A 49,535-nucleotide genomic window follows, 5' to 3' on the forward strand; every position below is an offset into this window, starting at 1 on the left:
GCGGGCGTTCTTGTGCAGGGCTATCAACATGGCTTCACTCCCAGGGTCGATTGCAAGGACTCTATCAACTCTTGCAGAACCGCGCGGGCCATGAATAGGGGATAGCGTTTTGGGTCTATGCAATCATCTGGGATGCGACACCTAACCTGTGGCCTGAAGCCGAGGCGGCAGCTTGTCGCAGCGACTTGTAATGGCAGACGAGAACATCGGCAATGCCAAGAGGCCTTAATTGCCACCCTTGATTTGATATCAACCAGAGGCAGATAGCACTGCTGGACTATGAACTCGCAAAAAGCCATACTGCGAACAAACCGCTCATTGCCAAATCGGAATTTGGCGAGGTGTTTTAGGCAATAAAGGGAGGCGCGACAAACTGCGAGGAATCATTGACGATTCAAGCCCAAGAGACTACTTGAAGATGCATATGACAAAACAGCGAAACTAAAGTTTGTCATTTAAACGAAAATTAAGAGCCCAGGCGATAACGCCCAATATTTAATTGAGAGGAATTTTCCTTAATTTAGCAAATCTAATGTAAATATGTTATTTGGCCCAAAACCTATAGAATACCTAACACCAGATGATGATGTTTTGCCATAGTTACCACAAAAAAACACAACTGTATTTTGAATGGATTTTAGCGCACTCTCTTTGTCATACCCCCATGCCTGCAACACCCCATCCGGAGTGGTTGCCGCAAAATTAAAAAATCTATCAAACAAGATGCACTTAATTTTGCACTCCCCATAATAAAAAAATGACTCGGAAACTGCCTCCTTCAAAAAACCGCCCAATCCACGAAGTGCCTTGACAGATTTCAAATCCATTTGATTTTCTCCAGGCATTTCTATGGCGTATTTATTTTTATATAGATTTTCAAGATTTGATTCGGAAGATGTAGGCTGCATCCTAACATCAAACGAAAATGGTGCTTCTAATTTATTTTTTGTGCAGCCAAAAAATAATAGTTTCTCATCCTGCTCGATTGAATACCAAGCTACCCTCCCCTCCTTCCAATTCACATCATCAATCGTCCAGTCAGCCCAATTTTCATCCATTGATTTTTCAATTTGACGAATTGCATCCCCCCATGCAAGCAGACATACCAAGGCCGAATAATGATACTGGAGCCATGTATCATACCTATAGCTTGCAGATTGAGTAAAATTGAAATTTTGAGATTTGCCAATGAAATTTTCGAAAATGATAGCAAACTTTTTGCTATCATCGCTCAATTTCCGCCTGGGCCATCGCCATAGATATGCGTGATTTTCAAGTCGGCGAGTCCAAAGCATCTCAAGAAAAGCATTGCGTACTGTTTTTCTGCGAAAAAACTCTCTCGAAAGAGAAAATGGATCTTTAATCCTGGATGATTCTAAAACTCTCTGATCCAGATCTTCTTTTGCTTGCCTTCTGAGATGCCGCGACATTGCCCTATAAACGGAAAGTTGCGGACTATGTTCTAGCTCCGAGTAGTACTTTCCGACAATATTTTTTCCCTTGATTGATGTGCTAGCACTGTAAGGTGTCCAGTCCGCAACTGACGACTTTGTAAAAAGCCAAAATTTTTCTGCCTTTTCAAAGCAATTCGGATATGAAATACCCAACTCAGAACACCACCTCTCGGTAAGGGCCAGTTGCTCCGCCGAATCGGGTCTACTTCTTTCTTTATTTACATGCATCTTCCCCGAATTTTGCACCCATTGCGCGACTTCCGACCAAGCGTTAATTCCTTCTTGTGCTAGCGTGGGCCGCCTCATTGAATATGGACTAGCTACCCATTTCGAGCCACATCGACATCCTAAGTTGCGAACAGCAAGCCCCCCTAAGCCCATTTTAAAATTGACACCACACTTCTCACAATGACTTCGTAGTTGCACATGATGAATGGGACACTCCATAACAAGTTTAATTGACATTAACCAAGTATGGTAACCAAGTACTATGCATTGTGGACACCATCTAGGTTGTGAGCTGGCGTGATCCAGATAAAGCCATTGAGGAATTTGATTTTTTAAACAAAAATCTGAAAAAGAAGAATACGGCTCATCCAAAGCGTCAGCTACGAGCCTCACAACATCCTCGCTGCCACCACTTCTTGCATCTAAATCAAGAGCACTTACATTTTCAATTCGAGCGAATGTATATATATCACCTTTACGAAGGTCATTTAACCAAGTTGCTCGCAGCAAAGTACTCCACAGTGATGCATAAGGCAACACCGATCCTCTATACCATGTCAAAAATTTCCTGGCATGCGGCATGAAATTTAAATATATTTAATACCAAATAATTAAATGCATTATTATTTCCCCCGTAGGAGTCGTGGAGCTACGGCGCCTACAATAGACATTAGTTGTTTGTGTCCACAATAGGTGACAACCTCGCGAATAGATGATTTCGAGACAACGGAGAGCGGATCTGCGCCAGACGCAATTCTCAAAAGAATATTCCGAGAAACTTGCGATATTGTTTTCATGGGAAATTCCATTGGACCAGAATAGCCCGGTGGAAGCTCGTCAACCATGGTTTTCCAAAGTAACGAGGCACAATCAGCCATGCGAAATCCCTTTGACCACGCTAATGGCGCCACCCCCTCGGTAAAAGAAATTCCTGATCCTTTTGGCCACTCTGTGCCAGAATCATATCCTAGGAGTACAAATTCAAGCTCATCCTCGGAGGAAATTCCCAGAAATCGATACTGTGACAGCATAAATCTGGCAGCGGCATGAGCTCCGCCGGTAAGAGCGAGAGCCATGGGCTGATCGAAAATCTGGACTGAAGCAATCGAAATTACTGTTAATCTAATTCTTTCTTTTTCCAATAAACTATGTATTTCAACTAACCACAACCACTCTCTCTCCGTCATTCCTTGAGACTCGTCAATAACAAGAACAACAAAGCGCCCGCCTCCCTCGAATGCAAGATTAACAACTTTTTCTATAAGTTGATGTTTCCTTTGCAGGCTATTTCGCACATTATTGGCCAAACCATGATTTGCCGAGCGCAGAAGGCTCCCATACATTATTCCGGCAAAACTGCACTCCGAGTGACTCCAGATAATTAGAGGAATAATTTGGCCACATCTTTCCATCAACATTGATCCGAGCCAATTATCAACCCCACTGGATTTTCCAAATCTGGATGGTCCAAATACCACCCCGCCATCCATTTGATCATCGAGCCATTGCCCGATGCCCGCAACCATTGCGTTAATTGATGGGGTAAAAAGGGAGTAATCCCGAGTTACCAACGGATGATCTTTGGGCAAGTGAGGAGGGACAAGAGGTGATTCCATTGCTTCTGCCTACCTTGATTTTTAAATTTATTTTATGCCGTAGAAATACTAAAATCTACCAGATTTTCGCCTTTCGCATGGTGAGTTGCGCGGAATTCTTTGCGGGAATTGTAGCTTGCGATTTTGAATTCTGTTTGGTTTTTTTATTTTTTATTGGTGCGTCCTCTGTCTTGTTGGCTTCTGGAATTTCGCATGAGCAGCCAAAATCGGCACAATCTTTTTGCGTGTAACTATCCAGCGACATCGGATTAATTGAAGGATTGATTGCAATATTGTCTGAATACGCCTGCAAAATCCTGCGCTGCTCAAGATAGGCCGGGTGAACTGGCAATTTTTTGTCCCTCTGATTTTCGCTGTATCTAATCAACTCCTCTACAGCATCATTAGAAAATGTCAAATGCAACAATCTCTTTATTTCAAGCGCCCGAATAGCACTGCGCACATAAAGAGAATGAGGTGTGCGATGCCATGGCGGTGCAGCACGGACAGTGCATACATACAGTCCTTCTTGAGTACTGACGGTAGCCCATCGTGCATCGTCTTCATTTTCAATAGTTAACCAGAATTTGTCGCCAACAAGATCAAGTCGATGAGCCAAATCTTCCGACGAGTAACGTGCATTTTGAAAATTAAAATACGGGCGGCGTCCTGTATTTTTCCCACCATGCAATTGGCATAGTTTTCTTGTCGCTCCAAGACGCGCGACTTGGTGAGGGTCAGCTATTCTTATAAAAGCTGAATTTTTTCCACTGGCAAGAAAATTCATCTGCGCAAGAGGGCTTCGATAGCCGATGCCGTGATGAGGAACTGCATTGTAATTTGCAATAATCACATCTAGAAGCTCGAATAGATACTCGACTTGAAACTGAAGTTCATGAGCTTTTTTTGCAGGCTCGAAATCGCCCTTCAAATCATCCAGTTTTGATTTTGTTGAATTGGACAGATTGTGCAGGCCTGCCCCTCCACCCGCCAATGTTCTGAAATATGTTTCAATAAATGGTCGATCATCAAGACTTCGCCGGGAAGAAAAAGATCTTTGATCTTGAGGCTTAATTATCTTGCAATCAACTACTTCTTTTATTCTTTTTTCAACTCGACCACATGTGTTTGCCAAAGCGCCATCTACACTGAACTCGTCCCAGCACGCACCAATGAACTTCTGATCAAGAGCCGAAGGGAAATTTGCTTCTGTGCTATAAGCAAATTCGCTAAAAGAAATTGCACGCCTCTCCCATTTCCCAAGAGCATTTCGAACGGCGCGCAAAACGTCCTCAGCACCTACTTCTCTGCGCATACTCAGATAATATCCCAGTACTGCGCGCGTGGATACTTCAATAATCACTATCACCCAGAGTCTATGAATCTTCCGTTGTTCATACCCACCGTGTGGTGAGGGCACCATTACAATCATGCGCAAATCTAATTTATGCGCATCACACTCCACGCGCTGGAACAATTCAAGCATAGGTCGTTTTGTGCCGTCGCCAGCGCGTGACTTTTTTTGTGCTTCCGGCCCACCTAGAAGTGAAATGGATTTTTTTGAATTATCATTGAGAACTTTGTTTATAAATTTGCATAGTGATGTATATCCCATCTGGAATGTGTTAAAGGGCCATTCGCCGCGCCTCTCAACGCCATTTTCTCGAAGTTTTGAATAGAACCAGCGCAGAAGTACTTGTTTAGGTCTTCTTGTGCCCTCAAGCCCTTCAGGAGTTTTTAAAATTCTCTCACGAAATTCTTGCTCTAGCGTTCTGTTTTCAGGAGAAGCAAAAAGCCATTGCAAACTACCGGCGCTACCAGCACCACTTCCTGGAATGATTTTAGGAGTCGCTTGCCTGATCCAAGGATTGATCCGCATGTGGGGAATAAGTCCTCTCCATCCAAAAAGGTAACCATCGTGTGCTGTTTTAAGACAGCGCTCTGAGATGAGCCGATAGACCTGCGAGCGGCCCATGCCCCACCGCTGCTTTAACATCTGGTCAGATGCTCCATCGAAATAGTCAAGCACAGCTTTTTTCCGGCGCAGAAAAAGCTCACGCCTCTCTTCTGTGAGAGCGTCCTCATCCACTGATATCCATTTTGATGGATGGACTAGCTCTGCCGCTTGCCCATCAAATTGAATTTGGCTAGCCCAAGCTATGGAGCCAATGCGCGATTTTTTGGGCATACATGCCTCCAAGGCCAGCAAAAATTTTGCTGGAGGGTAGTTTGCAAGATTTTTACAACTTCACTTTTTTCGGCAATTGAACTACAACTTGTCTTGCGTTACAAGATGGCTAATCAATTGAATTGAGGCCATATGGCTTAGAACGTTTCATCAATCAAATCCGATGGTGTGATAGTTTTGCTAACGATCAGACAATTCAAACCATAGATGCCGCCAGATGGATGGCCCCCAGGAAGTTGCAAGCGGTCTTGCCGTAGCGCGTAGCAATGACCCGGGACTGCTGCAAGCATGCGAAGAAGTTCTCGATCAGATGCTAGAGCCTTGTAGAGGTTGCGGTCATCTCGGGGCGTCAAGGAGCTTCTGGAAGTGCTCGCTGGTGTACTGACCGTCCTGCCTGACCTAGTAGCAGGTCTTTGATGCGATTCCACTGCACATCACTGGGCGCATATCTTTGACTCATCGCATTCACTTGCGCTGGGGCTTCGACTTTCGATCGCAGAGGCATTGATTGATGACACGCCCTAGTCGTTCGCTACCTTTTCACAGCATCGATAGTTACAACTTCTGTTCCGTGAACGGCAAAGAAACTGCACGCGCGATGTTTGCGGGATACTGGGCAGACATCTCACAACTTCGAGCCGCTGCCGTGAATCTGCACATCCCCACAATGTTCGTGATGATCCTTGTGGCCACGTCGATCATGGCCGTCGCATTGGGCACTTTAGCCTTTCGCAAGTTGCCGGATCTCAGGAGTTGGTCGTTGTCCCTGTTGCTACAGGTCGTGGCTTACGTCCTGTTTAGCCTGCGCGGGCAAGTCAGTGACATATGGTCCATCGTTGTTGGCAATGCCTGCATCACCGCCTCTGTGGCGCTTTATGGCGCAGGCCTTTATCAGTTCCATCATCGTCGCACCCCAAAGTGGCTGCTGCTAGCACCCGTCATGGTTTGCATCGTGGGCTTCTTGATCTGGATCGGCGATTACCGTGCCAGGGTTGCGATCGGCAGTGGGTTGTGGCTGCTGCAAGTCCTCTATCTGTTGGGCCTGCTCGTGGCATTTCGTGACAGAACGGAAGGCTGCGGCCAATACATTCTGGGGGCTGCCGCTGTGCTCTTTGCTGGCACACAGGCGTACCGGTTGTTTGCCGTTTTAGGCGGAACAGACAGTTCGGTGCAATTCACCGATGCCACCCCCCCAGTCGTTGCAAGCTATTTTTCCTCACTAGCCTGTACGCTGCTGTTGGCGGTTGGCGCCCTGACGATGATTCAGGAGCGCTACGAGCAGGCATTGCGCGGCAGCGAAGCGCGGTACCGCAAATTGATTGATTACGCCACACAGGGCATTTGTGTGCTGCAGGATGACCGGTTTCGCTTCGTGAACCCGAAAACGTTGGACCTGCTTGGCTACAACGAAGCGGAGCTGGTGAACCAACCCCTTTTCTCGCTGATTCACCCTGATGACCAGGGGCTGGCCAAGGCCAACCACGCTTTGCGCCTTGAGGGCAAAGGCGAGGGCCTGACTTACCCGCTGCGAATGCATACACGCCAACGGGGTTGGCGCTGGTTCGAGATCAGCGGCGTGCTGTTTGACTGGCATGGCAGGCCAGCCACCCTCAATTTCCTGGCGGATGTGACCGAGCGCTTACAGGCCGCCGAACAAATGCGCGAGCTGGCTTACCACGATACGCTGACCCACTTGCCCAACCGCCGTCTGCTCTTGGACCACCTGACGCTGGCCCGGGCGGCCTATGAACGTAGCGGCAAACACGGTGCGCTGGTGTTCATCGACCTGGATAACTTCAAACCACTCAATGACCTGCATGGCCATGCGGTGGGCGACCTGCTGCTGATCGAAGTGGCCCAGAGGCTGCTGCATACCATTCGCGGAGCAGACACCGCCGCACGGTTTGGCGGTGATGAGTTTGTTGTCCTGCTTACTCAACTGAGCGAGGATGCAGTGACCGCCCGTATGCAGGCCCAGCAGTTTGCCGAGAAGCTGTTGTCGGTGCTGGGGCAGCCTTATCTGCTGTCAACCGAGCTCAACGGAGCCCGCCACACTGTTGAGCACCATTGCACTGGCACTGCGGGCGTGGTGGTGTTCAATGGGACCGGCGAGTCCAATGAAGCGCTGCTGGATCGTGCCGATGCAGCGATGTATGAGGCCAAGCAGGCCGGCCGCAACTGCATGCGCTTCAGTGAAGGTCGGCTTGGCGGCTAAGCTGGATTGAGCTGCAGCATCAAATTTTTGGCGACTAAGGCGAATGGCTTGCAGGGCTGTGATGGCCGCCGCCTGCACGCTGCGCTACCAGCCCGGATAATGCGGCACATGCGAATCCTCCACACCATGCTGCGCGTGGGCAACCTCCAGCGCTCCATCGACTTTTACACCCAGGTGCTGGGCATGCAACTGCTGCGCACCTCTGAAAACCCCGAGTACAAGTACTCCTTGGCCTTCCTCGGCTTCGAGGGCGGCAACCCCGGCCAGGCCGAGATCGAGCTGACCTACAACTGGGGCGTTGAAAGCTACGACATGGGTTCGGCCTATGGTCACATCGCCATCGGCGTGGCCGATGCCTACGCCGCCTGCGAGAAGATCAAGGCGGCCGGTGGCAGCGTGACGCGCGAGGCGGGCCCGGTGAAGGGCGGCACGACGGTGATCGCCTTCGTGACCGATCCGGACGGCTACAAGATCGAATTAATTCAACGCGCAGAGCACGCCGCAGGCGGCGGTCTGCGCTGATTTGCTCTTGTATTGATAGCTTCTAGCGCTTATCTGGCAAGCGCTAGAAGCTATTTTTGCATTATTCCTTAGTCGCCCCCTGCCCCAACTCCGCCGCCAGGAACTCGATCCACACCCGCATGCGCTGCGGCAGGTAGCGGCTACTGGGCAGCACCGCATAGATGCCTAGCGGCGGCCGTGCATAGTCCTCTAGCAGCGGCACCAACGTGCCGCGCTCGATATACCCGGCCACGATGAAATCGGGCTGAACCGTGATGCCCATGCCCTGGTGCGCGGCTTCCACCAGGGCATCGCCGTTGTTGGCCTGCATGCGAAAAGGCACATAAACGCTGTACGGCTTGCCCTCCACCCAGAATTCCAGTGGGCGGTTGCTCGCCTTGGCCGTGTAGCCCAGGGCCAGGTGCGTTACCAGTTCATCAGGGTGGCGTGGGTGGCCGTACTGCTGCAGGTAGCCGGGCGAGGCCACCGCGATCAGCCGGGTTTCGCCCAGTTTGCGCGCCACGATGCCGGGGTCAAGCCGCGGGCTGATGCGGATCGACATGTCTATGCCTTCGTCGATCAGGTTCTGCTGCCGATCATTGAAGTCCAGCGACAAGGCGATTTCCGGGTAACTCTGCAGGAAGCGCGGCAGCACCGGGGCGATGCGCTTGAGGCCAAAGCTCAGAGGCAGGGCGATGCGCAGATTGCCGCGCGGTGTCAGGCGCGCCTCCATCACGTCGGCCTCGGCACTCTCCACCAGGTCCAGGATGGTGCGGCACTTGTCCAGGTAATCGACACCGGCGCTGGTCAGGGTCAACTTGCGCGTGGTGCGCACGATGAGCTTCACGCCCAGGTGCTCCTCCAGGGCTGCGATCTGCCGCGTGACCACGGAGCGCGCGACGCCCAATTGGTTCGCCGCTGCGGCAAAGCTGCCGAGGTCCGCCACGCGAACGAAAAGCGTCATCGCTTCGAGCCGGTTCATTGTTGCTAAATTGGCAATAAAGATTTCTGGATTGTCCCCTATTTCGGCACAAAGCATCCGCCTACAGTTCACCCATCGGCAAGACGCCTGCATGTCTGTTGCCAAGGACAACCCCTATGACCACGCACTACACCACCACCGCAAAGGCCTTGCACTGGAGCATCGCCGTCCTGATTCTCGGCCTGCTTGGGCTGGGCTTCTACATGACGGGCCTGCCCCTTTCGCCCCGCAAATTGCAGCTGTACTCGTGGCACAAATGGGCAGGCGTGAGCGTCTTCCTGCTGGCCGTCGTGCGCCTGGCCTGGCGCGCCACGCACCGCCCGCCGGCACTGCCGCAGCACATGGGCCCACTGGAGCGCCTGGCGGCGCATGCAGGCCACCACCTGCTGTACGTGCTGATGTTCGCCATTCCGCTGTCGGGCTGGCTCATGAGTTCGGCCAAGGGCTTCCAGACGGTGTGGTTCGGCGTGCTGCCGCTTCCTGACCTGCTGGGCAAGGACAAGGCGCTGGGCGACCTGCTGCAGACCGTGCACATGGGCCTGAACTTCACCCTAGTGGCCGTGCTGCTGGCCCACGTTGGCGCGGCACTCAAGCACCACTTTATTGACAAGGACGACGTGCTCACCCGCATGCTGGCCCGCCGCACCTGACTCCTCCGTTTTCCCTTGAAAGGATCGTTCACCATGCAACGCACCGCAATCGCCCTGCTTTCCGCCTTCTCGCTGGCAACCGCCGCGCACGCCGTGGAATACACCCAGGTTCAACCCGACAAGAGCCAGATCACCTTCGCCTACCAGCAGATGGGCGTGGCCATGCAAGGCGCGTTCAAGAAGTTTTCCGGCCAGCTGCGCTTCGACCCGGCCGCCCCCGCAGCCGCCAAGAGCACCATCGAGGTGGAATTGGCCAGCGTGGACACAGGCAGCAGCGAAGGTGACACCGAAGTCGCCACCAAAACCTGGTTCGACACCAAAGCCTTCCCACGGGCACGCTTCGAGTCCGGCAGCGTCAAGGCGCTGGGCGGGAACAAGTACGAAGTCGCCGGCAAGCTCACCATCAAGGGCAAGACCGTCGACGTCGTGGTGCCGGCCACCTTTGCCGCCCAGGGCAAGACCGGCGTGTTCGAAGGCCGCCTGACCATCCGCCGGGGCGACTTCTCCATCGGCGACGGCGCCTGGAAGGCCTTCGACATCGTTGCTAACGACGTGGTGATCCAGTTCCGCCTTACCGCAGCGGCGCAGTAAGCCTTTTAGGCACGCTCTTTGCGCCTCCGTTTCTCCCCTTCCCTTTTCCCCTCCATCCTGAAAGGACCTTTGCCATGAACCGTATCGCCAAACTCTCCGCTGCCCTGCTCGTCAGCTTTGCCGCTGCCTCCCCTGCCCTGGCTGCGCCCGAGGTCTACAACGTGGAAGGCACGCACACCTTCCCGCGTTTTTCGTACAGCCACTTCGGCCTGTCCACCCAGCTGTCCAAGTTCGACAAGACCACCGGCACCGTCACGCTGGACAAGGTCGCCAAGACCGGCGCCGTGGACATCACCATCGACATGACCTCGGTCAACACGGGCTTTGACGTGTTCAACGGCCACATCCAGGGTGAAGACTTCCTTGACACCGCCAAGTACCCCACCGCCACGTTCAAGTCGACCAAGGTGACCTTCGAGGGCGACAAGCCCGTGGCGATCGACGGCAACCTGACCATCAAGGGCGTGACCAAGCCCGTGACGCTGAAGGTGACGCATTTCGTGAACATGCCCCACCCCATGCTGAAGAAGGATGCCATTGGCGCCAATGCCACCACCACCATCAAGCGCACCGAGTTCAACGCTGGCAAGTACGCGCCGAACGTGGGTGACGAAGTGACGATCACCGTTTCGCTCGAAGCAATCAAGAACTGAACGTAGCGCCCCAGCGGCGCCCCGAGGACAAGGACATGATGGAACTCCGCTCCGCCGCGCAGCGCGGCATCGCCAACCTGGGCTGGCTGCACTCACAGCACAGCTTTTCCTTCGGCAGCTACTACGATCCGCAGCACCAGGGGTTTTCTGACCTGCTGGTGATCAACGAGGATCGGGTGCAGCCCGGCCGGGGGTTTGACCCGCACGGCCACCGCGACATGGAGATCTTTTCCTACGTCCTCGACGGTGCCCTGGAGCACAAGGACTCCATGGGCACCGGCTCGGTCATCCAGCCGGGCGATGTGCAGATGATGAGTGCCGGTAGCGGCGTGCGCCACAGCGAGTACAACGCCTCCCGCCAGGCGCCGGTGCATTTCCTGCAGATCTGGATCGTGCCCGACCGCAAGGGCGTGGCGCCGCGCTACCAGCAGCGCCACTTCAGCGCCGAGGAAAAACGTGGCCGCCTGCGCGCCATCATCACCCCTGACGGGGCCGACGGTTCGCTGTCGGTCTACCAGGATGCGCGCGTCTACGCCGGGCTGTTCGACGGCGCCGAGCAGCAGCGCTTTGTGTTGCCGGAAAACCGTTTTGCCTACGTGCATGTGGCACGCGGTACGCTGCACATCAATGGCCAGCGCCTGGTGGCCGGCGATGCCGTCAAGCTGCGGCAGGTGCGCGAGGTGGAATTTTCCCAGGGCGAGCAGGCCGAGGTGCTGCTGTTCGACCTGCGCCCAAACGAAACGCCGCGCTACTGAAAGCAGCGCGGCGTTGTCGGGGGAGAGAAAGACCGGGAATCAGGGCGCCAGCGTCACTTCCACGCGGCGCGCCTCGGCATCGCTGCCATCGGCCAGGGTCTGCTCGGGCTTCTTCAGCTCAATGCCCTCTTCGGTGATGCCCAGGGAAAGAAGTGCATCGCGCACGGCAAAGGCGCGCTGCTTGGCCAATTCTTGGTTCACGGCCAGGTCCCCCGTGGCGTCGTGAAAACCCGACACCACGGCCTTCTTGCCTTGCAACACGCCCTTGATGACGTCTGCCAGGGCTTGCTTGGCACCCGTAGCCAGATCGGCCTTGCCAACGGCGAAATAGAACTTGACCACGCCGCCCTCGACCACCACGGAGGCCTCTTCCACCACGGCCACCCCGGGCGCAGCCGCCTCGACGGCCTGCACCACACCGGCCTTGGGCGCCGTCGGCGCATGGGCAATACCACGCTTGAACACCACGACCCCCACCACGGTGGCAACCACCAGCGCTATCAGGGCAAACAGGAACCCGAGGGCAAAACGCTGTTGGCTATCGTCGTCGGAACTGGACATTTTTGAAACTCCGTAAGGTGAATAATGAGGGCGTTGGACAAAACCCGTCATTGTAGAGTGAAGCCATGACCACCTCGCCCGCGCCGCTGCGCGATCCTGCCCCGATGCTCGCGCGCACCATGGCCGAGTGGGGAGGACAGCAGGACCTATGGGTTTTTGGCTACGGGTCGCTGATCTGGCGCCCCGAGTTTCCTTTTGTCGAACGGCATCCGGCGCGCGTGCACGGCTGGCACCGCGCGCTCAAGATGTGGAGCCGCGTCAACCGTGGCACGCCCGAGTGCCCTGGCCTGGTGCTGGCCTTGCTGCCTGGCGGCAGTTGCCAAGGCATGGCGTTTCGCATCGACCGCGCGCAGGTGGCGCGCATCCTGCCGCCTCTATGGCAGCGCGAAATGGTGCTGGGCGTGTACGACCCGCGCTGGCTGCCCTGCCGCATCACGGCCTCTGGCGCGACGCAGGGCACGGTGCGCGCGCTGGCTTTCACGCTCTCGCGCCGCAGCCCGAGCCACACCGGCGAGCTCACCGAGGCCCAGTACCGTCACATCTTCGCCCAGGCGCGCGGCATCTACGGCAGCACGCACGACTACGCCCGCGCCACCTACGACGAACTGCGCCGCCTGGGCATCCATGACCGTGCGCTCGGCCGCCTGCTGGCTTACGCCGCTGCGGACGGCGCGGCACAATGAGCGCATGAACGCAACGCACTCCTCCATCGCCGACCTGCGCAAGAGTTACGAGCGCGCGGAACTGAGCGAAGACGCCTCGCACGCCGACCCACTGCAACAATTCGACCAATGGCTGCACGAAGCCCTGGCGGCCCAGGTGCCCGAACCCAATGCCATGACCGTGGCCACCGTGGACGGCAGCTTGCGCCCCAGCACGCGCGTCGTGCTCATCAAGGGCTACGACGCGCGCGGCATCGTCTGGTACACCAATTACGACAGCCGCAAGGGCCGCGAGCTGGCCGGGAACCCCTTCGCGGCACTGCAGTTCCATTGGGTTGAACTTGAGCGCGTGGTGCGTATCGAGGGCCGCGTGGAAAAGGTGGACGCCGCTGACAGCGACGCCTACTACGCCAGTCGCCCGCTGGACTCGCGCATCGGCGCCTGGGCCAGCCCGCAGAGCCAGGTCATTCCTGGCCGCAGCGTGCTGGTGGCCAACGCCGCCAAGTATGGCGCGCAGTTCCTGCTGCAACCGCCGCGCCCGCCGCACTGGGGCGGCTACCGGCTGGTGCCCGACCGCTGGGAGTTCTGGCAAGGCCGCAAAAGCCGCCTGCACGACCGGCTGCGCTACCGCCTGGAAGGCGGCGCGTGGCTGCGCGAGCGCCTGGCGCCTTGAAGCGCCTTGCAACGCATGAAAAATGGCTCTAGCCCTTTACCAGAAAGCGCTGGCAGCTATTGAAAGCAGAGCATTCAGACCAGAAACCGTTGTGCCAACGCGAGCATCAGCGGTACCGTGAGCAGCGCCAGCGCCGTAGACACGGCGATGCTGGCCGACACCTCCTGCTGCAGCACGCCATAGCGCTGCGTGAACAGGAACACGTTGGCCCCCACCGGCAGCGAAGCGGCCATGAACATCACCGCCACGGGCAGGCCTGAAAGGCCGAACATCCAGGCCAGCGCGGCGAGCAGCAGCGGGTGCAGCACCGTTTTGGCCAGGGCAATGCCCCAGGCACTGCGCAGGTGCTGGCCCACGGGGGTGTAGGCCAAGGTCACGCCCACCAGCAGCAGCGCCATGGGGCCGAGCGCTTGCCCCAGCACCTGCAGCGAGTGATCGACCACACCGGGCAACTTCAGCCCGGTCTGCGCGAACAGCAGCCCGGCCAGGATGGGCAGCGGCACCGGGTGCAGGATGCCGCTGCGCACCGCCTGCAGCACCGTGTGCAGCATGGGGCGCGGCGCGCTCTGGCCGGACTTCTGGCGCTCATGCGCCTCGGCCAGCTCGAAGACGATGGTGACGACCGTCAGCAAGATCAGCGAGTGCAATGAAATCAGCGTGATCAGCGTCACCAGCCCTTCCTTGCCATACACCAGCCCGACCAGGGGCACGCCGATCATCAGCGTGTTGCTGAACATGTGCGCCAGCCCGCGCGCCGCCGCGCGCGTGGAAAAGCCCGACGCCACCATGGTCGCTGCGAACATCAGTCCTGCCGCCAGGAAGTACAGCGCCACGGGGCGGAAGTTCAGCTCCTGGATACGCACCGCACCCATGGTGCGAAACAGCAGCGCGGGGGTGAGTACCAGAAAAACGAGGTTCGAGAAGTCAGGAATCGCCGCGGCACGCACCCAGCCCATGCGCGCTGCGAAGAAGCCAATGCCGATGCACAGGATGACCGGAATGAGAGAGGAGAAGACGGGGGAATCCACGAAAGCACAAGCACGGCCGCTGAAGCCGACAGGTAAACGGGCATTATCCGCCGGGTGGCGTTGCGCGTAGCGCTCGCACGGCAGTCTCCGCGTAGCGCCAAGGAACTCCGAAAAGCATAGCGCCTCGCGCTTTCTGGATAAGCCCTGGCATCACTTTTCGTTCACATCGCCGCCAGGCCCTCTGCCCTGCTGGTGCGACGTGCCAAGAGGCAGGCGACTTCTTGGGCCGCAGCCTCCAGCACCTGCCGTTTTTCGAATGGCGTGGTCAACAGCACCGCATTGTTGTTGTCGGAGGAGACGCACCGCTGAATTCGCGCGGGCTTGCCTTGCGCGTCATAAAGCACGCGCAGCACGCGCGTGCTGCGGCCCGGATGCCAGTCCACCCGTTGGTAAAAATAGGTTCTTGCAATGCCGTTGTCAGCGGGCTCCGGCACCAGGCCTGCCGGGCCCGTCAGCAATGCATGAAGTTCAATGGCATTCATCCGCATGGGCCCCCATGTCCCCACCAGGCGCACGGGTGCCTGGTGGGGAGATCATGGCATCAGAACGACACCTTGACGCCCACGGTGATGTTGCGCCCCATCAGCGGTGCTGCGTTCTTGATGAACGAAGTGTGGGCGTAGCCCAGGCGGTCGGTCAGGTTGTTGCCCTTGACGTACAGCTGCCACGGCGTGCCGCCGGCCAGGCGGCTGTTGTAGGTCACGCCCAGGTTCAGCATGCCGTAGCCGGGCGTGGGGGTCTCGAAATCGGCCACACGGTTCTGGCGCGCCATCTGCACCCATTCCACCTGGCCGTCCCAGGCTTGCCAGTTGGCGTCCAGGCGCAGGCCGGCACGGGCGGCGGGAATGCGCGGCAGGTCGCCCCCCGCGTCCAGCTTGGCTCGCACCACGTCGCCAAACAGCGTCACGCCCAGGTTGCGGGTCAGGCGCTGGCGCACCTGCGCTTCCAGGCCGGTGAAGGTGGCGTCGGCCTGGCTGTACTGCAGCAATTGCAGGCCGTCCAGCGCGTCCAGCGTGCAGCCGTAGATGTAGTCCTTCACGCGGTTGTGGAACACGCTCACGCCGAAGGTGGTGTCGCCTGCCGTCTTGCGCAGCGCCAGGTCGAAGGACTGCGCCGTCTCCGGCGTGAGGTTCGGGTTGCCGCGCTCGTAGGTGCTGGTGGCCAGGTGCAGGCCCTGGGCGTACAGCTCCTCGGCCGTGGGCATGCGCCGCGCCTGCGTCCACGAGGCCGACAGCGCATAGCCAGGCGTGAATTTCCACACCGCGCTGAGCGAGGCCGAGGTGCCGTTGTGGCTGTTTGACAGGCCCGTGTTCAGCGCATCCACCGTCTGGCGCTCGTGGCGCAGCGCAGCGGCGAAACGCCACTGCTGCCACTGGTATTCCTCCAGCAGGAACAGGCCGGTGCGCCGTGTCTCGGTGGGCTGCACGTAGGCCTCTTCGCCCTCGGCGCTGAACTTGCGCTGGGTGGCCTGCACACCAAACACGCCGCGCCAGCCCGCCAGCGGGGCGTGCTGCAGCTCCACGCGCACATCGTGCGCCTTGTTGCGGAACGTGGTGGCAACCACGCCGTCCGCCACTTCGCTGTGCTGGTAATCGGTCACGCCCGCGCGCAGGCGCAGCGCCGAAAAGCCGGTGAAGGGGTTGCGCAGTTCGCCGCGCACATCCCAGCGCTCGCTGCGCAGATCCACCACCGGCACGTCCTCCGCGCCATGGCCATGGTCGTCTTCCGCGTGGTCGTGCCCGTCATGGCTGCCGCAGTGCAGGTGGTCGCCATGCGCGTGGCAGCCCTCAAAGCTGTGGTTATGCCCTGGCAGGCCGTACTTGGCGGTCTGGCGCGTGTAGGCCACGCCCAGGTAGCCCTGGTCGCCGATCCACGACAGGCCAAGGCTGCCAGCGTCGGTGCGGTTGAAACTGCCCGGCACCTTGCGCCCGCCCTCCCAGCCGCTGCCCACGCGGTAGTCGCCCGCGTCGCGTGCCAACCCTTCGACGTGTACAGCCAGGTTGCCTGCACCGCCGGTGAGCTGGACGGCGCCGGTTTTCTCGCTCGCGGCGCTGCCCAGGCGCAGCTCAGCGCTGCCCTCGTAGCCCTTCTGCGGGATGGCCGTGGGAATCTTGTCGTCCAGCACGTTGACCACGCCGCCAATGGCGCCGCCGCCGTGGATCAGCGCCGAAGGGCCTCGCAGCACTTCGACCTGGCGCGCCAGCAGGGGTTCTGCCACCACAGCGTGGTCAGGGCTGACGGTGGAGGCATCCTGCACCTGCGAGCCGTCGGACAGCACCTGCACGCGCGGGCCGTCCATGCCGCGAATCACCGGGCGGCTGGCGCCAGCACCGAAATGGCTCGACTGGATGCCCGGCTCGCTGTTCAGGGTTTCGCCCAGCGTGCCTTCGCGCCGGCGTACCAGCTCATCCCCCTCCAGCACGCTCACCGGCGTGGCCATGTCGTCGCTACCCAGTTGCAACCCACTGGCGGAGACGGTGACTTCGGACAGCGTAGCCGCCGTGTCTTGCGGCTGGGCCTGTGCCTCCTGCCCCAAAGTGGTGATGAGCAGGGCCACGGCCAGGGCGGCGGCTGTCTGCGCAGCGTGGAGTGCGCTAGAACGGGCGGCGTGGAGAGAAACGGGGTTCGAAATGTGCTTCATGGTCAAAAAATATCGAGGCGCCGCCCAGCCCCTGTTCAGGAAGACAGGCGCAGCGCGCTTTGAACTCGCGTGGAATTCAAAGCAAAAAACAACGCCAACGCTTGTCTGGCAAGCGCTGGCAGCTATGCAATCAGGAGTAAAAGAGGTTCAGGCCAGAGGCGGCGCGCGCGCCTGGAAAGGCAGCGGCGGCGCGGCGCGCAGCGGCTGTGCTGCGGGCGATGCCACCCGCTGGCCGTCAGGCGGGGCCAGCGGCAAGCTGCTTTCCGCCACGGCGGCCCCGCCGTGGTGCAGCTGGTCGAGCAGTTGGCAGTCGGCCAGACTGTGACCGCCAAACAGTGCGCCAAGGCCATGGTCATGCCCCGCCGGCTGGGCCAACCCCAGGGCCACCGGCAAGTGCAGCACCCGGTGCATTTGCCCCAGGGCCGGCGCCAGCACCAGAGCGAGCACGAGCCACGCCAACGCCAGGCGGCGTGCCAGGCGTGGGCGCGAGAGCAGGAATGGGGAGGCGGACGGCGGCATGGCTGGCGTGCGGCGCATGAAGCGCCAGGGGGCGCAAGCTTAACGCTGATCGGTGGGAGTTTCGCGAAGGTGGCGCGCAAAGACCGCCTGGAAGTGTTGCACCTTGGGGCCTACCACGAAGGCGCAATAGCCCTGGTGGGGGTGCTTGAGAAAGTAGTCCTGGTGGTAGTCCTCCGCGGGCCAGTACGCCACCAGCGGTGCCACCTCGGTCACGATAGGTACGCCATAGGCGCCACTTTCGGCCAGCTCGTGCAGCACGGCGCGGGCCACGGCCTCGTGCGCCGGATCGCTGAAGTAAATGCCGCTGCGGTACTGCGTGCCGACATCGTTGCCCTGGCGGTTGAGCGAGGTGGGGTCGTGCGTGGCCAGGAAAATCTCCAGAATGGTGCGCAGGCCGATTTGCCCAGGGTCGAAACGCAGCCGTACCACTTCGGCATGCCCCGTGCTTCCGGTGCAGACCTCCTCATACGATGGATGCGGCACATGACCGTTGGCGTATCCGCTCTCGACATCGGTCACGCCACGCACGCGGTCGAAAATCGCCTCGGTGCACCAGAAGCAGCCGCCGCCGAGCGTGATGGTTTCTTCTTGGGCCATGGCGGGTGCACTCCTTGTTGCGTTGCGATCGGTCAAGCGTAGCGTTTTTTGGACATTCGGGTGGCACCGCCGCGTTGACGCCCGGCCCGCTTGCGGGCTAATATTACTAACCAGTCAGTCATTAAAAACAGTGTCCATCCCCACCCCTCCTCCTTCCGCCGAATCGGGTAAGCGCAGCCGCCGCAAAGAGGCGCGCCCCGGCGAGCTGCTTGACGCGGCACTCGACCTGTTCGTGGAAAAAGGTTTTGCTGCCACGCGCGTGGAGGAAGTGGCAGCGCGGGCCGGTGTCTCCAAGGGCACGCTGTTCCTGTATTTCCCGAGCAAGCTGGAACTCTTCAAGGCCGTGGTGCGCCACAACATCGCAGGGCGCTTTGACGAATGGAAGCTGGAGATGCAGGCCTTTGAGGGCAGTTCCAGTGAATTGCTGCACTACTGCTTCTTCGTGTGGTGGGAGCGCATCGGTTCGACCAAGGCGTCTGGCATCACCAAGCTGATACTGAGCGAAGCGGGCAATTTCCCCGAGGTGGCGTCGTTCTACCGCAAGGAAGTGATTGATGCAGGGCAGGAGCTCATCCGCCAGATTCTGCGGCGCGGTATGGACAGTGGCGAATTCCGCAAGGTCGATCTCGATTACGCGATCTACATCGTGCTGGCGCCGATGATTTTCCTCATGACATGGCGCCATTCCATCGGCATGTGCGTGCCTGACGAGCTGGAACTGACGCCCGAGGAGTACATCCGCTTGCAGGTCGACAACATGCTCCACGGACTGTGCGCCTGCCAGAAGCCATCCTCCCCTCCTCCCACTTTCTAACAATCCTTCCATGAAACGCTGGATACCCTGGGTGGCGGCAGCCATCGTGATCGGTCTGCTGGGCAGCGGCGCGTGGCGCGCCATGTCGGCACGCAAGGCCCAGCAGCAGGCCTTGGCCCAGTCCACACAACAACGCGCAGAGACCGTCCTGGTGCTGCAGCCTGCGGAGACGGTGGTGGTGCAGCGCCAGACGCTGGCGCTGGATTTGCCCGTCTCGGGCACGCTGCGGGCACTGCGCTCGGCGGTGGTGAAGGCGCGCGTAGCAGGCGAACTGCAGGACCTTGTAGTGCGCGAGGGCGACACCGTGCGCGCGGGCCAGGTGCTGGCGCGCATCGACCCGACCGAGAGCGCCGCACGCCTGCGCCAGGCGCAGCAGCAGGCCGACGTGGCCAAAGCCCAGGTCGCCATCAACGAGCGCCAGTACTCCAACAACCGCGCCCTGGTCGCGCAGGGCTTCATCTCGGCCACGGCACTGGAGGCCGCCCAATCGAGCCTGCAGGCAGCCCAGGCGAGCTACCAAGCGGCGGCGGCCGCCGCCGATGTGGCACGCAAAGCGCTGGATGACACCACTTTGCGCAGCCCGCTGGCGGGCCAGGTGGCACAGCGGCTGGCGCAAAACGGCGAACGCCTTTCGGTGGACGCCCGCGTGGTGGAGGTAGTAGACCTCTCTCGCCTGGAGCTGGAGGCACTGGTGGCGCCTGCCGATGCTGCCCAGGTGCGCGTGGGCCTGCAGGCGCGCCTGCAGGTGGAAGGCAGCACCTTGCCTGTGACCGCCACGGTGGTGCGTATCAACCCCAGCGCACAGGCGGGCAGCCGCGCCGTACCGGTGTACCTGGAGATCGATACCGCACGTGCAGGCGCGGCTGCGCCAGTGCTGCGCCAAGGGCTGTTTGTGCAAGGACTGCTGGAGACGGGACGGGCCGAAGTGCTGGCCGTGCCGTTGGAAGCCGTGCGCACCGACAAGCCGCAGCCCTACGTGCAGGCAGTGGAAAACGGCCGCATCGCGCACCGCAGCGTGCGGCTGGGCGCGCGCGCACAGCACGAGGGAGCCACCTGGGTGGCGGCCGAGGGCCTGGCTGAAGGGGCCTTGATCGCCACCGGCGCACTTGGCGGCCTGCGCGAAGGCACGGCCGTGCAGGTTTCCCGCTGACTCTCCCACCGACGAAAGCGCCCCCGCCATGTGGTTTACCAAAGTCAGCCTGCGCAACCCCGTCTTCGCCACCATGGTGATGCTCGCCTTCGTGGTGCTTGGCCTTTTCGCGCTGCAACGCCTCAAGGTCGACCAGTTCCCGAACATTGATTTTCCGGTGGTGGTGGTCATGGTGGACTACCCCGGCGCCTCGCCCGAGATCGTGGAGAGCGAGGTCACGAAAAAGATCGAGGAGGCCGTCAACTCGGTGGCGGGTATCAAGGCTGTCACGTCACGCAGCTATGAGAGTTCGTCGGTCGTCATCATCGAATTCCAACTCCATATCGACGGGCGCAAGGCTGCCGAGGACGTGCGCGAAAAGGTCGCCACTGTGCGCCCCAACCTGCGCACCGAGGTCAAGGAGCCGCGCGTGGTGCGCTTCGACCCTGCCAGCCGCCCGGTGTGGACCCTGGCCGTGCTGCCTGACGACACACACGGCACGCCCCTCAGCGCCGTGGAACTGACGAGCTGGGCCGACCAGATCCTGAAGAAGCGCCTGGAAAACGTGCGCGGTGTGGGTGCGGTGAACCTGGTGGGCGCAACCAAGCGCGAGATCAACATCTACCTCGACCCGCGCGCGCTGGAAGCCTTTGGCATCACGCCCGACCAGGTGGCTGCCGCCGTGCGCAACGAGAACCAGGACCTGCCGCTGGGCGCCATCCGCTCTCTGGCACAGGAGCGCGTGGTGCAGATCGACGCGCGCATGCAGCGCCCCGAGGATTTCGGTCGCATCATCGTTGCGCGCAAGAACGGCGCGCCGGTGCGCGTGGAACAACTGGCGCGGGTGCACGATGGCGCGCAGGAGCTGGAGAGCCTGGCGCTGTTCAACGGCGCACGCACGTTGATGCTGTCCGTGCAGAAATCGCAGGACGAGAACACCATCGAGGTGGTGGATGGGCTGAACCACGCCATCGCCGAGATGCAGACCGAGCTGCCGCCAGGCGTTCGGCTGGAAACGGTGAGCGACAGCTCGCGCCCCATTCGCGTGGCGGTGGACAACGTGCGCCAGACGCTGATTGAGGGCGCGCTCCTCACCGTGCTCATCGTGTTCCTGTTTCTCAACTCATGGCGCTCCACCGTCATCACCGGGCTCACGCTGCCGATCGCGCTGATCGGCACCTTCCTGTTCATGCACTGGTTCGGCTTCACGGTGAACATGATCACGCTGATGGCCCTGTCGCTGTGTGTGGGCCTGCTGATCGACGATGCCATCGTGGTGCGCGAAAACATCGTGCGCCATGTGCAGATGGGCAAGAGTGCCTACCAGGCAGCCATGGATGGCACGCAGGAAATCGGCCTGGCGGTGCTGGCCACTACGCTGTCCATCGTCGCGGTGTTCCTGCCCATCGGCTTCATGGAAGGGATCATCGGCAAGTTCTTCCACGAATTCGGCATCACCATCGTGGCAGCGGTTCTGATCTCGATGTTCGTCAGCTTCACGCTCGACCCCATGCTCTCCAGCGTCTGGCACGACCCGAGCATCCACGCCCACGGTCAGCCCGGCGGCGCCCCGCGCACGCTGTACGACAAAACCATTGGCCGTGTCACCGGCTGGTTCGACAACGCCACCGAGCGCCTGGCGGAGTTCTACCAGCGCATCCTGCGCTGGTCGCTGGCGCACAAGCTGGCTACGCTGGCACTGGCCACCGGGGTTTTCGTGGTCAGCGTGCTCATGGTGCCGCTGCTGGGCACGGAGTTTGTGCCCAAGGCCGACTACTCCGAGACCACCATCAACTTCTACACCCCCGTGGGCTCGTCGCTGGAGGCCACCGAGGCCAAGGCACGCCAGGTAGAGGCGCTGGTGCGGGAGCTGCCCGAAGTGCGCTACACCCTGACCACCATCAACACCGGCAGCGCACAGGGCAAGATGTACGCCAGCGTTTACGTGCGGCTGGTGGATCGCAAGGCACGCACCCGCAACGTGGACGCCATGTCGGTCGTGCTGCGCGAGCGCTTGCGCACGGTCGCCGGCATCACCGTGACGCATGTTGGCCTGCTGGACCCCGTGGGCGGGCAAAAGCAGCTCGAGTTCTCGATCCAGGGTCCTGACCTGAAGGAGCTGGAACGCCTGACGGCACAGGTGATGGCGAAGCTGCGCGACATTCCCGGGCTGGTGGACCTGGACTCCAGCCTCAAACCCGACAAGCCCGTGATCGACGTCGAGGTGCGGCGCGACGCCGCCTCTGACCTGGGTCTGTCCGTGGCCTCCATGGCAGCCTCGCTGCGCACCCTGGTCGCCGGGCAAACTGTGGGCAACTGGCGCGCCGCCGACGACCAGACCTACGATGTGAACGTGCGTCTGGCGCCCGAGGCACGCAACCAGCCGCAGGATTTGGAAAGGCTGCCCTTCGCGCTGGCGGCCGCCGACGGCGGAACGCGCATCGTGCGCCTGAACCAGGTGGCCAGTGTGCGCGAGACCACGGGCTCGAACCAGATCAACCGCCGCGACCTGATGCGCGAGGTGGCCATCAACGGCAACGCCGACCAGCGCTCGGTGGGAGAAATCTCGGCCGACATCCGCCGTGTGCTCGACACCGTGGCCTTCCCGCCTGGCTACCGCTACCAGTTTGGTGGCTCCACCAAGAACATGCAGGAATCGTTCGGCTACGCGGTGTCGGCGCTGGTGCTGGCCATCGTGTTCATTTACATGATCCTGGCGAGCCAGTTCAAGAGCTTCCTGCAGCCGCTGGCGCTGATGACCGCCCTGCCCCTGACGCTGATCGGCGTGGTGCTGGCGCTGATGATGTTCGGCTCGGCGCTGTCGATGTTCTCCATCATCGGCGTGGTCATGCTCATGGGCCTGGTGACCAAGAACGCCATCCTGCTGGTGGACTTCGCCATCCGCGCGCGCGAGGAGCACCACGACGACACGGGCCAGACCGTCCCCGGCCTGCCGCGCGAGCAGGCCCTGCTGCTGGCCGCGCGCGTGCGGCTGCGCCCCATCCTGATGACCACGCTGGCCATGATCTTCGGCATGGTGCCGCTGGCCTTCGCCCTCAGCGAAGGCTCGGAGCAGCGCGCGCCCATGGGCCAGTCGGTCATCGGTGGGGTTGTCACTTCGTCGCTGCTGACCCTGGTGGTCGTGCCCGTGGTCTATTGCTACCTGGACGATCTGGCGCAATGGGCGCGCCGGCGCCTGGGCCACGGCGCCAGCGCCAGGGGCCAGGCCCATTAAACTCAAGGGTTTGTCCTCACACCCCCAACACCTCCCCCACCCGCTTGGAGAATGCCATGAGCCTGCCACTGAACACCACCGCAGCCCACCCCGAAGACCCGACTACGGTGGCCCGTTACCACATGATCGAGCAGCAGATTCGTCCTTGGGACGTATCTGACAGCGAGGTACTGGACCTGCTGGCGCGCCTGCCGCGCGAGGAATTCGTGCCTGCGGCCTACCGCGGCATGGCTTTCATGGACATGGAGATTCCTCTGCTGGGCCAAGCCGACGAAGCGTTGCGCCAGGGCCACTGCATGCTGGCTCCGCGCATTGAAGCGCGCTTGCTGCAAGACCTGCAGGTTCAACCCACCGACCGCGTGCTGGAGATCGGCACCGGCTCGGGCTACATGGCGGCCCTGCTGGCCTGCCGTGCCGAGCGCGTGGTGTCGCTAGAGATCCATCCCGTCCTGGCGCAGACTGCGCGCGACAACCTAAGCCGCGCTGGTATCCAGAACGCCGACGTGCGCCAAGCCGACGGCGCACGCGACCCCATTCCCGATGGCCCGTTCGACGTCATCGTGCTCAGCGGCTCCGTGGCCGAAGTGCCACAAGGCCTGCTCGCGCTGCTGCGCGAGGGCGGGCGCCTGGGGGCCATCGTCGGCCAGGAGCCGATGATGCGCGCCACCTTCGTGCGCCGCACGGGCAACCAGTTCGAGACCACCCAGCCGTGGGACACCGTGGCGCCGCGCCTGCAGGGCTTCGCCGAACCCTCGCGCTTCACGTTCTGAGCATGATCGCGCAGGTTCGCCCCAATGGACTGACGGATTGGCTGGCCCAGGCGCGCACGGCCAGCGGCACCGAACCGATGGTGTTGGACGTGCGCGAGCCCTGGGAGCTGCAAACCGCCAGCGTGCAGCCCGATGGCTTCGCGCTCGTGCACATTCCGATGGGTGTGCTGCCTGTGCGGTTGGGCGAGCTCGACCCCGACCGGCCGGTAGCCTGCCTGTGCCACCACGGCGGCCGCAGCATGCAAGTTGCGGCATTCCTGGCACACCATGGTTTCGCGCAGGTTGCCAACATCGCCGGGGGCATCCACGCCTGGGCGCTGGAGCGCGACCCTTCTGTCCCTTGCTACTGACCTCTTCCGCAGGAAAGACCATCATGATCTCGTTCCGCCGTCTCCCCATCGCGCTGGCCATGGCTGCCCTGGCCTGCTCTGCACAGGCGCAAAGCCTGCTGGCCTTGGTGGAGCAGGCCAGTGGCTACGACGCCGCCTGGCAGTCCGCCAGGGCCCAGCTGGATGCGGCCTCCAGCCGCGCCGAACAGGCGCGTGCGGGCCTGCTGCCCAGCGCGGGCCTGTCGGCGGGTGTGTCCACCGCGCGCACCGAGATCAGCCGCCCCGAGATCAACCTTTCCACACCGAACCGCAACGTTACGTTGTCGGCTTCGCAGCCCCTGTACCGGCCTGCCAACCGCATTGGCTATGAGCAGGGACAGCGCGGCATCGACGTGGCCCAGGCACAGCTTGACGCCGCGACGCAAGACCTGCTGGTGCGCGTGAGCCAAGGCTATTTCGACGTGCTAGCCGCGCAGGACACACTGGCCTTCGTGCGTGCGCAGAAGGCCGCGGTGGAGGAGCAGCTCGCCGCAGCCAAGCGCAATTTCGAGGTGGGCACCAGCACCATCACGGACCAGCGCGAAGCCCAGGCGCGCTACGACATCGTCGTGGCGCAGGAAATTGCCGCCGAGAACGACCTGCACGTCAAACGCCTGGCGCTCGACCAACTCGTGGGTCGCACCGGCACCGCCCCCCTGCCCCTGGCCCTGCCCGTACAGCTGCCCGCCGATGCAACGGGCGACGTAGGTGAATGGGTGCAGAAATCGCAGGAACAGCAGCCGGCCGTACGCCAGGCCACCGTGGCGCTCGATATCGCCCAGCTGGAGACGCAGAAGGCCCGCACCGGCCACCTGCCCACGGTCGATCTGCAGGCGGGCTACGCCATCAATCACTATCCGAAGGGCACCCTGACGGCTCAGGGCCTGAACCAGCGCAACACCACGGCGAGCGTGGGCGTGGCGCTGAACCTGCCCCTGTTCGCCGGGTTCGCCGTGCAGAACCGCATCCAGGAAACCCTGGCGCTGGAGGAAAAGGCACGCGCGGACCTCGAAGGTGCGCGCCGCGCCGTGGCCCAGGGTACGCGCGCCGCGTTCTTCGGCGTCCAGTCGCTGCGCAGCCAGGTCAAGGCGCTGGAAGCCGCCGAGGCGTCGAGCCAGAGCGCGCTGGACGCCAACAAGCTCGGCTACCAGGTGGGCGTGCGCATCAACATCGACGTCCTCAACGCGCAAAGCCAGCTCTACCAGACCAAACGCGACCTGGCCGTTGCGCGCTACAACCTGCTCATGGGCCAGCTCAAGCTGCGCCAGGCTGCAGGCACGCTCGCGCTGGACGATGTGCAGGCCATCAATGCGCTTCTGGCGCAGTAAGCATTTGCGCTTCTGTCAACGCCAGCGGGCGCGCATGTAGCTGCTCGGCGGGCATCGGGCGGCCCAGCAGATAGCCCTGCAGGTAATCACAGCCCTCTGCTTGCAGTATGGCGCGCTGCAGCGCGGACTCGACACCCTCGGCCACAACCTGCAAATGCAGGCTGTGCGCCATGGAGATGATGGCCCGCACCAGCGAATGGTTGCGGCTGTCCTCCTGCAGGTTCATGACGAAACTGCGGTCGATCTTCACCGTGTTCAGATGAAAGCGCGCCAGGTAGCTCAGCGATGAATAGCCGGTGCCGAAATCGTCCAGCGACAAGCCCACACCCGCGCCATGCAGCCGGTGCAGCAGCGCCGGCAGGTCTTCTTGGTCGCTGGCCAGCAGGGTCTCGGTCAGCTCCAGCTCGATGGCGCGCGGCGGCAGGCCATGGCGCTGCAAAAGCGTGTGCAGCAAGGCCTCGAAGCCCGGGTGTGCGAACTGGCGGGCCGACACGTTGATACTCACGACCGGCGCATCCCAGCCCTGCGCGCGCCACTGCGCCACCTGGCGGATGGCCTCTTCGAGCACCCACGCACCGACCTCCAGGATCAGGGAGGACTCCTCGGCCACCGGAATGAAGCGCCCCGGCGACACCCAGCCCAGTTGCGGACTCTCCCAGCGCAGCAGGGCCTCGGCCTTGGTCAAGCGGCCAGTGCGGGCACAGTAGATGGGCTGGTAATGCAGAAGCAACTCGCCCTGCGCCACGGCCTGGCGCAGCGCGGTCTCAATCCGCAGCGAACCGGCCAGGCGCTCGTCCATGCCGGCTTCGAAAAAGCACCAGCCGCTGCGTCCCCGCGCCTTGGCTTCGTACATGGCAACTTCGGCGCGCTGCAGCAAGACGCTGGCGGCCAGCGCCTCCTTTCCCGGAAAGGCCACGCCGATGCTTGCATCGAGCTTGAACCCCATGCCGGCATGACTGAAGTCGCGCCGCACGGCGTTCAATATGGCCTGCGCGCGCGCTTCCACCTCCAGCACGCTCATCAGCGACTGCAGGCGCGGCATGACCAGCGCGAACTCATCGCCGCTCAGGCGTGCCAGCAGGTCACCGGGCTGCAGGTGCGCCAGCAAGGCCTGTGCCGTCTCACGCAGCACCTGGTCACCGAAGGTGTGGCCCAGGGTGTCATTGACTTTCTTGAAGTGGTCCAGGTCGATCAGCAACACGGCACAGTACGTGCCCTGGTGCCGGCTCGCCCCCAGCAGGGCATCGAGCTGCTGCTCCAGAAAGTGCCGGTTGGACAGCCCGGTGAGCTGGTCGGTGTTGGCCTGCTGCTGGCGCTCTTCCTCCGCCTTTTTGCGTTCGCTCAGGTCGCGGATCTGCGCCAGGATCACGCGGTGCCCCATGTCCATATGGCTGGAAAAGATGATTTCCGCAGGAAATGGCGCCCCCTGTGCTGGCGTGATGGAACGCTCCAGCCGGACGGGCTCGTGCAGCGGGGTGGACGTGGCCAGGGCATTGACCTTGCGCGCGATGGCCTCGGCCTCTTCCTGGTCGGCAGCCAGCAGCGGCACGCTGCGCCCTGCCAGGCTGGCGGGCGAGGCCACGCCAGCGAGCTGTGCGAAGCGCTCATTGCAGAACACCACCTTGCCATCCAGCCTGCGCGCCACCAGCGCATCGGGCAAATGGCGCAGCACGTTGTGCAGACGCTGGCTCGACAGATGGATGGTGGCGTCGATCAGCGCCAGGCCCAGAAGCGCGCTCGACACCCCATTCACCGCCACGCTCAACGGGCTCTGGAACGACGTACCCACCGTGTACAGCTCGGCCACTGCGGCCAGGCATGCCAACGCCTTCACGGCGAACGCCAGGCCCGCCGCCTTGTAACCCAGGCCCAGGAGAAAACGCGCCGAGACACCGTAGACCAGTACCATCAAAGCCACGACCAGCAACCGCCCAGCCATCTGGCTCGCACCGAAACCAACGGCAGCCACGGCCAGGCTGATGCCCAGCGCGCGCAGCGCGAGTACCCGCCAACCATGCAAGCGTCCGCGCAATGACTCCGATGCCGCATGCAGCGTGGCGATGAACACCCCCGTCAGCGCGGTAGACAGCAGGCCGAGCCAGACTTGTGCCTGGAGGACGAAGCGGTGGCCCGACCATGACGCTCCCGCCAGTGCCAGGTGGGCAATGCCCCACAGCAAGGCGGCATGGTTCTGCCGCGCAGCGTTCCAGCAAACGAGAAACGCGACACCGAGCATGGCCAAGGTGGCGCCCACTATGTCATGCAAGGGAATCATGGCGTTGTTTGGTACACGAGAAAGACTGAAACAGGAAGAGCGCAAGCATCGAGCCCGTGCTGCGGGGCGCAACCCGACGCGAAACCCATGTGTGCATGCCAACGGCTCATGAATGCAGCAGGCGGCGCACAGCGTCGGCCGTGGCCTGCGCCGCCCCGCGGTGCGCTTGCGCAAAACCCTGGGCGGCGGCACGCGCGGCGGCCAGCGTCACGGCATCGCAGGCCAGCGCGCACGCAGCATCCACGCCTTGCGCCATGCCAACCACGCGCTGGGCCGCCCCGGCTGCACAGGCCTTCTGCGCAGCATCGGCAAAGTTGAAGGTGTGCGGCCCCAGAACTACAGGACAGGCACAGGCCGCGGCCTCGATGAGGTTCTGCCCCCCGAGCGGTGCAAAGCTGCCGCCGAGCAGTGCGACGTCCGCCAGGCCGTAGTACAGCGCCATTTCGCCTAGGCTGTCGCCCAGCCAGACGTCGGCCTGCGGCAGTCCACCCTGCCAGCAACTGCGCCGTGCCACCGACAAGCCCGCAGCCCGCAGCATTTGCTCGACGGCGTCAAAACGCTGCGGATGGCGCGGCACAATGAGCCACTGCACTTCTGAATTAATAGCTGCTGGCGCTTGCCCCGTAAGGGCTGGAGCCACTTTTTGCTTCAACACATCGAGCCACAGGGCTTCTTCGCCCTCGCGGCTGCTGGCCAGCAGCACCACGGGCCGCGCTTGGGTGGCGCGCCAGGCCCGACCCTGCGCCAGCTGCGCGCCGTCGGGCTCGACGTCGAACTTCAGGTTGCCAAAAACCCCCTGCACGGGGGCCCCGAGCGCGCGCAGGCGTTGGGCGTCCGCTTCGGTCTGCGCCCACACCGCCGCCAGGCCCCGGTAGGCCGGGCGCGCCAGCCAGCCCAGGCGCTGCGCCTTGCGCAGCGAGGCGTCGTTCAAGCGCGCATTGGCCAGCGTCAGGGGAATGCCCTGGCGCTGGCATGCCGCCACCAGGTTCGGCCAGACCTCGGTTTCCATGAGGATGCCCAGCGCCGGGCGGAAGCGGCGCAAAAAGCGCTGCACGGCAGCGGGCGTGTCCCAGGGTTGCCAGACCTGCACGTCGCCCGGCTGCAGCAGCTTGGCGCCCTCGGCGCGTCCGGTGGCCGTGCCGTGGGTCAGCAGCAGGCGCATGCCCGGCAGCGTACGCCGCAGCGCGGCCAGCAAGATGGCGGCAGCGCGCGTTTCCCCCAGCGAGACGGCGTGCACCCAGACGAAGCCGGAACCCGCGGGCTGGCCGTAGCGGCCGAAGCGCTCTTCCACCGCCACGGCATAGCCGGGCTCGGCCACGGCGCGGCGGCGCAGCTTGCGGCGCAGCAACGGCTGGGCGGCCCAGGTCAGGGTGCTGTAAAGCCAGCGCACGGCGCGGTCAGTGTGCGGCGCTGCCCACCTGTGCGCCGGGCTTCACACGCTCCAGCAGCGCACACATTTGCGCCTCGATGCGCCGCAGCGCCTCTTCCGTGTGGCCCTCGAAGCGCAGCACCAGCACGGGCGTGGTGTTGCTCGCGCGGATCAGGCCGAAGCCGTCGGGCCAATCCACGCGCAGGCCGTCGATGGTGCTAATCTGCGCGGGCGCGGCGAAGGCCTCGCCCGCAAGGGTCTGCAGCGCGGCCGTGAGCTGGTGCGGCTCGCCCTCGGCGCACTGCACGTTGAGTTCGGGCGTGGAGTGGCTCGTGGGCAGGGCATTGAGCACGGCGCTGGGGTCGCTGCTGCGGCTCAGGATCTCCAGCAGGCGGCAGCCCGCGTAGGTGCCGTCGTCGAAGCCGTACCAGCGCTCCTTGAAGAAGATGTGGCCGCTCATCTCGCCGCCCAGGGGCGAATCCACTTCTTTCATGCGCGCCTTGATGAGCGAGTGGCCGGTCTTGTACATCAGCGGCTGGCCGCCGGCCGCCTGGATGGCGGGCGCCAGCCGCTGCGTGCACTTCACGTCGAACAGGATGGTGCCGCCCGGCACGCGCGAGAGCACGTCCTGCGCAAACAGCATCATCTGGCGGTCGGGGAAGATGTTCTGTCCGTCCTTGGTCACAATGCCAAGGCGGTCGCCGTCGCCGTCGAAGGCCAGGCCCAGCTCGGCGCCGGAGTCCTGCAACGCGGCGATCAGGTCGCGCAGGTTCTCGGGCTTGCTGGGGTCTGGGTGGTGGTTGGGGAAGTTGCCGTCCACCTCGGAGAAAAGCTCCACCACCTCGCAGCCCAGCGCACGGAAGATGCCCGGCGCCGAGGCACCAGCCACGCCGTTGCCGCAGTCCACCACAATCTTCATCGGGCGCGCGAGCTTCACGTCGCCCACGATACGCTGCACGTAGGCGGGCAGCACGTCGGCCTGGCGCACGCTGCCGCCGGGGGCAAGCTGCCAGGACTCCGCCTCCATCGTGCGGCGCAGTTGCTGGATATCCTCACCGTAAATGGCGCGGCCGGCCAGTACCATCTTGAAGCCGTTGTAGTCCTTGGGGTTGTGGCTGCCCGTGATCTGAATGCCACTCTGGCACAGCGTGGCCGCCGCGAAGTACAGCATGGGCGTGGTGCACAGCCCGATGTCGATGACCTCGACCCCGCTTTCCACCAAGCCTTGCACCAGCGCAGCGGACAGCTCGGGCCCCGACAGGCGGCCATCGCGCCCTACGGCCACCACGGTCTGCCCCTGGGCCCGCGCGGCCGTGCCGAAGGCGCGCCCCAAGCCGAGGGCCACGGCGGCGTTCAGAGTGCTCGGAACGATGCCGCGGATGTCGTAGGCCTTGAAGATGGTGGGCGAAATCTGCACGGAAAATCCTGTTGTCGAACGCTGGAAAGAAGCCGCGCATTGTAGGCCTGCGCCTACGCGGTAAAAGCCAAGCACATGTCCGAAAACGGCGCGCCCGCAGGCAAGCAGGCGACCTATCATGCGCGCCATGTCCACCCCGCTGCCCGCCGACACCGACGACGCCCGCTACCTCGCCCTGAAGGCGCGCGATGCGCGTTTCGACGGGCGCTTTTTCACGGGCGTGACCTCAACCGGCATTTACTGCCGCCCGGTCTGCTCGGTACGCACGCCGCGGCGCGAAAACTGCCGCTTTTTTGACCTGGCGGCACAGGCCGAGCATGCGGGTTTTCGGCCCTGCCTGCGCTGCCGACCGGAGCTGGCACCGCAGGCGCTCGCCTGGTCGGTGCAGGATGCGGGCGCCATCCTGGTGCGCCAGGCACTGCGCCTGCTGGATGCCCCCCCAGCCGGTAGCCCCCTGGAGGGCGGCGCACAGGTGGCGCAGCTGGCTGCCCGCCTCGGCGTGAGCGATCGCCATCTGCGCCGCCTGTTCGACGCCGCCCTGGGCATCTCCCCGCTGCAGTACCTGCAGACACGGCGGTTGCTGGTGGCCAAGCAGTTGCTCACCGATACCCGGCTGCCCGTGACCCAGGTGGCGTTGGCCAGCGGCTTTGCCAGCGTGCGGCGCTTCAATGCCGCCTTCGTCCAGCACTATGGACTCAACCCCACGCAATTGCGACACGCGGGCCCGGCGGACGCGGGGCGCAGCCGCCCAGTGCGGCTGGGCTACCGCCCACCGTACGACGCAGCCGCGTTGCTCGCATTTTTTGCCGCGCGGCAGATCCCCGCTGTGGAAGCGGCCGACACGCGAGTGCTGCGCCGCACGGCACGTCTGTCTAGCGGCAACGCCGAACACGCCGGGTGGCTTGAAGCCACTTTCGAAGCGGCGCGCAGCCGGGTCGCGTTGACGGTGAGCGACAGCATGCTCCCGGTGTTGCCCCAGGTGATCGGGCGCGTGCGCGCAATGCTGGACCTGGATGCCGACCCGGCTGCCATCGCCACCGTGCTGCATGGTGACTTTCCGGAGGGTGATGGCCTGCGCGTGCCCGGCTGCTTCGACGGCTTCGAGCTGGCGGTGCGCGCTGTCCTCGGGCAGCAAGTCACGGTGGCAGCGGCACGCACCCTGGTGCAGCGCCTGGTGGAGCGGTTCGGCACACCCATCGAAACGCCCTGGCCTGGCCTGAACCGCACCTTCCCGGCGGCTGCCGCACTGGCTACCGCCGAGGGCTCAGCCCTGGGGCAGTTAGGCATCGTGCGCCAACGCCAGGCGGCCATCGTGGCGCTGGCACGCGCGGTAGACGGCGGCCAGCTCGCCCTGCATGCCCATGCGGATGTACAGGCCACCACGGCAGCGCTGTGCCAATTGCCAGGCATTGGCGCCTGGACGGCGCAATACATCGCCATGCGCGCATTGCGCTGGCCTGACGCATTCCCCAGCGGCGATGTGGCACTGCACAAAGCCCTGGGCGTGCAAGGCGCGCGCCAGGCCGCACGCGCGGCGGCCGAGAGGGCGCAGGGCTGGCGCCCATGGCGCAGCTACGCGGTGGTGCGCGCCTGGGCAACGCTCTGAGCAGCGGAGGGCTCTGTCCGGCACACCAGACCCATTTAGTATGTAATCAAAGGATTCCGCCATGCACTATCCCACCGACACTGTCCAAAGCCGCTGCCCTTCGCCGCTGGGCGAGGCGCGTCTGGCTGCCTCCTCCCTGGGGCTTGTGGGTCTGTGGTTCGACGGCCAGCGCCATCTTCCGGCACAGCTCGACGGGCCGGGCGCTTGGCCAGCCACCGATGCCCATCCCGTGCTGCGCGAGGCGGCCCGCCAGCTGCAGGAATACCTGGGCGGTACGCGCACATGCTTTGACCTGTCGCTGGATCTGCGTGGCGGCACGCCCTTTCAGCAGGCCGTGTGGCGGGCGCTGTGCGCCATTCCACGCGGCCGCACCACGAGCTACCTCGCTATCGCGCAGGCACTGGGCAAACCCTCCTCCGTGCGCGCCGTGGGCGCCGCCGTGGGCCGCAACCCGGTGAGCGTGGCCGTGCCCTGCCACCGGGTGCTGGGCAGCGACGGCAGCCTCACAGGCTATGCCGGCGGGTTGGAGCGCAAGCGCGCCCTGCTGCGGCTTGAAGAGGCAGCGCCTCCTCCACTTTCGACCGATTCATGACCTCGCCCACCGCTACGCCGTCCCCCTCCTGGCTCGGGGAATTTCTCTTGCTCTCTGCCCTGTGGGGCGCATCTTTCCTGTTCATGCGCCTGGGCGCGGCAGAGTTCGGCCCGCTGCCCACCGCCGGGCTGCGCGTGGCTTTGGCCGCGGCGTTTCTCCTGCCCATCCTGCTGCGCCAAGGGCAGTGGCCAGCGCTGCGCCGGCACTGGCGGCCGATTCTGTTCGCCGGACTGATCAATTCGGCCATTCCGTTCGCTTTGTTCGCCTGGGCCGTCCTGCACATCGCTACAGGGTTGACTTCGATCCTGAATGCCACGGTGCCACTGTTCGGGGCCCTTGTGGCCTGGGCCTGGCTCGGCGACCGCATCAACCGGCTGCGCTGGCTCGGCCTGGCACTGGGCTTCATCGGCGTGGCACTGCTGGCCTGGCGCGCACCCGGGGGCGTCAGCGCCGGGGGCAGCCACGCGGGCTGGGCCCTGTTGGCCTGCCTGCTGGCCTCTACCTGCTACGCAGTGGCCGCCAGCTACACGCGGCGCTATCTGACGGGCGTGCCCGCCCTGGCATCGGCCACGGGCAGCCTGCTGGGCGCGGCCCTGGTACTGGCGCTGCCCACCCTGTGGTTCTGGCCGGCCACCACGCCGGGGCTGCGTGCCTGGGGGGCGGTGGCTGCCATTGCGGTGTTGTGTACAGGCATCGCATACATCATGTACTTTCGCCTGATCGCACGTGTCGGCTCCAGCCGCGCCCTGGCCGTGACGTTTCTGGCTCCCGTGTTCGCCGTCCTCTACGGCATGCTGTTTCTAGGGGAACACGTTACGCCGTGGATGCTGGGGTGCGGGCTGGTCATCGTCTGCGGCACGCTGCTTTCCACCGGATTGATGACCTTGCGCACCGGGGCGCGCTGATTTTTTTCGTCAAGCCGTGCATGCACCAAGCCGCGTTGCGGTGCAGGCTGCGTAGGCGCCCCTACACTTATTGCCATGGACATGGCATGGGCGAGGCAATGGTGGCAGCGGCTGGCCACGCGGTGGCGCGGTGCGCCCTGCGCGGACGCAGGCACGCGCTCACAGGGGCGCGAGCAGGCGCTTTTGCTGGCCATGCAGGCTCTGGGTTGCGGCTACTGGGAGTGGAACCTGGGCACCCGGCAACTGCGCTTCGAGGGCGAGTTCTTCCGCCAGTTCGGCGTCTACGAACAGCCCGCTGAGACCGTCCAGGCCTATTGGGACAGTCTGCGCCATCCTGATGACGCCGCGCACTTGCGCCCCTACATTGCCAGTGCCCGTGCCGGTGCCGTGGAGCTGTTTGAGTCAGAGTGCCGGATACGCGACCTGGACGGCCAGTGGCACTGGGTACTTTCGCGCGGGCATGTGGTAGAGCGCGACACCGAGGGGCGCCCCCTGCGCTTCGCGGGCATGACGCAGGACGTGACGCAGCAGCGCGCGGACAAGGAAATCCTGCGTGCATCGGAGGCCAAGTCCTCTGCCATCTACCAGATGCTGCCCGATCCCGCGGGCATTTCCCGGCAATCGGACGGATGCTACGTTGACGTCAATGCCGCCTTCTGCGCGCTGCTCGGGCGCCCGCGCGATGCCTGGCTGGGCCGGACTTCGACGGAGATGGGCATTTGGGCAACCCCGCACGAACGCGAGCGCCTGCTTCAAGCACTGCAGCGCGATGGCCATGTCACCAGTCTGCCGCTGGTGGCGCGCAGTGGCGATCGGCTGGTGCCGGGCCTGATGTCGGCCCAGCCGCTGAAGCTCGACGGCGAGGACTGCCTGGTCTTTGTCTTTCACGACATGACCCAGGAGCAGCGCACACGCGACGAGTTGTTGGCCGTCAACGGACTGCTCCAGCAAGCGGGCCGCCTGGCACGCCTGGGCGCCTGGGAGGATGCGCCAGGGCAAGGAATCGTCTACTGGTCCGACGTGTGCTACGAAATCCACGGCCTGCCCAAGGGGGCGCCGCTGCCGCGCAACTACATCGATACCTACGTTGCCCCGCCCTGGCGCGAGGCCATGCGGGCCAAATTCCTGGAATGCATCCGCCACGGTATCGACTGGAACATCGTGATGCAGGTGGTGCGCGCCGACGGCGAGTGGGTCTGGGTGCGTGCGCGTGGCGAGCCTGTGGTCGAAAACGGGCGCCTGGCGCGCGTACGCGGCGTGATGCAGGACATCGACGAAGCCAAGCGCGCCGAGGAACAGCTGCGCCAGTCCGAGGAGCATTTCGCGCGCATCTTCCAGCTGGTGGACCAGCCCATGGGCATGGTGCGGCGCAGCGATGGCCGCTACCAGATCGTCAACCCCGCCTGGGAAGCGCTCACTGGCATCACACAGGACGAGGCCCTGGGCCGCAATGCGCTGGAGCTGGGCCTGTTCGCCCCCGGGGACCGGGCGGACATGCTCGCCGCCATGGCGTCCAACGGCCAGCTCAGCGACTACGAAATCACGCTGACTGCGCGCGACGGCACGCGGCGCACCGTGCTGCAGTCCCTGCGCGAAGTGGACTACTACGGCGAACCCAGCTGGCTGTTCTCGGCGCACGACATCACCGAGCGCAAGCGCAACGAAGAACGCGTACGCGAGCGCGAGGAACTGCTCTCACTCACCGTATCCGCTGCGTCCCTGGGCCTGTGGGACTGGGATTTGCACATGGGCCTGATCAGCGGCGACGCACGCTGGCGCGCCATGACCGGCCGGCAGGCCAGCGCTTCGCTCGGCTGGAGCGCTGGCCTGGCACCGGAAGACATCGAGCGTGTGCAGGCCGAGGTGCAGCGCCATGCGGGCGCGCCGGCCACCCCGTTCGACGTGACCTGGCGCGTGGCTTTGCCCCAGGGCGGCGCGCGCTGGATCCGCAACATGGGCAAGATCGTCGGCCACGACGCCCAGGGTCAGCCCGCGCGCATGCTGGGGGTGAGCCTGGACGTCACGCGCCAGCGCGAGCAACAGGAGCAGCTGCAGCGCCTGGCGCACTTCGATGCCCTCACCGGCCTGCCCAATCGCGTGCAACTGGCGCAGCGCCTGCAAGACACCATGGAAAAGGCGCGTGCCAACGGTACGCAGTTGGGCGTGGCCTACCTTGACCTGGACGGGTTCAAGCCCGTGAACGACAAGCTAGGCCACGGTGCGGGCGACCGCCTGCTGGTGATCGTGGCCGCGCGGCTGACCCGCGCGCTGCGCCCCACGGACTGCGTGGCACGCCTGGGTGGAGACGAGTTCGTCATCCTGCTGCCCGACCTGAAGACGCGCGAGGGCTGCGAGCAAAAGCTCCGGCAGCTCATGGCCCACATATCGGCGCCGTATACGCTAGAGGCCGAGCGCGTTGGCATCACCGCCAGCATTGGCTACACCCTGTACCCCGAGGACGACGCCGACGCCGACACCCTGCTGCGCCACGCTGACCAGGCCATGTACCAGGCCAAGCAGAACGGACGCAACCGCTTCCACGGTTTCGACGCCATCCTGGCGCGCAGCCAGCGCGAGCAGCATATCCAGATCCAGCGGCTGGGCCAGGCGCTGGAGCACGGTGAGTTCACGCTGTACCTGCAGCCGCAGGTGGACATGGACAGCGGCGCAGTGGTGGGTGCGGAGTGCCTGGTGCGCTGGCGCCACCCGCAAGAGGGGGTGCTGGCACCTGGCGCTTTTCTGCCGGCCCTGGAGGGCACGGAACTGGAGATTCCGTTCGGGGAATGGGTGTTTGCCGAAGCGCTGCGCTGCATTGCCACACTGCGGCGCCAGGGCCTGGCGCTGCCGCTGGGCATCAACATCGCCGCCCGGCATCTGCAGCAGCCGGGCTTTGCACGCTGGATCTTGGGCTGCCTGGACAGCCACCCAGACGCTCCGGCCGCGCTGGTCAAGCTGGAGATCACCGAGAGCGCGGCGCTGTACGACGTGGAGCACGTCGCCGCGGAGTTGGCGCAACTGCGTGCGCAGGGCATCACGGTGGCGCTGGACGACTTTGGCACCGGGTACTCGTCCCTGACCTACCTGCGCCGCCTGCCCATGGACACCCTGAAGATCGACCAGAGCTTCGTGCGCGACATGCTGGTGGATCCGGGCGACTTGGCCATCGTCCAGGGCGTGATCGGCCTGGCGCGCTCCTTCGGCCTCGGCGTGATTGCCGAGGGCGTGGAAACTGCGCAACAGGGCCAGCGGCTGCAGCAGCTGGGCTGCCCCCTGGCCCAGGGCTACTACATCGCCCGGCCTATGCCGCTGGAAGATTTTGTCCACTGGGTGGCGCACTGGAAACTGCCCGCGGGCTGGCAGGCAGAAACACCAACCTGAGCGGCTGCGCCGCTTCCCCCCGCTCTCGCAGTGCTGCGCGCTGCGGGCAAGGGGACGCATGCTCAGCGCGGCGCGGCCGGCTGAGGCCCTTGCGCGGCGTGCGCTGGCCTGGGCTGCGCCGGGCTCACAGGGGCGCCATGGATCACTGCAATACAAAAAACCCCACAGGCCTGTGCCTGTGGGGTTTCAAGGATTTTTGGGCCCTAGCCCTTATCTGGCAAGCGCTAGCAGCTCCTCTTTCAGGAGCAAACCAGCACCCTTTCAGCTGATCAGGTCCTTGATCTGCTGCAGCGCGGCCGGGTCTTCCATGGTGGTCAAGTCGCCCGGGTCGCGGCGCTCGGCCACGGCCTGCAGGGCGCGGCGCAGCAGCTTGCCACTGCGCGTCTTGGGCAGCACGGTGACGAAGTGCACCCGCGCCGGGCGTGCCACGGCGCCGAGCTGTCCGTCCACCACCTTCATGACTTCGGCCTCGAGCGCGGCGCGTGCCTCGGGCGTTTCCAGCCCGGTGGTGTTGCGCGGCACGGCAAAGGCCAGGGCCACCTGGCCCTTGAGCTGGTCGGCCACACCGACCACAGCCACTTCAGCAATGTTGGCGTGCGAGGAAATGCATTCCTCGATTTCGCGCGTGCCCAGGCGGTGGCCGGCGACGTTGATCACGTCGTCGGTGCGGCCCAGAATGAAGTAGTAGCCATCGGCATCACGGATGCCCCAATCGAAGGTGCTGTAGATTAGGCGGCCCGGAATGCTCTTCCAGTAGGTGTTGACGAAGCGGTCGTCGTCACGCCACACGGTCTGCAGACAACCCGGGGGCAGCGGGCCCTCGATGGCGACCACGCCCTTCTGGTTCGGCACCGTAAGCTCTTCGCCGGTGGCTTCGTCGATCAGCTTGACGTTGTAGCCATACACCGCTTTGCCGGGGCTGCCGAAACGTGAGGGCTGCTGCTCCACGCCGTTGCACAGCGTCAGGATGGGCCAGCCGGTCTCGGTCTGCCAGTAGTTGTCGATGATGGGCACGTTGAGCGCACCGCTGATCCAGGTGGCCGTGGGCTCATCCAGCGGCTCGCCTGCCAGCCACAACGCCTTGAGGCTGGAAATGTCGTACTTGCTGAGGTACGCGGGGTCTTGCTTCTTCAGCACGCGCACTGCCGTGGGCGCCGAGAACATGTGAGTAACCTTGTACTTCTCCACGATGCTCCACCAGATGCCGGCGTCGGGCCGGATGGGCAGGCCTTCGTACAGGATGGTGGTCATCCCGGCGATCAGCGGGCCGTAGATGATGTAGCTGTGGCCCACCACCCAGCCAATGTCACTGGTGCAGAAATAGGTGTCACCCGGGTTGCCCTGGAAGATGTGGCGCATGCTCGACGCAAGCGCCACGGTGTAGCCGCCAGTGTCGCGCTGCACGCCCTTGGGCTTGCCGGTGGTACCGCTGGTGTAGAGCGTGTAGCTGGGCTGGGTGGACTCGATCCACACGCAGGGCACCAGCGTGTCCATGTGCGATGCGCGCAGGGTGGCCCAGTCGTGGTCGCGTCCAGCGCGCAGGCTGGCCGGGGCCAGGCCGCGGTTCACCATGAGCACGGCGGCAGGCTTGTGCGCCGAGAGCTCGATAGCGTCGTCGAGCAGCGGCTTGTAAGGCACCACCTTGCCGCCGCGCGAACCGGCGTCAGCGCTGACGATGACCACCGGCTGCGCATCCTCGATGCGCGTGGCCAGCGACGACGAGGCGAAACCGCCGAACACCACCGAATGGATGGCGCCGATGCGCGTACAGGCCAGCATAGCGAACGCGGCCTCGGCAATCATCGGCATGTAGATCAGCACGCGGTCGCCCTGCTTCACGCCCAGTGCCTGCAGGCAGGCTGCCATGCGCTGCACTTCCTGGTGCAGCTCGGCGTAGCTGTAGGCGCGCTCAGTGTTGGTTTCGGTCGAAATGGCGACCAACGCGTTCTGCTGACCACGCGCAGCCAGGTGGCGGTCCACCGCGTTGTGGCACAGGTTGGTGGTGCCGCCCACAAACCACTTGGCGAACGGCGGGTTGCTGTAGTCGCAAACTTGCTGGGGTGGCGTCTGCCAGTCGATCAGGCGGGCCTGCTCGGCCCAGAAGGCGTCGCGCTCGTCAATCGAGCGCCGGTGGAAGTCGGCGTAGTGCGGCATGGTGGGGGTCTCCTTGGGCCTCTGTCCGTCCCGAGGACAGGCAATCTGAATTCATAATTATTCATGACGGCCTTGCGGGAATCTGACGGCGCCAGCATCCCCCAGCTCAGTCGCCCAGCGCAATCCCCAGGTCGCGCGCCGTCTGCAGCGTGTCACCGTCGAGCGGCACGCCCTTCATGCGCCCGGCCACCTCGGCCAGCGGCACATATTCCACATTCGGGAACGCCAGCGACACCATCACGCCCGAAAGCCCGCTCTCCAGCGCACGCACGGCCGCCGCACCGAAGCGCAGCGCGGCAAGCCGGTCGAAGGCTGTGGGCGAACCGCCGCGCAGCAGATGCCCGAGCACCACCACGCGCGCATCTTTGCCGGTGGCCCGGGCCAGCTCGCGCGCCACCTGCTCGCCCATGCCGCCAAGCCGTTCAGCGTGGCCGGCCTCGGCGGGCGCCATGAGCGCGCGTTCGCCCGCGCGGGGAAACGCCCCTTCGGCCACGACGACGATGGAATACATGCGCCCCAGCGCGTCCCGGTTGCGTACCTTGGCTACTACGCCTGCCAGATCGAACGGGATCTCCGGCAGCAAAATGGCATGCGCGCCCCCGGCAATGCCCGCGTGCAGCGCGATCCAGCCTGCGTAGCGCCCCATCACCTCCACCACCATGATGCGCTGGTGGCTCTCGGCCGTGCTGTGCAGGCGGTCCAGGCATTCGGTGGCAAACGACACCGCGGTGTCGAAGCCGAAGGTGGTGACCGTCTTGTCCAGGTCGTTGTCGATGGTCTTGGGCACGCCCACCACACGCAAGCCCTTGCGCCCCAGTTCATGGGCGATGGCGAGCGAGCCGTCCCCGCCCACGGTGACCAGGGCGTCGATGCCCTCGCGGGCGAAAGCGGCCAACAACTCGTCCGAGCGGTCGGTCTCGCGCAGGCTGCCGTCGGGCTGGCGCACCGGGAACTGGAACGGGTTGCCCTTGTTGGTGGTTCCCAGGATGGTGCCGCCCAGGTGCGCAATACCGCGCACGCGCTCGTGTGTCAGCGCAACCAAGCCCCCCTGCGGGTAGCGTTCGGGCAGCAGCAGGCCGTTGTAGCCATCGCGGATGCCCACGCATTCCCAGCCCCGGCGCGTGGCCGCCGACACGGTCGCGCGGATCACGGCGTTCAGGCCCGGAGCGTCGCCGCCGCCGGTGCTGATGGCTAAGCGGCGGATGGGTGCGGTCGTCGGTGCGGTCATGCCCTGCTTTCCTCTCTTTATCTCAGTTTTCCATGGCGCTGCGCGCCACCTGCATCGCATGAAACCGGCGCGGCCCAGGCGCGGGCAGCCGCGCAAGGGCCGCCCCGCCGCGCTGGCGTCGTCCCCCTGCCCGCCACGCACAGCGTGGCGAGAGCGGGGGGAAGCCGCGCAGCGGCTCAGGGGGGTGTTTCACTTCACAAGCCCCAGCATGTCCTTGAATGCCGGGTGCTCGCACGAGCGCAGCCACTCGAAGAGCACCATCTCGGTCGTCACCAGCTCGGCACCAGCACCGGCCAGGCGGTCAAAGGCGGCGTCGCGGTTGCGCTCGGTGCGCGAGCCGCAGGCGTCGGTCACCACCCACACGTCGAATTCATCCTCGACAAGCTGCAGCGCCGTCTGCAGCAGGCACACATGGGTTTCACAGCCAGCGATGACGATGGTCTGGCGCTCCGGCGCCTGGGCCTGGGGCTTTTGCAAGTGCTTGGGCAGGCTGCGCGCATTGCCGCCTTGCGGCTTGGCCGGCGGGCGCAGCCACTCGCCCAGGCCTTCTTCGGCGGCGCTGAAATGCATCTTGGCCAACGTCTTGTGGCACAAAGCGCGCAACGCCGCATCGTTGGGGCCGAGGCGCGAGGGATTCTGTTCCGTCCCCCACACCGGCATGTCAAGCAGCTGCGCCACCCGGGCCAGACGCAGCGCGTTGGCCAGCACGGCGGCGCCTTCGTGGATAGCGGGCATCAGGCGCTCCTGGTAGTCCACCAGAACGAGTTGGGATTCATCGGCGTCAAGCAGCATGGAGATTCTTTCTTTCGCAAACGGGCAACAAGCGGCCATTGTCGCCCACCCTGCCCCCACGCCGACGGGCGCTCACGGCCGCAGGAAAACCCTGGTAAGCCGGAACAGGGGGCCTGATGCATGTCAAATTTACGGACTGTTGTAATAGCCCTGGCAGCATGGCGTGGTAATCTCGCGCCCCATGTCCAGATGGTTATGCCTTCTCCTGCTGGTATGCGCCACCGCCCATGCGGCACCCGACGCAACACCCAGCAACGATTCCATGTCCCGCTTCCTGCACGAAAAAGCGCTGCTGGCGCAGTTCGAGGAAATGCGCAGCAACGTGGCCGGCCGCACGTCGGACCTGGTCGTCAGCGCCATGGGCTTCCTGGGCGTGCCCTACCGCCGTGGCGGCAACAGCGCCGAGACGGGCTTCGACTGCAGCGGCTTCGTGCGCGCCATGTACGAGCAGACCGTGGGCCTGATCCTGCCGCGCAATGCCGCGCAACAGGCCAAGGCCACCGAAGTGATCGACAAGCAGGATCTGCAACCCGGTGACCTGGTGTTCTTCAACACCATGCGCCGCACCTTCAGCCACGTGGGCATCTACGTGGGCGAAGGCAAGTTCATCCACGCGCCGCGCAGCGGCTCCCAGGTGCGCGTGGAAAGCATGGACGAGTCGTACTGGCGCCTGCGCTTCAACGGCGCGCGCCGCGTCACCCCCGAGGCCCTGGCACGCCAATAGGCGCCCCAACGCCTCCCCCGCACCGCAGGCCCGTTCAGGGCCTGTGTGCTTTTTGGGGCGCGCCCTGCAGCGCGCCCGCAAATGCGTACAGTCTGGGGCTTTACGACTTTGCAGGAACCTCCATGCTCTCTCTCCTGGGCACTCTCATCGTGGGCTTCATCGTGGGCCTGATCGCACGCGCGCTCAAGCCCGGCGACGACAAGCTGGGCATCGTCATGACCGCGTTGCTGGGCGTGGCGGGGGCGTTCCTCGCCAACTACGCGGGCTCCGCGCTCGGCTGGTACCGCGAGGGCGAAGCCGCGGGCTGGATCGCCTCGGTGGTCGGCGCCATCGTGCTGCTGGCGCTCTACGGCCTGGTCAAGGGCCGCGCGGGCCGCTGACGATGGCGGCCAAGGCCCCCGACGCGCGCCAGATGGCGGCCGACTCGCCGCCGCTGCTGGCCGCCGTGGAGCGCAGCCGCAAGCTGCTGCACCGCCGCGCCCTGGTGGCCGCTGCCGCCGGGGTGGTGCCCGTACCGGGTCTCGACTGGGCGGTGGACGCCGCCCTGCTCTCACGCCTGATCCCACAAATCAACGCCGAATTCGGCCTGACGCCCGCGCAGATCGACCGGCTGGCACCACAGCAGCGCGAGCAAGTGCAAAAGGCCGTGGCGCTGGTGGGCTCGGCGCTGATCGGCAAGTTCATCACGCGCGAGCTGGTGCTGCGTGCCGCGCAGGCCGTGGGCCTGCGCCTGTCGGCGCAACAGGCGGCTAAGTACGTGCCGCTGGCGGGCCAGGCCGCCTCGGCCGCGCTGGGCTATGCCACGCTGCGCTACCTGGGCGAGCAGCACCTGCGCGATTGCGTGCGCGTGGTGCAGGCAGCAGGGCTGGCGCTGCCCGCGCCCCCCGGCACCTGATATTTATCCGATCAAATCAGACGCAAAGCGTTTACAGAAAAGCGCTGAAAGCTCCTTTTTCAGGAGCACTCATGGGCACCGCCGGGCGCACGGAACACCAGCACCTTCAACGCACGCTCAGCGTCCACGTCGGCGAACACCTGCGGGTTCTCGACCCGCCCGACGAACGCCAGCTCGGGCGCCTCGGCACGCACCAGTGCCTGGAGAAAGTCACTCCCCAGCTCGGGTGCGTTCAGGCACAGCAGCGCGTGGCCGCCAGGTGCCAGCAGGTCCGGCAGGCGGCGCGCTAGGCGCGCGTAGTCCTTGGTCGCGACGAAGCTGCCCTTCTGGTAGCTTGGCGGGTCGGCGATCACCAGGTCATACGGCCCGCCGCGCGTGATCTTGCCCCAGGAGCTGAAGATGTCGTGCGCCAGAAAACGCGCGTCCGCCAGCCCGTTGAGCTGGTGGTTGTGCTGGCCGCTGGCGATGGCGCCACGCCCCATGTCCACGTTTACCACCTGGGCCGCACCGGCGCGCAGCGCCGCCACCGAAAAAGCGCAGGTGTAGGCAAACAGGTTCAGCACCTTGGCGCCCCGGCCCGTGGCGACGCGGTGCGCGGCCACGTGGCGCGCCACCCAGCGGCGGCCCTCGGCCATGTCGAGGAACAGGCCGTGGTTCTGCCCCTTGAGCACGTGCACGCGGTAGCGCGCGCCGTCTTCGGTCACCACATGCGGCTCGGGCACGCTGCCCGCCATCAGGCGGGTGTCGCTGCGCCCCTCCAGGCGCAGCGCCTCGCCCCGGTGCTGGAACACCCAGTTCAGCGCCTGCCCTGGCGCCAGTTGCGCCCAGCGCGCCTGCAGCGCGGCGCCCACGGCGTCCAGTTGCGCCTCGGTGGCGGGCGCGAAGCTGGTCAGCACAAAGACCGGCGGAAACACGTCCAGCGTCCACGCCTCACACCCTGGGTACAGACCGCCCCGGCCATGGAAGATGCGCTGGGCATCGGTAGGCAGGGGCATGGCGGCAATGGCGTCGAGCAGGGCTTGCATGGGAAGAGTTTTGGTATTTTTTTGGCCTCCAGCGCTTATCCAACAAGCGCTGGCAGCTATCAATTATGAAGCATGCTCAGTTTTGCGCATACGCCTGCACCTGTGCACTGGCCGCCAGGTGTGCCACCAGCGCCTGGGCAAAGCCGGAGAGCGGCGCACCGCGGCGGGTGCAAATCTGCAGGTCGCGCTGGGCCCAGGGTTCGTTCACCTCCAGCACCACGGGCGGCTCGCTCAAGCCAGCCTGGCGCACGGCGCTGCGCGGCACCATGCCGATGCCCACGCCCGCCGCCACCATGCGGCACACGGCCTCGAAACTGCGTACCTGGATACGCACGTCCAGGTGCCGCCCCAGCGCCGCCGCCGCGTTCATGGTGAAGGTGTGGATGGCCGAGCCGGCGTGCAGCATGACGAAGGGGTGGCCCAGCACTTCGGCGAAACCCGCCTGCGCCTGCCCTGCCAGCGCATGGCCACGGGGCACGATGAGCACCAGCCGGTCCTGGCGGTAGGGCCGCAGGTCCACCCCGGCGCTGTGCCCGCTGTCGGCCAGCACGCCCACCTCAATCTCGCCGCTGGCCACGGCCACGACGATGTCGGTGCTGGTGCGCTCCTCCAGCGTCACGCGCACCTGCGGCTGCTGGCGCAGAAACCCCGCCAAGTCATCGGGCAGGAAGGTGTGCGTGGCATGCGTGTTGGCCCACAGGCTGACGTGGCCGCGCAGCCCACTGGCAAACGGCGACAGGTTGGCGTGCAGCTGCTCCAGGCTGGCCAGCACCTGGCGCGCGTTGCGCAGCAGCGCCTCGCCCGCCGGCGTGAGGGCGACGCCGCGCGTTTGGCGCTCGAACAGGGTGGTGTGCAGCGCGTCTTCCAGCCGCCGCAGGCGGTGGCTGGCCGACGACGGCGCCAGGAACGCCCGCGCCGCGCCGCGGGTGAGGTTGCCCTCTTCGGCGATGGCGACGAACAGGCGCAGGTCGGTCAGGTCATAGCTCATGGCAATACGGCGCAGGCGATGGGGCAAGCGTTCGGAATTGACGAACGCACGCTTGCCGAATGGGCAATTGTGCCCTGCAACAAATACCCGCACCATGGCGGCCTGTGTGTGCTGCCTTCGGTTTTGACGCATGCGCACCGTGCCTTGCCCTCTTCTCCCTGCCCCATGCCCTGGAAACACTGGTCCTCCGAACGCCTTGGTCTCACCTTCGCCCTGCTGGCGGCCCTGGGGTTCTCGTTCAAAGCCATTTTCGTCAAGCTCGCCTATGCCGTGCCCCAGGCGGTGCCGGTGGACTCGGTCACGCTGCTGGCGCTGCGCATGGCGTTTTCCATGCCGTTTTTCGTCTGGGTCGGCTGGCGCGCCAGCAGCGCGCTGCAGCCGCTGCGCCCACGCGACGGGCTGCTGGTGCTGGCGCTGGGCCTGCTGGGCTACTACGGCGCGAGCATCCTCGACTTCATGGGCTTGCAGTACATCAGCGCCAGCCTGGAGCGGCTGATCCTGTTCACCTACCCCACGCTGACCATCGTTATCAGCGTGCTGTTTCTGGGCAAGACGGCCTCGCGGCGCGAAATTGGCGCGCTGCTGCTGTCGTACGCGGGCATTGGCCTGGCGTTCGCGCACGACTTGCAGCTGGCCGGCGACACGCGTGCCGTGCTCATCGGTGCGGGGTTCGTGTTCGGCTCGGCCGTGTCGTACGCCTTCTACCAGGCGGGCAGCGAGCCCGCCATCCAGCGCCTGGGCGCGGCGCGCTTCACGGCGCTGGCGCTGCTGGTGTCCACGCTGGCGTCGCTCGGGCACTTCGCCGCCACGCAGCCGCTGGGGGCGCTGGTGCAGCCGGTGCCGGTGTACCTGCATGCCCTGGCCATGGCGATTTTTTCGACCGTACTGCCGGTGTTCATGACCTCGGCGGCGATCCGGCGCATCGGCGCATCGAAAACCGCGCTCATCGGTACCCTGGGGCCGATGCTGACCATTTTCTTCAGCTGCTGGCTGCTGGACGAGCCGCTGTCGTGGTGGCAGATCGGCGGTGCCGCGCTGGTGCTGGCCGGGGTGCTGCTCATCAGCCGGCGTAAGACGGCGCCCACATTGCAAGCAAAAACAGGCTCCAGCCCTTGTGGGGAAAGCGCTGGCAGCTCTCAAAAGTAGAGTAAAAAGCAGGGCATGCCAAGGAGGCCCTGTATGCAATGGAAAAATCTGCTGTCCACGCGCAAGTTCAAGGTAGAAGACGGACTGGTTTCGGACTACCGCTCGCGCAACCAGGGCAGCAACCAGAGCCGCTCGGAATACCTGCAGGACCACGACCGCGTGGTTTTCTCGCGCGCCTTCCGCCGCCTGGGCCGCAAGACCCAGGTGCACCCGCTGGCGCAGAACGACCACGTCCATAACCGGCTGACGCACAGCGTCGAGGTGGCCGCCGTGGGCCGCAGCATTGGCATCAAGGTGGGCGAAGCGCTGAAGGCGCGTGGCGCGCTGCCTGAGGCGTTCACGCCCTACGACATCGGCGCCATCGTGCAGGTGGCGTGCCTGGCGCATGACATTGGCAACCCGCCGTTTGGCCACACGGGCGAAGACGCGCTACGCGAATGGTTCCGTCAGCCAGAGAATGCGCGCTACCTCGACGGCCTGCACGCCGCCGAGGTGTGCGACCTGCAAACCTACGAAGGCAATGCCCACGCCCTGCGCATCGTCTGCACCACCGAGATGTACACCGGCATGGGCGGCATGCGCCTGTCCTGCGCCAGCATTGGCGCGCTGCTGAAATACCCCTGGACGTCGGACCAATCCGGCCCCAAGGGCAAGTTCAACATCTACCAGTCCGAGCTGCCCTACTTCAAGGCCGTGGCTGGCGAGCTCGGCCTGAAGGCGCTGGAGGCAGACCGCCGCTGGGCCCGGCACCCGCTGTCGTACCTGATGGAGGCGGCCGACGACATCTGCTACTCGGTGCTGGACCTGGAGGATGCGGTGGAGATGGGCATCCTCTCCACCGCCGAATTCGAGGACCGGCTGCAGGCCTACCAGCCCCGCCTGGGCAGCTACCCCATGGAGCCACGCCAACGGTGTGCGACGCTGCGCAGCATTTTCATTGGCGATTGCGTGGAATACGCCAGCCAGGAATTCATGCGCAACCACGACGCCATCATGGCCGGTGACTATGCGCAGGCGGATTTCTTCCAGAACTCCAGCGCCGACTGCGCGCAGGCGCTGAAGGCCGCCAAGCAGCTCGCCGGAGAACGCATCTACACGCACCCCAGCAAAATCAAGCAGGAAATAGCCGCCTACCCCTGCCTGCACCATCTGCTGTCGATGTTCATTCCCGCCATCGACGGCTTCCACCGAGGGCAGGAACTCAGCGAACGGCAAAAACGGGTGCTGCGGCTGCTGGACAAGCCGCCGCGCACGGGCGGCAGCAAGTACCACGCCTTTCTGGAAGTGCTCGACTTCATCGGCGGCATGACCGACAACTATGCACTGGCGCTGGCACGGGAGACCTCAGGGTTTTGAGCTCACCCTAACGCCAATGCCGACAATCCGCAAAATGGTCTCCAATGCCTATCAAAAAGGGGCTGTACGCCATCAAATCAGGGGCCGCAGCGTCCCCAGATAACATGCCTGCCATCACCATCGCAGCGCACTGTCCCAAGGTGGCGCGCCGCGCTGTGGCACCGCCCACAGAGCGGGTAACCTTGAGGGTTTAAAAGCCTAGAACGTAAAGCGAAAAAGCGCGCGGCGCCCTCCTCCCCCAGAACCCGAGCACCAGCAGGCCGCCAGCCGGCCCGCCATGCATCTAGATTGGAATCACCCCATGTCTTTTGCGGACAACCTCAAAACCCTGCCCTCCATCACCCACCTGAAAGCATTGCACCTCGTGGATGCCAACGGCAACGAAGTGGCTACCATCCCGAACCAACCTGGCAAGGCGGGTTCGGTGGCCGTCTACAACGCGCTGGCCACCAAGCACGGCGCCATCAACGTCGAGGCCGCCAAGGAAGGGCTGGAAATTTTTGCCGAGCACACCGAAGACGCCAAAAACCGCCCTGGCGCGCACCCCAACATCGACCGCCTGCTGGAAGTGATTGCCACAGGACAAGGCTACACCGTGCGCTTTGAGCAGGCCTGAGCGTGAAGGCTGCGCGCGGGCATCTTTCGTCGCAGATGGGGGTGGATAGTCTTGCCGATATCCCGGCTGCTTATCCAGCAAACCCCCAAAGCTATCAATTTCAGAAATAAAAAAGGCAACCTTCGGGTTGCCTTTTTGCTTATCCGCACTTTCGCAGAAAGTGCGCTTACTTCCGAGCCGGTGGGACGTCTGTGCAGCTGCCGTGCGCCACCTCCGCTGCCATGCCGATGCTTTCGCCCAGCGTGGGGTGCGGGTGGATGGTCTTGCCGATGTCCACGGCGTCGGCGCCCATCTCAATCGCCAGCGCAATCTCACCAATCATGTCGCCGGCATGCGTGCCAACGATGCCCCCGCCCAGGATCTTGCCGTGGCCGTGGGCCTCGGGGGAATCGTCGAACAGCAGCTTGGTGACGCCCTCGTCGCGGCCATTGGCAATGGCGCGGCCGGAGGCCGTCCACGGGAACAGGCCCTTCTTGACCTTGATGCCCTGGGCCTTGGCCTGGTCTTCGGTCAGGCCCACCCAGGCCACTTCGGGGTCGGTGTAGGCCACGCTGGGGATCACGCGGGCGTTGAAGGCGGCGCTGGCCAGTTCCTTGTTGCCCTGCAATTCACCGGCGATAACTTCTGCCGCCACATGCGCCTCGTGCACCGCCTTGTGCGCCAGCATGGGCTGGCCCACGATGTCGCCGATGGCGAAGATGTGCGGCACGTTGGTACGCATCTGGATGTCGACGTTGATGAACCCACGGTCTGTGACGGCCACGCCCGCCTTTTCTGCGGCAATCTTCTTGCCGTTGGGCGTGCGGCCCACGGCTTGCAGCACCAGGTCGTACACCTGCGGTGCGGGGGCGGTGCCACCCTCCTCTGCCGGCGCAAACGTCACCTCGATGCCTTCGGGCGTGGCGCGGGCCCCCACCGTCTTGGTCTTGAGC

Annotated in this window: 43 protein-coding genes; 24 read left to right on the top strand and 19 right to left on the bottom strand. The window is 63.9% G+C overall.

Annotated elements, in window-relative coordinates; all coding sequences use genetic code 11:
- Positions 1-515 precede the first annotated feature (515 nt).
- The 3 genes from BN2503_RS20050 to BN2503_RS20060 form a co-directional block, all read right to left on the bottom strand.
- On the bottom strand, positions 516-2,219 hold the full coding sequence (locus BN2503_RS20050; protein WP_139235469.1) for a TniQ family protein: 1,704 nt from the start codon (positions 2,217-2,219) through the stop codon (positions 516-518).
- Positions 2,220-2,305: 86 nt separating this feature from the next.
- Positions 2,306-3,298: a P-loop NTPase family protein gene (locus tag BN2503_RS20055; RefSeq protein WP_139235468.1), complete on the bottom strand. Its 993-nt coding sequence runs from the start codon at positions 3,296-3,298 to the stop codon at positions 2,306-2,308.
- A gap of 55 nt (positions 3,299-3,353) precedes the next feature.
- Positions 3,354-5,465: a hypothetical protein gene (locus BN2503_RS20060; RefSeq protein WP_139235467.1), complete on the bottom strand. Its 2,112-nt coding sequence runs from the start codon at positions 5,463-5,465 to the stop codon at positions 3,354-3,356.
- A 646-nt stretch (positions 5,466-6,111) separates the two neighbouring features.
- Between BN2503_RS20060 and BN2503_RS11635 the strand changes: the two genes are divergently transcribed.
- Positions 6,112-7,680: a sensor domain-containing diguanylate cyclase gene (locus BN2503_RS11635; protein WP_158447356.1), complete on the top strand. Its 1,569-nt coding sequence runs from the start codon at positions 6,112-6,114 to the stop codon at positions 7,678-7,680.
- A 108-nt stretch (positions 7,681-7,788) separates the two neighbouring features.
- Positions 7,789-8,202: a lactoylglutathione lyase gene (gloA, locus tag BN2503_RS11640; protein ID WP_054256867.1), complete on the top strand. Its 414-nt coding sequence runs from the start codon at positions 7,789-7,791 to the stop codon at positions 8,200-8,202.
- Between the two features lie 61 nt (positions 8,203-8,263).
- Here gloA and BN2503_RS11645 read toward each other — a convergent pair whose 3' ends face one another.
- Complete coding sequence (locus tag BN2503_RS11645; RefSeq protein WP_233495060.1) at positions 8,264-9,145, bottom strand: LysR family transcriptional regulator; 882 nt, start codon at positions 9,143-9,145, stop codon at positions 8,264-8,266.
- Positions 9,146-9,279: 134 nt separating this feature from the next.
- Here BN2503_RS11645 and BN2503_RS11650 point away from each other — a divergent pair, with 134 nt between their 5' ends.
- The 4 genes from BN2503_RS11650 to BN2503_RS11665 all read left to right on the top strand — a co-directional run bounded on the left by BN2503_RS11650 (position 9,280) and on the right by BN2503_RS11665 (position 11,812).
- Complete coding sequence (locus tag BN2503_RS11650) at positions 9,280-9,813, top strand: cytochrome b (protein WP_054256836.1); 534 nt, start codon at positions 9,280-9,282, stop codon at positions 9,811-9,813.
- A 33-nt stretch (positions 9,814-9,846) separates the two neighbouring features.
- The gene (locus BN2503_RS11655; RefSeq protein WP_054256837.1) at positions 9,847-10,404 is read left to right on the top strand and encodes a YceI family protein; all 558 of its coding nucleotides are present in this window, start codon (positions 9,847-9,849) and stop codon (positions 10,402-10,404) included.
- 74 nt (positions 10,405-10,478) lie between these two features.
- Complete coding sequence (locus tag BN2503_RS11660; RefSeq protein ID WP_054256838.1) at positions 10,479-11,057, top strand: YceI family protein; 579 nt, start codon at positions 10,479-10,481, stop codon at positions 11,055-11,057.
- 35 nt (positions 11,058-11,092) lie between these two features.
- Positions 11,093-11,812, top strand: a complete 720-nt coding sequence (locus BN2503_RS11665) for a pirin family protein (RefSeq protein WP_054256839.1) — start codon at positions 11,093-11,095, stop codon at positions 11,810-11,812.
- A 39-nt stretch (positions 11,813-11,851) separates the two neighbouring features.
- On the opposite strand, the gene BN2503_RS11670 is transcribed toward BN2503_RS11665, so the two are convergent.
- A complete protein-coding gene (locus BN2503_RS11670) occupies positions 11,852-12,373 on the bottom strand; it encodes an OmpA family protein (RefSeq protein WP_054256840.1) in 522 nt (173 codons plus the stop codon).
- A gap of 65 nt (positions 12,374-12,438) precedes the next feature.
- Between BN2503_RS11670 and BN2503_RS11675 the strand changes: the two genes are divergently transcribed.
- Positions 12,439-13,056: a gamma-glutamylcyclotransferase gene (locus tag BN2503_RS11675; RefSeq protein ID WP_054256841.1), complete on the top strand. Its 618-nt coding sequence runs from the start codon at positions 12,439-12,441 to the stop codon at positions 13,054-13,056.
- A gap of 4 nt (positions 13,057-13,060) precedes the next feature.
- Entirely contained in the window at positions 13,061-13,708 is a 648-nt protein-coding gene (pdxH, locus tag BN2503_RS11680) for a pyridoxamine 5'-phosphate oxidase (RefSeq protein WP_054256868.1), read from the top strand.
- Between the two features lie 74 nt (positions 13,709-13,782).
- On the opposite strand, the gene BN2503_RS11685 is transcribed toward pdxH, so the two are convergent.
- The 5 genes from BN2503_RS11685 to msrA form a co-directional block, all read right to left on the bottom strand.
- The gene (locus BN2503_RS11685) at positions 13,783-14,736 is read right to left on the bottom strand and encodes an AEC family transporter (RefSeq protein ID WP_054256842.1); all 954 of its coding nucleotides are present in this window, start codon (positions 14,734-14,736) and stop codon (positions 13,783-13,785) included.
- 161 nt (positions 14,737-14,897) lie between these two features.
- Positions 14,898-15,218, bottom strand: coding sequence for a hypothetical protein (locus BN2503_RS11690; RefSeq protein WP_054256843.1), 321 nt, complete (start codon positions 15,216-15,218; stop codon positions 14,898-14,900).
- Positions 15,219-15,277: 59 nt separating this feature from the next.
- Positions 15,278-17,377, bottom strand: a complete 2,100-nt coding sequence (locus tag BN2503_RS11695) for a TonB-dependent receptor domain-containing protein (RefSeq protein WP_082366573.1) — start codon at positions 17,375-17,377, stop codon at positions 15,278-15,280.
- A 147-nt stretch (positions 17,378-17,524) separates the two neighbouring features.
- Positions 17,525-17,914 carry a hypothetical protein gene (locus BN2503_RS11700; protein ID WP_233495061.1) on the bottom strand — a complete coding sequence of 130 codons (390 nt, stop codon included), beginning with the start codon at positions 17,912-17,914 and terminating at the stop codon, positions 17,525-17,527.
- Between the two features lie 21 nt (positions 17,915-17,935).
- Positions 17,936-18,493, bottom strand: a complete 558-nt coding sequence (msrA, locus tag BN2503_RS11705) for a peptide-methionine (S)-S-oxide reductase MsrA (RefSeq protein ID WP_054256844.1) — start codon at positions 18,491-18,493, stop codon at positions 17,936-17,938.
- A 130-nt stretch (positions 18,494-18,623) separates the two neighbouring features.
- Between msrA and BN2503_RS11710 the strand changes: the two genes are divergently transcribed.
- Genes BN2503_RS11710 through BN2503_RS11735 form a run of 6 tightly spaced genes read left to right on the top strand, consistent with a single transcriptional unit; the run spans position 18,624 to position 26,137 of the window.
- Positions 18,624-19,307: a TetR/AcrR family transcriptional regulator gene (locus BN2503_RS11710; protein WP_054256845.1), complete on the top strand. Its 684-nt coding sequence runs from the start codon at positions 18,624-18,626 to the stop codon at positions 19,305-19,307.
- A gap of 10 nt (positions 19,308-19,317) precedes the next feature.
- The gene (locus BN2503_RS11715; protein WP_054256846.1) at positions 19,318-20,457 is read left to right on the top strand and encodes an efflux RND transporter periplasmic adaptor subunit; all 1,140 of its coding nucleotides are present in this window, start codon (positions 19,318-19,320) and stop codon (positions 20,455-20,457) included.
- 28 nt (positions 20,458-20,485) lie between these two features.
- A complete protein-coding gene (locus BN2503_RS11720; protein WP_054256847.1) occupies positions 20,486-23,671 on the top strand; it encodes an efflux RND transporter permease subunit in 3,186 nt (1,061 codons plus the stop codon).
- 56 nt (positions 23,672-23,727) lie between these two features.
- Positions 23,728-24,441: a protein-L-isoaspartate O-methyltransferase family protein gene (locus BN2503_RS11725; RefSeq protein ID WP_054256871.1), complete on the top strand. Its 714-nt coding sequence runs from the start codon at positions 23,728-23,730 to the stop codon at positions 24,439-24,441.
- A gap of 2 nt (positions 24,442-24,443) precedes the next feature.
- Entirely contained in the window at positions 24,444-24,791 is a 348-nt protein-coding gene (locus BN2503_RS11730; RefSeq protein ID WP_054256848.1) for a rhodanese-like domain-containing protein, read from the top strand.
- A gap of 23 nt (positions 24,792-24,814) precedes the next feature.
- Entirely contained in the window at positions 24,815-26,137 is a 1,323-nt protein-coding gene (locus BN2503_RS11735; RefSeq protein ID WP_054256849.1) for a TolC family outer membrane protein, read from the top strand.
- Here BN2503_RS11735 and BN2503_RS11740 read toward each other — a convergent pair.
- From BN2503_RS11740 to BN2503_RS11750, 3 genes are all read right to left on the bottom strand, one after another.
- The gene (locus BN2503_RS11740) at positions 26,115-28,412 is read right to left on the bottom strand and encodes a putative bifunctional diguanylate cyclase/phosphodiesterase (RefSeq protein ID WP_054256850.1); all 2,298 of its coding nucleotides are present in this window, start codon (positions 28,410-28,412) and stop codon (positions 26,115-26,117) included. The two genes, BN2503_RS11735 and BN2503_RS11740, sit on opposite strands and share 23 nt — an antisense overlap.
- 106 nt (positions 28,413-28,518) lie before the next feature.
- Complete coding sequence (locus BN2503_RS11745; RefSeq protein ID WP_054256851.1) at positions 28,519-29,802, bottom strand: 3-deoxy-D-manno-octulosonic acid transferase; 1,284 nt, start codon at positions 29,800-29,802, stop codon at positions 28,519-28,521.
- Between the two features lie 7 nt (positions 29,803-29,809).
- Complete coding sequence (locus BN2503_RS11750) at positions 29,810-31,198, bottom strand: phosphomannomutase/phosphoglucomutase (protein WP_054256852.1); 1,389 nt, start codon at positions 31,196-31,198, stop codon at positions 29,810-29,812.
- A gap of 127 nt (positions 31,199-31,325) precedes the next feature.
- On the opposite strand from BN2503_RS11750, the gene BN2503_RS11755 reads away from it, so the two are divergent.
- The 4 genes from BN2503_RS11755 (at position 31,326) to BN2503_RS11770 (ending at position 37,679) form a co-directional block, all read left to right on the top strand.
- The gene (locus BN2503_RS11755) at positions 31,326-32,804 is read left to right on the top strand and encodes a DNA-3-methyladenine glycosylase 2 family protein (RefSeq protein WP_054256853.1); all 1,479 of its coding nucleotides are present in this window, start codon (positions 31,326-31,328) and stop codon (positions 32,802-32,804) included.
- Positions 32,805-32,865: 61 nt separating this feature from the next.
- Positions 32,866-33,396 (top strand): methylated-DNA--[protein]-cysteine S-methyltransferase, encoded by a 531-nt coding sequence (locus tag BN2503_RS11760; RefSeq protein WP_054256854.1) that lies wholly within the window; start codon positions 32,866-32,868, stop codon positions 33,394-33,396.
- The gene (locus tag BN2503_RS11765; protein ID WP_054256855.1) at positions 33,393-34,301 is read left to right on the top strand and encodes a DMT family transporter; all 909 of its coding nucleotides are present in this window, start codon (positions 33,393-33,395) and stop codon (positions 34,299-34,301) included. Before BN2503_RS11760 ends, BN2503_RS11765 begins: the two co-directional genes overlap by 4 nt.
- Before the next feature lie 75 nt (positions 34,302-34,376).
- Entirely contained in the window at positions 34,377-37,679 is a 3,303-nt protein-coding gene (locus tag BN2503_RS11770; protein ID WP_054256856.1) for a sensor domain-containing protein, read from the top strand.
- 261 nt (positions 37,680-37,940) lie between these two features.
- Here the strand turns inward: BN2503_RS11770 and BN2503_RS11775 are convergent, their stop codons facing one another.
- From BN2503_RS11775 to BN2503_RS11785, 3 genes are all read right to left on the bottom strand, one after another.
- Entirely contained in the window at positions 37,941-39,833 is a 1,893-nt protein-coding gene (locus BN2503_RS11775) for a propionate--CoA ligase (protein WP_054256857.1), read from the bottom strand.
- A gap of 106 nt (positions 39,834-39,939) precedes the next feature.
- Positions 39,940-41,061, bottom strand: coding sequence for a 6-phosphofructokinase (locus tag BN2503_RS11780; RefSeq protein WP_054256858.1), 1,122 nt, complete (start codon positions 41,059-41,061; stop codon positions 39,940-39,942).
- Between the two features lie 189 nt (positions 41,062-41,250).
- A complete protein-coding gene (locus BN2503_RS11785) occupies positions 41,251-41,853 on the bottom strand; it encodes an isochorismatase family protein (protein ID WP_054256859.1) in 603 nt (200 codons plus the stop codon).
- Between the two features lie 181 nt (positions 41,854-42,034).
- Between BN2503_RS11785 and BN2503_RS11790 the strand changes: the two genes are divergently transcribed.
- The 3 genes from BN2503_RS11790 to BN2503_RS11800 all read left to right on the top strand — a co-directional run bounded on the left by BN2503_RS11790 (position 42,035) and on the right by BN2503_RS11800 (position 43,472).
- Positions 42,035-42,577: a C40 family peptidase gene (locus BN2503_RS11790; protein WP_054256860.1), complete on the top strand. Its 543-nt coding sequence runs from the start codon at positions 42,035-42,037 to the stop codon at positions 42,575-42,577.
- Between the two features lie 122 nt (positions 42,578-42,699).
- The gene (locus BN2503_RS11795; RefSeq protein ID WP_054256861.1) at positions 42,700-42,957 is read left to right on the top strand and encodes a GlsB/YeaQ/YmgE family stress response membrane protein; all 258 of its coding nucleotides are present in this window, start codon (positions 42,700-42,702) and stop codon (positions 42,955-42,957) included.
- Positions 42,958-42,959: 2 nt separating this feature from the next.
- The gene (locus BN2503_RS11800) at positions 42,960-43,472 is read left to right on the top strand and encodes a hypothetical protein (RefSeq protein ID WP_054256862.1); all 513 of its coding nucleotides are present in this window, start codon (positions 42,960-42,962) and stop codon (positions 43,470-43,472) included.
- A 59-nt stretch (positions 43,473-43,531) separates the two neighbouring features.
- Here the strand turns inward: BN2503_RS11800 and BN2503_RS11805 are convergent, their stop codons facing one another.
- Positions 43,532-44,497 (bottom strand): class I SAM-dependent methyltransferase, encoded by a 966-nt coding sequence (locus BN2503_RS11805; protein ID WP_054256863.1) that lies wholly within the window; start codon positions 44,495-44,497, stop codon positions 43,532-43,534.
- 76 nt (positions 44,498-44,573) lie between these two features.
- Positions 44,574-45,485 carry a LysR family transcriptional regulator gene (locus BN2503_RS11810; protein ID WP_054256864.1) on the bottom strand — a complete coding sequence of 304 codons (912 nt, stop codon included), beginning with the start codon at positions 45,483-45,485 and terminating at the stop codon, positions 44,574-44,576.
- A gap of 165 nt (positions 45,486-45,650) precedes the next feature.
- Between BN2503_RS11810 and BN2503_RS11815 the strand changes: the two genes are divergently transcribed.
- From BN2503_RS11815 to BN2503_RS11825, 3 genes are all read left to right on the top strand, one after another.
- Positions 45,651-46,631, top strand: a complete 981-nt coding sequence (locus BN2503_RS11815; RefSeq protein WP_054256872.1) for a DMT family transporter — start codon at positions 45,651-45,653, stop codon at positions 46,629-46,631.
- A gap of 33 nt (positions 46,632-46,664) precedes the next feature.
- The gene (locus BN2503_RS11820) at positions 46,665-47,987 is read left to right on the top strand and encodes a deoxyguanosinetriphosphate triphosphohydrolase (protein WP_175537962.1); all 1,323 of its coding nucleotides are present in this window, start codon (positions 46,665-46,667) and stop codon (positions 47,985-47,987) included.
- 301 nt (positions 47,988-48,288) lie between these two features.
- Positions 48,289-48,603 (top strand): DUF2322 family protein, encoded by a 315-nt coding sequence (locus BN2503_RS11825; RefSeq protein ID WP_054256866.1) that lies wholly within the window; start codon positions 48,289-48,291, stop codon positions 48,601-48,603.
- A 166-nt stretch (positions 48,604-48,769) separates the two neighbouring features.
- Here BN2503_RS11825 and BN2503_RS11830 read toward each other — a convergent pair.
- Positions 48,770-49,535: oxidoreductase dimerization domain-containing protein (locus BN2503_RS11830; RefSeq protein WP_158447357.1), on the bottom strand; the 766-nt coding region annotated here is incomplete at its 5' end.

Source organism: Paenacidovorax caeni (assembly GCF_001298675.1).
GTDB classification, from domain to species: Bacteria; Pseudomonadota; Gammaproteobacteria; order Burkholderiales; family Burkholderiaceae_C; genus Paenacidovorax; species Paenacidovorax caeni.

Coding starts and splice junctions, on each gene's coding strand:
- BN2503_RS20055 (WP_139235468.1), bottom strand. CDS start 3,298: ATGGAATCACCTCTTGTCCCTCCTCACTTGCCCAAAGATCATCCGTTG.
- BN2503_RS20060 (WP_139235467.1), bottom strand. CDS start 5,465: ATGCCCAAAAAATCGCGCATTGGCTCCATAGCTTGGGCTAGCCAAATT.
- gloA (WP_054256867.1), top strand. CDS start 7,789: ATGCGAATCCTCCACACCATGCTGCGCGTGGGCAACCTCCAGCGCTCC.
- BN2503_RS11645 (WP_233495060.1), bottom strand. CDS start 9,145: ATGACGCTTTTCGTTCGCGTGGCGGACCTCGGCAGCTTTGCCGCAGCG.
- BN2503_RS11650 (WP_054256836.1), top strand. CDS start 9,280: ATGACCACGCACTACACCACCACCGCAAAGGCCTTGCACTGGAGCATC.
- BN2503_RS11655 (WP_054256837.1), top strand. CDS start 9,847: ATGCAACGCACCGCAATCGCCCTGCTTTCCGCCTTCTCGCTGGCAACC.
- BN2503_RS11660 (WP_054256838.1), top strand. CDS start 10,479: ATGAACCGTATCGCCAAACTCTCCGCTGCCCTGCTCGTCAGCTTTGCC.
- BN2503_RS11665 (WP_054256839.1), top strand. CDS start 11,093: ATGATGGAACTCCGCTCCGCCGCGCAGCGCGGCATCGCCAACCTGGGC.
- BN2503_RS11670 (WP_054256840.1), bottom strand. CDS start 12,373: ATGTCCAGTTCCGACGACGATAGCCAACAGCGTTTTGCCCTCGGGTTC.
- BN2503_RS11675 (WP_054256841.1), top strand. CDS start 12,439: ATGACCACCTCGCCCGCGCCGCTGCGCGATCCTGCCCCGATGCTCGCG.
- pdxH (WP_054256868.1), top strand. CDS start 13,061: ATGAACGCAACGCACTCCTCCATCGCCGACCTGCGCAAGAGTTACGAG.
- BN2503_RS11690 (WP_054256843.1), bottom strand. CDS start 15,218: ATGAATGCCATTGAACTTCATGCATTGCTGACGGGCCCGGCAGGCCTG.
- BN2503_RS11695 (WP_082366573.1), bottom strand. CDS start 17,377: ATGAAGCACATTTCGAACCCCGTTTCTCTCCACGCCGCCCGTTCTAGC.
- BN2503_RS11700 (WP_233495061.1), bottom strand. CDS start 17,914: ATGCGCCGCACGCCAGCCATGCCGCCGTCCGCCTCCCCATTCCTGCTC.
- msrA (WP_054256844.1), bottom strand. CDS start 18,493: ATGGCCCAAGAAGAAACCATCACGCTCGGCGGCGGCTGCTTCTGGTGC.
- BN2503_RS11715 (WP_054256846.1), top strand. CDS start 19,318: ATGAAACGCTGGATACCCTGGGTGGCGGCAGCCATCGTGATCGGTCTG.
- BN2503_RS11720 (WP_054256847.1), top strand. CDS start 20,486: ATGTGGTTTACCAAAGTCAGCCTGCGCAACCCCGTCTTCGCCACCATG.
- BN2503_RS11725 (WP_054256871.1), top strand. CDS start 23,728: ATGAGCCTGCCACTGAACACCACCGCAGCCCACCCCGAAGACCCGACT.
- BN2503_RS11730 (WP_054256848.1), top strand. CDS start 24,444: ATGATCGCGCAGGTTCGCCCCAATGGACTGACGGATTGGCTGGCCCAG.
- BN2503_RS11735 (WP_054256849.1), top strand. CDS start 24,815: ATGATCTCGTTCCGCCGTCTCCCCATCGCGCTGGCCATGGCTGCCCTG.
- BN2503_RS11740 (WP_054256850.1), bottom strand. CDS start 28,412: ATGATTCCCTTGCATGACATAGTGGGCGCCACCTTGGCCATGCTCGGT.
- BN2503_RS11755 (WP_054256853.1), top strand. CDS start 31,326: ATGTCCACCCCGCTGCCCGCCGACACCGACGACGCCCGCTACCTCGCC.
- BN2503_RS11760 (WP_054256854.1), top strand. CDS start 32,866: ATGCACTATCCCACCGACACTGTCCAAAGCCGCTGCCCTTCGCCGCTG.
- BN2503_RS11765 (WP_054256855.1), top strand. CDS start 33,393: ATGACCTCGCCCACCGCTACGCCGTCCCCCTCCTGGCTCGGGGAATTT.
- BN2503_RS11770 (WP_054256856.1), top strand. CDS start 34,377: ATGGACATGGCATGGGCGAGGCAATGGTGGCAGCGGCTGGCCACGCGG.
- BN2503_RS11775 (WP_054256857.1), bottom strand. CDS start 39,833: ATGCCGCACTACGCCGACTTCCACCGGCGCTCGATTGACGAGCGCGAC.
- BN2503_RS11780 (WP_054256858.1), bottom strand. CDS start 41,061: ATGACCGCACCGACGACCGCACCCATCCGCCGCTTAGCCATCAGCACC.
- BN2503_RS11785 (WP_054256859.1), bottom strand. CDS start 41,853: ATGCTGCTTGACGCCGATGAATCCCAACTCGTTCTGGTGGACTACCAG.
- BN2503_RS11790 (WP_054256860.1), top strand. CDS start 42,035: ATGTCCAGATGGTTATGCCTTCTCCTGCTGGTATGCGCCACCGCCCAT.
- BN2503_RS11795 (WP_054256861.1), top strand. CDS start 42,700: ATGCTCTCTCTCCTGGGCACTCTCATCGTGGGCTTCATCGTGGGCCTG.
- BN2503_RS11800 (WP_054256862.1), top strand. CDS start 42,960: ATGGCGGCCAAGGCCCCCGACGCGCGCCAGATGGCGGCCGACTCGCCG.
- BN2503_RS11805 (WP_054256863.1), bottom strand. CDS start 44,497: ATGCAAGCCCTGCTCGACGCCATTGCCGCCATGCCCCTGCCTACCGAT.
- BN2503_RS11810 (WP_054256864.1), bottom strand. CDS start 45,485: ATGAGCTATGACCTGACCGACCTGCGCCTGTTCGTCGCCATCGCCGAA.
- BN2503_RS11815 (WP_054256872.1), top strand. CDS start 45,651: ATGCCCTGGAAACACTGGTCCTCCGAACGCCTTGGTCTCACCTTCGCC.
- BN2503_RS11820 (WP_175537962.1), top strand. CDS start 46,665: ATGCAATGGAAAAATCTGCTGTCCACGCGCAAGTTCAAGGTAGAAGAC.
- BN2503_RS11825 (WP_054256866.1), top strand. CDS start 48,289: ATGTCTTTTGCGGACAACCTCAAAACCCTGCCCTCCATCACCCACCTG.